Annotated in this window: 50 protein-coding genes, 2 tRNA genes and 3 pseudogenes (2 of these 55 cut by a window edge); 31 read left to right on the top strand and 24 right to left on the bottom strand. The window is 71.3% G+C overall.

Annotated elements, in window-relative coordinates; all coding sequences use genetic code 11:
* Positions 1-667, bottom strand: partial view of a L,D-transpeptidase gene (locus NMK34_RS07275; RefSeq protein ID WP_318332764.1) — the 5' portion only. It extends 608 nt beyond the left edge of the window; 667 of the gene's 1,275 nt are visible here — the first part of the coding sequence; the start codon lies at positions 665-667; its stop codon lies off the left edge, out of view.
* Positions 668-854: 187 nt separating this feature from the next.
* On the opposite strand from NMK34_RS07275, the gene NMK34_RS07280 reads away from it, so the two are divergent.
* The 7 genes from NMK34_RS07280 to NMK34_RS07310 all read left to right on the top strand — a co-directional run bounded on the left by NMK34_RS07280 (position 855) and on the right by NMK34_RS07310 (position 17,376).
* Positions 855-930 (top strand) — tRNA-Lys (locus tag NMK34_RS07280).
* A gap of 200 nt (positions 931-1,130) precedes the next feature.
* Complete coding sequence (locus NMK34_RS07285) at positions 1,131-1,385, top strand: hypothetical protein (RefSeq protein WP_187690133.1); 255 nt, start codon at positions 1,131-1,133, stop codon at positions 1,383-1,385.
* An 86-nt stretch (positions 1,386-1,471) separates the two neighbouring features.
* Complete coding sequence (locus NMK34_RS07290; RefSeq protein ID WP_318332765.1) at positions 1,472-2,023, top strand: kinase; 552 nt, start codon at positions 1,472-1,474, stop codon at positions 2,021-2,023.
* A gap of 820 nt (positions 2,024-2,843) precedes the next feature.
* Entirely contained in the window at positions 2,844-6,041 is a 3,198-nt protein-coding gene (locus NMK34_RS07295; protein ID WP_318332766.1) for a hypothetical protein, read from the top strand.
* Between the two features lie 116 nt (positions 6,042-6,157).
* Positions 6,158-9,616 carry a LamG-like jellyroll fold domain-containing protein gene (locus NMK34_RS07300; protein ID WP_318336287.1) on the top strand — a complete coding sequence of 1,153 codons (3,459 nt, stop codon included), beginning with the start codon at positions 6,158-6,160 and terminating at the stop codon, positions 9,614-9,616.
* 90 nt (positions 9,617-9,706) lie between these two features.
* Positions 9,707-16,477: a polymorphic toxin-type HINT domain-containing protein gene (locus NMK34_RS07305; RefSeq protein WP_318332767.1), complete on the top strand. Its 6,771-nt coding sequence runs from the start codon at positions 9,707-9,709 to the stop codon at positions 16,475-16,477.
* Positions 16,478-16,485: 8 nt separating this feature from the next.
* Positions 16,486-17,376, top strand: coding sequence for a hypothetical protein (locus NMK34_RS07310; RefSeq protein ID WP_318332768.1), 891 nt, complete (start codon positions 16,486-16,488; stop codon positions 17,374-17,376).
* Between the two features lie 166 nt (positions 17,377-17,542).
* Here the strand turns inward: NMK34_RS07310 and NMK34_RS07315 are convergent, their stop codons facing one another.
* The 3 genes from NMK34_RS07315 to NMK34_RS07325 all read right to left on the bottom strand — a co-directional run bounded on the left by NMK34_RS07315 (position 17,543) and on the right by NMK34_RS07325 (position 19,044).
* Positions 17,543-17,746: a hypothetical protein gene (locus NMK34_RS07315; RefSeq protein WP_318332769.1), complete on the bottom strand. Its 204-nt coding sequence runs from the start codon at positions 17,744-17,746 to the stop codon at positions 17,543-17,545.
* A gap of 64 nt (positions 17,747-17,810) precedes the next feature.
* Entirely contained in the window at positions 17,811-18,320 is a 510-nt protein-coding gene (locus tag NMK34_RS07320; RefSeq protein WP_318332770.1) for an SRPBCC family protein, read from the bottom strand.
* The gene (locus NMK34_RS07325; RefSeq protein WP_318332771.1) at positions 18,310-19,044 is read right to left on the bottom strand and encodes a class I SAM-dependent methyltransferase; all 735 of its coding nucleotides are present in this window, start codon (positions 19,042-19,044) and stop codon (positions 18,310-18,312) included. The genes NMK34_RS07320 and NMK34_RS07325 overlap by 11 nt, the downstream gene beginning before the upstream one ends.
* A 77-nt stretch (positions 19,045-19,121) precedes the next feature.
* Between NMK34_RS07325 and NMK34_RS07330 the strand changes: the two genes are divergently transcribed.
* Together NMK34_RS07330 and NMK34_RS07335 are read left to right on the top strand one after the other, a co-directional pair.
* Positions 19,122-22,190, top strand: coding sequence for a VWD domain-containing protein (locus NMK34_RS07330; RefSeq protein WP_318332772.1), 3,069 nt, complete (start codon positions 19,122-19,124; stop codon positions 22,188-22,190).
* A 63-nt stretch (positions 22,191-22,253) separates the two neighbouring features.
* Positions 22,254-22,329: transfer RNA gene (locus tag NMK34_RS07335), tRNA-Lys, on the top strand.
* 201 nt (positions 22,330-22,530) lie between these two features.
* On the opposite strand, the gene NMK34_RS07340 is transcribed toward NMK34_RS07335, so the two are convergent.
* A complete protein-coding gene (locus NMK34_RS07340) occupies positions 22,531-23,415 on the bottom strand; it encodes a hypothetical protein (RefSeq protein WP_318332773.1) in 885 nt (294 codons plus the stop codon).
* A 441-nt stretch (positions 23,416-23,856) separates the two neighbouring features.
* Between NMK34_RS07340 and NMK34_RS07345 the strand changes: the two genes are divergently transcribed.
* Positions 23,857-25,215, top strand: coding sequence for a hypothetical protein (locus NMK34_RS07345; protein ID WP_318336288.1), 1,359 nt, complete (start codon positions 23,857-23,859; stop codon positions 25,213-25,215).
* 7 nt (positions 25,216-25,222) lie between these two features.
* Positions 25,223-26,107 (top strand): phosphotransferase, encoded by an 885-nt coding sequence (locus tag NMK34_RS07350; RefSeq protein WP_318332774.1) that lies wholly within the window; start codon positions 25,223-25,225, stop codon positions 26,105-26,107.
* 173 nt (positions 26,108-26,280) lie between these two features.
* Here NMK34_RS07350 and NMK34_RS07355 read toward each other — a convergent pair whose 3' ends face one another.
* Positions 26,281-27,525 (bottom strand): IS256 family transposase, encoded by a 1,245-nt coding sequence (locus NMK34_RS07355; RefSeq protein WP_318332775.1) that lies wholly within the window; start codon positions 27,523-27,525, stop codon positions 26,281-26,283.
* A 450-nt stretch (positions 27,526-27,975) separates the two neighbouring features.
* Here NMK34_RS07355 and amcA point away from each other — a divergent pair, with 450 nt between their 5' ends.
* The 6 genes and pseudogenes from amcA (at position 27,976) to NMK34_RS07380 (ending at position 29,976) form a co-directional block, all read left to right on the top strand.
* The gene (amcA, locus tag NMK34_RS07360) at positions 27,976-28,140 is read left to right on the top strand and encodes a multiple cyclophane-containing RiPP AmcA (RefSeq protein ID WP_318332776.1); all 165 of its coding nucleotides are present in this window, start codon (positions 27,976-27,978) and stop codon (positions 28,138-28,140) included.
* Positions 28,137-28,484, top strand: coding sequence for a hypothetical protein (locus NMK34_RS07365; protein WP_318332777.1), 348 nt, complete (start codon positions 28,137-28,139; stop codon positions 28,482-28,484). The genes amcA and NMK34_RS07365 overlap by 4 nt, the downstream gene beginning before the upstream one ends.
* Positions 28,481-29,299, top strand: a pseudogene (locus tag NMK34_RS07370) (radical SAM protein); the annotation flags it as partial. The gene NMK34_RS07365 and the pseudogene NMK34_RS07370, both read left to right, overlap by 4 nt.
* Before the next feature lie 95 nt (positions 29,300-29,394).
* A pseudogene (locus NMK34_RS07375) lies at positions 29,395-29,559 on the top strand (kinase); the annotation flags it as partial.
* A gap of 44 nt (positions 29,560-29,603) precedes the next feature.
* A pseudogene (locus tag NMK34_RS30890) lies at positions 29,604-29,735 on the top strand (transcriptional regulator); the annotation flags it as partial.
* Positions 29,736-29,805: 70 nt separating this feature from the next.
* Positions 29,806-29,976, top strand: a complete 171-nt coding sequence (locus NMK34_RS07380; protein ID WP_412098975.1) for a hypothetical protein — start codon at positions 29,806-29,808, stop codon at positions 29,974-29,976.
* Between the two features lie 55 nt (positions 29,977-30,031).
* On the opposite strand, the gene NMK34_RS07385 is transcribed toward NMK34_RS07380, so the two are convergent.
* On the bottom strand, positions 30,032-31,537 hold the full coding sequence (locus NMK34_RS07385) for a sigma-70 family RNA polymerase sigma factor (protein WP_318332778.1): 1,506 nt from the start codon (positions 31,535-31,537) through the stop codon (positions 30,032-30,034).
* 90 nt (positions 31,538-31,627) lie between these two features.
* On the bottom strand, positions 31,628-33,340 hold the full coding sequence (locus NMK34_RS07390) for a Na+/H+ antiporter (RefSeq protein ID WP_318332779.1): 1,713 nt from the start codon (positions 33,338-33,340) through the stop codon (positions 31,628-31,630).
* 64 nt (positions 33,341-33,404) lie between these two features.
* Here NMK34_RS07390 and NMK34_RS07395 point away from each other — a divergent pair, with 64 nt between their 5' ends.
* A complete protein-coding gene (locus NMK34_RS07395; RefSeq protein WP_318332780.1) occupies positions 33,405-34,142 on the top strand; it encodes a Clp protease N-terminal domain-containing protein in 738 nt (245 codons plus the stop codon).
* A 48-nt stretch (positions 34,143-34,190) separates the two neighbouring features.
* On the opposite strand, the gene NMK34_RS07400 is transcribed toward NMK34_RS07395, so the two are convergent.
* Both NMK34_RS07400 and NMK34_RS07405 read right to left on the bottom strand, forming a co-directional pair.
* Positions 34,191-34,709: a hypothetical protein gene (locus NMK34_RS07400; RefSeq protein WP_318332781.1), complete on the bottom strand. Its 519-nt coding sequence runs from the start codon at positions 34,707-34,709 to the stop codon at positions 34,191-34,193.
* A 106-nt stretch (positions 34,710-34,815) separates the two neighbouring features.
* On the bottom strand, positions 34,816-35,001 hold the full coding sequence (locus NMK34_RS07405) for a DNA repair protein (protein WP_135243641.1): 186 nt from the start codon (positions 34,999-35,001) through the stop codon (positions 34,816-34,818).
* A gap of 229 nt (positions 35,002-35,230) precedes the next feature.
* Between NMK34_RS07405 and NMK34_RS07410 the strand changes: the two genes are divergently transcribed.
* Positions 35,231-35,896 carry a GNAT family N-acetyltransferase gene (locus tag NMK34_RS07410; protein WP_318332782.1) on the top strand — a complete coding sequence of 222 codons (666 nt, stop codon included), beginning with the start codon at positions 35,231-35,233 and terminating at the stop codon, positions 35,894-35,896.
* 180 nt (positions 35,897-36,076) lie between these two features.
* Here NMK34_RS07410 and NMK34_RS07415 read toward each other — a convergent pair whose 3' ends face one another.
* From NMK34_RS07415 to NMK34_RS07430, 4 genes are all read right to left on the bottom strand, one after another.
* Complete coding sequence (locus NMK34_RS07415) at positions 36,077-36,781, bottom strand: TetR family transcriptional regulator (protein WP_318332783.1); 705 nt, start codon at positions 36,779-36,781, stop codon at positions 36,077-36,079.
* Entirely contained in the window at positions 36,717-37,202 is a 486-nt protein-coding gene (locus NMK34_RS07420) for a thiol-disulfide oxidoreductase DCC family protein (RefSeq protein WP_318332784.1), read from the bottom strand. The genes NMK34_RS07415 and NMK34_RS07420 overlap by 65 nt, the downstream gene beginning before the upstream one ends.
* The gene (locus NMK34_RS07425; protein WP_318332785.1) at positions 37,199-37,633 is read right to left on the bottom strand and encodes a hypothetical protein; all 435 of its coding nucleotides are present in this window, start codon (positions 37,631-37,633) and stop codon (positions 37,199-37,201) included. Before NMK34_RS07425 ends, NMK34_RS07420 begins: the two co-directional genes overlap by 4 nt.
* A 121-nt stretch (positions 37,634-37,754) precedes the next feature.
* The gene (locus NMK34_RS07430; RefSeq protein ID WP_318332786.1) at positions 37,755-39,209 is read right to left on the bottom strand and encodes a glycoside hydrolase family 3 protein; all 1,455 of its coding nucleotides are present in this window, start codon (positions 39,207-39,209) and stop codon (positions 37,755-37,757) included.
* A 124-nt stretch (positions 39,210-39,333) separates the two neighbouring features.
* On the opposite strand from NMK34_RS07430, the gene NMK34_RS07435 reads away from it, so the two are divergent.
* Positions 39,334-40,539, top strand: coding sequence for an ROK family transcriptional regulator (locus NMK34_RS07435; RefSeq protein ID WP_135243647.1), 1,206 nt, complete (start codon positions 39,334-39,336; stop codon positions 40,537-40,539).
* An 85-nt stretch (positions 40,540-40,624) separates the two neighbouring features.
* Here the strand turns inward: NMK34_RS07435 and NMK34_RS07440 are convergent, their stop codons facing one another.
* Positions 40,625-41,635 (bottom strand): ABC transporter permease subunit, encoded by a 1,011-nt coding sequence (locus tag NMK34_RS07440; protein ID WP_318332787.1) that lies wholly within the window; start codon positions 41,633-41,635, stop codon positions 40,625-40,627.
* Positions 41,632-42,636 carry an ATP-binding cassette domain-containing protein gene (locus tag NMK34_RS07445; protein WP_318332788.1) on the bottom strand — a complete coding sequence of 335 codons (1,005 nt, stop codon included), beginning with the start codon at positions 42,634-42,636 and terminating at the stop codon, positions 41,632-41,634. The genes NMK34_RS07440 and NMK34_RS07445 overlap by 4 nt, the downstream gene beginning before the upstream one ends.
* Before the next feature lie 132 nt (positions 42,637-42,768).
* Between NMK34_RS07445 and NMK34_RS07450 the strand changes: the two genes are divergently transcribed.
* A complete protein-coding gene (locus tag NMK34_RS07450; protein ID WP_412098856.1) occupies positions 42,769-43,608 on the top strand; it encodes an ABC transporter ATP-binding protein in 840 nt (279 codons plus the stop codon).
* Positions 43,609-43,625: 17 nt separating this feature from the next.
* Positions 43,626-44,522: a ribokinase gene (locus tag NMK34_RS07455; RefSeq protein ID WP_318332790.1), complete on the top strand. Its 897-nt coding sequence runs from the start codon at positions 43,626-43,628 to the stop codon at positions 44,520-44,522.
* 45 nt (positions 44,523-44,567) lie between these two features.
* Here NMK34_RS07455 and NMK34_RS07460 read toward each other — a convergent pair whose 3' ends face one another.
* Complete coding sequence (locus NMK34_RS07460; RefSeq protein WP_318332791.1) at positions 44,568-45,332, bottom strand: hypothetical protein; 765 nt, start codon at positions 45,330-45,332, stop codon at positions 44,568-44,570.
* 94 nt (positions 45,333-45,426) lie between these two features.
* Between NMK34_RS07460 and NMK34_RS07465 the strand changes: the two genes are divergently transcribed.
* On the top strand, positions 45,427-46,902 hold the full coding sequence (locus NMK34_RS07465) for an alpha/beta fold hydrolase (protein WP_318332792.1): 1,476 nt from the start codon (positions 45,427-45,429) through the stop codon (positions 46,900-46,902).
* 15 nt (positions 46,903-46,917) lie between these two features.
* Here the strand turns inward: NMK34_RS07465 and NMK34_RS07470 are convergent, their stop codons facing one another.
* Positions 46,918-47,400 carry a DUF6232 family protein gene (locus NMK34_RS07470; RefSeq protein ID WP_318332793.1) on the bottom strand — a complete coding sequence of 161 codons (483 nt, stop codon included), beginning with the start codon at positions 47,398-47,400 and terminating at the stop codon, positions 46,918-46,920.
* A gap of 58 nt (positions 47,401-47,458) precedes the next feature.
* On the opposite strand from NMK34_RS07470, the gene NMK34_RS07475 reads away from it, so the two are divergent.
* On the top strand, positions 47,459-47,890 hold the full coding sequence (locus NMK34_RS07475; RefSeq protein WP_318332794.1) for a nuclear transport factor 2 family protein: 432 nt from the start codon (positions 47,459-47,461) through the stop codon (positions 47,888-47,890).
* On the opposite strand, the gene NMK34_RS07480 is transcribed toward NMK34_RS07475, so the two are convergent.
* Positions 47,836-48,408, bottom strand: a complete 573-nt coding sequence (locus NMK34_RS07480; RefSeq protein ID WP_318332795.1) for a DUF6232 family protein — start codon at positions 48,406-48,408, stop codon at positions 47,836-47,838. The genes NMK34_RS07475 and NMK34_RS07480 overlap by 55 nt on opposite strands.
* A gap of 131 nt (positions 48,409-48,539) precedes the next feature.
* Between NMK34_RS07480 and NMK34_RS07485 the strand changes: the two genes are divergently transcribed.
* Positions 48,540-49,313, top strand: a complete 774-nt coding sequence (locus tag NMK34_RS07485; protein WP_318332796.1) for an enoyl-CoA hydratase/isomerase family protein — start codon at positions 48,540-48,542, stop codon at positions 49,311-49,313.
* Positions 49,314-49,383: 70 nt separating this feature from the next.
* Positions 49,384-51,006, top strand: a complete 1,623-nt coding sequence (locus NMK34_RS07490; protein WP_318332797.1) for an acetolactate synthase — start codon at positions 49,384-49,386, stop codon at positions 51,004-51,006.
* Between the two features lie 55 nt (positions 51,007-51,061).
* Here NMK34_RS07490 and NMK34_RS07495 read toward each other — a convergent pair whose 3' ends face one another.
* Genes NMK34_RS07495 through NMK34_RS07505 form a run of 3 tightly spaced genes read right to left on the bottom strand, consistent with a single transcriptional unit; the run spans position 51,062 to position 52,166 of the window.
* Positions 51,062-51,457, bottom strand: a complete 396-nt coding sequence (locus NMK34_RS07495; protein WP_318332798.1) for a PLD nuclease N-terminal domain-containing protein — start codon at positions 51,455-51,457, stop codon at positions 51,062-51,064.
* Between the two features lie 26 nt (positions 51,458-51,483).
* Positions 51,484-51,783, bottom strand: a complete 300-nt coding sequence (locus NMK34_RS07500) for a DUF202 domain-containing protein (RefSeq protein WP_318332799.1) — start codon at positions 51,781-51,783, stop codon at positions 51,484-51,486.
* Positions 51,780-52,166, bottom strand: coding sequence for a YidH family protein (locus NMK34_RS07505; protein WP_318332800.1), 387 nt, complete (start codon positions 52,164-52,166; stop codon positions 51,780-51,782). The genes NMK34_RS07500 and NMK34_RS07505 overlap by 4 nt, the downstream gene beginning before the upstream one ends.
* A 41-nt stretch (positions 52,167-52,207) precedes the next feature.
* Here NMK34_RS07505 and NMK34_RS07510 point away from each other — a divergent pair, with 41 nt between their 5' ends.
* From NMK34_RS07510 to NMK34_RS07525, 4 genes are all read left to right on the top strand, one after another.
* A complete protein-coding gene (locus NMK34_RS07510) occupies positions 52,208-53,005 on the top strand; it encodes a GNAT family N-acetyltransferase (protein WP_318332801.1) in 798 nt (265 codons plus the stop codon).
* A 2-nt stretch (positions 53,006-53,007) separates the two neighbouring features.
* The gene (locus NMK34_RS07515; protein WP_318332802.1) at positions 53,008-53,412 is read left to right on the top strand and encodes a hypothetical protein; all 405 of its coding nucleotides are present in this window, start codon (positions 53,008-53,010) and stop codon (positions 53,410-53,412) included.
* A gap of 177 nt (positions 53,413-53,589) precedes the next feature.
* On the top strand, positions 53,590-54,369 hold the full coding sequence (locus NMK34_RS07520) for an electron transfer flavoprotein subunit beta/FixA family protein (RefSeq protein ID WP_318332803.1): 780 nt from the start codon (positions 53,590-53,592) through the stop codon (positions 54,367-54,369).
* A 12-nt stretch (positions 54,370-54,381) separates the two neighbouring features.
* On the top strand, positions 54,382-55,341 hold the full coding sequence (locus tag NMK34_RS07525) for an electron transfer flavoprotein subunit alpha/FixB family protein (protein WP_013474293.1): 960 nt from the start codon (positions 54,382-54,384) through the stop codon (positions 55,339-55,341).
* 96 nt (positions 55,342-55,437) lie between these two features.
* Here the strand turns inward: NMK34_RS07525 and NMK34_RS07530 are convergent, their stop codons facing one another.
* A complete protein-coding gene (locus NMK34_RS07530; protein WP_318332804.1) occupies positions 55,438-56,211 on the bottom strand; it encodes an anti-sigma factor in 774 nt (257 codons plus the stop codon).
* Positions 56,165-56,770, bottom strand: coding sequence for an RNA polymerase sigma factor (locus tag NMK34_RS07535; protein WP_013284457.1), 606 nt, complete (start codon positions 56,768-56,770; stop codon positions 56,165-56,167). Before NMK34_RS07535 ends, NMK34_RS07530 begins: the two co-directional genes overlap by 47 nt.
* A 240-nt stretch (positions 56,771-57,010) precedes the next feature.
* On the opposite strand from NMK34_RS07535, the gene NMK34_RS07540 reads away from it, so the two are divergent.
* On the top strand, positions 57,011-57,230 hold the 5' portion of the coding sequence (locus NMK34_RS07540; protein ID WP_013474295.1) for a DUF4397 domain-containing protein. It continues 614 nt past the right edge of the window; 220 of the gene's 834 nt are visible here — the first part of the coding sequence; its start codon is at positions 57,011-57,013; the stop codon falls past the right edge of the window.

Below are 57,230 nucleotides of genomic sequence, written 5' to 3' on the forward strand. Positions count from 1 at the left end.
GGGCCCGGTAGTACGCCTGCGTACCGTTGTCGACCCAGTGCCAGGCGCCGGGCTGCGGCGGGTCGGTCTGCACGAACATCCGCTTCTGCACCGCGGCGCGGTCCTTCTTCGGGATGCCCGGGGAGAACTCGGCGACCACCGGCATTGCCACCCCGTACGTCTTGCCGCTGAACATGTAGAGGCCGGAGCCGATCATCGACTTGGGCTTGGCCATCGTGGTGAACGTGCTGGTGCCCTGGTAGGTCTGGCCGTCCTTGCCGGCGCCGGTGACCGTGGCGGTGTACTTGGTGCCGTATTTCAGCGCTGCCGACGGCACCCAGCTCGAGCCGTCGCGCCGCATCCGCCCGGTGACGTTCGTGCCGTCGGCGGCGGCGAGCACCACCTTCGACACAGTGCCGCCACCGGGGATGCGGGCGCTGATCTCGGTGCTGACCGGCCGGGCGTTCGCGCCGTCGGCGGGGCTCACCGTCAGCGGCGGGGCGGCGGCGTTGTCGCTGGGTGCGACGCTCGGGTCGGGCGCGGCGGACGAGACGCCGCCCACCTGCTGCTGGCCGGGCACGAACTCCGGCTTCTCCCCCTCGTCGCCGCCGCCGCATCCGGTCAGCGCCAGCGACGCCGTCAGGACCAGGACGCCCACCGTCGCCCCGGCCCGCGCGAACCTGCCCATGCCCACCCCTGTCATCGCGTGCCTGGCGGACATCGTGCCGTATCGACGCTCACACACCCGCCCCCGCGCTGGATCGGATGACCGTTTTGACCGCTTTCGCCGGTTAAGCTCGTCCGAAGGGTGGACCCCGGTATCGGATTGGAACCCGCCTCGGCGGGCGTGCTAATCTTCTTCCCGTTGTCAGCGAGCGCCGCTAGCTCAACTGGCAGAGCAGCGGACTCTTAATCCGCGGGTTCGGGGTTCGAGTCCCTGGCGGCGCACCAACGATCAAGGCCTTGACCAGGCGTTCCACGCCGGTCAGGGCCTTTTTCGCGTACGGCGCCCGCTGCGCCCGGGTCGACCGCCGGTCGGTGGAGCGCCACGTGTGTCCGTCGGTGCGGTTTGTGTGGTCGACCTAAGCTGATCATGATCGCGACGGCCACGATGGACGGTCGGGCGACCACGATCAGAACGGGAGAAAGACATGAAAGCCTTCCGACGGCCGCGGATCCGTAGCCTCGTCGCTGCCACCTCGGTCGCGGGCGCGCTGGTGCTCGGCCTTGGTGCGCCCGCGTACGCGGATTACTCGAGCCCGACCTACTCGACGCTGAAGGCCTGCAACGAGGCCCGGCCCAAGTACCAGTCGTCGTGGACGAAGCCGCAGGCGTGCCGTCCCATGTACAACTGGGACGGCACGAAGGTGATCGGCTACGCGTTCCTGGTGAAGACCCAGGGCTAGTGAGGTCGCCCGCCGGGCTGCCGGGAGCGGCACCGGCGGGCGTCCACCCGCCTTCGGCATCGGTCCTCGCGGTCAAGGGAGGGACAGTGCGCGCCGCACCCGCCGGCAGCCCGGACACGATCCTCGTCTGCATCCGGGGCAACTCCGGCTCGGGCAAGAGCAGCATCGCCCGCGAGCTGCGACGCCGGCACGGCCGGGGGTGCGCCCTCGTCGAACAGGACTACCTGCGCCGCATCGTCCTGCGCGAACGGGACAAGCCCGGCGGCGTCGCCCCCGCGTTGATCGAGCAGACCGCCCGGTTCGCCCTCGACCACGGCTACCACGTGATCCTGGAAGGAATCCTCTACACCGGGCGCTACCGCGAGGTGCTGACCTCGCTGCGCGACGGCCACCGGGGGCGGTCGCTGTTCTGCTACCTCGACGTGTCGCTGGCCGAGACGCTGCGCCGGCATCTGACCCGCCCGCAGGCCGGTGACTTCACCGTCGAGCAGATGAGCGGCTGGTACGCCGCGCGCGACTTCCTGGGCTGGCCCGGCGAACTCGTCCTCCCGGAGACCACCGGCCTGGTCGAGGCGGTCGAGGCGATCGCGGCCGTCTCCGGGCTGCCCCAGGACGGGCGCGACGACGACAGACGCTAGCCGGCGTCAAGGTCGCGGTGGATGGCACCCCGGCGACGCTGCCGTCCCTGCCCGCCGACCTGATCGTGCAGACGTCCGACGCCCACGACGAGCTGTCCGTGACCCACGGAGGACTTGAGCGCTGAACCGGCCCGCAGCCCGGATATCAGAAGGTCGACCACACCCTGACGATCGGCGCCGCAGTGCTTTCGGACTGGTAATCGTCGTCGCCTGTCACGTCGCTGGCGTTGCGCATGATGATCACCAACACGTCACTGCGCGGAAGAGGACGATCCCGGCGCCCGAATGCGACGAAAATCGCTCGATGTTCTGACGGTACGAATCTTTTTCCGCGGCCACTGTTCGGCGCTCCGCGCTGGACCGATGACCTGCCCGAGCGGCTGGGGTGACGCCGTCCGCCGTCATGTCGGTGTGTCCATGAGTCTGACTGGTCCGGCACTGCCTCCCGATGGACGAGTGCCGCATCGGCTAATTGTTCGATCAATGACGACTACGCCGTGTCATATTCGAAGATGGCGATGCGTGAAAATAGTTCGCAATGGTGGAGTGGTTCGCGCGAGGTCAGTTGACTGTGGCAACCATCTACTGATCTGCGGCTTTGAAGATCGGTTCGTCCGCCCGACGCTGCCACTCGTGGATGCGGCGGCCGTCGCAAGCTCCACCGTGGAGGGCAAGTCTCGTTACTGAGCGTTGTTACTCGTTGATGGGATGTCCAGTTCGGAGTGATGCGTCCTGACGGAACGTGTCCGACCTTGTGCGCTGAGGCAGGGCACCCTTAGAGTCCCGCTCGCACAACTGGAAAGCACACGGGGGAGGGTTTGTGGCACGTCGAGTGACGGCCACTGTTCGTTCGTGCCTGGCTGCGGGTGTCGCCGTACTGACGGCGGCCGCGTTGGCGGGCGTACCGGGAGAGCCGGCGGAGTATCTCGCCGCTGGCCCGGACGGCGTGACAGGCGGCGTGGAGAGCCGGACCGATGAAGCGGTGTCCCTTCGGGCCGCCCGCGAGTCCGGCAAGCCGGTGCAGGTCAAGAGCCTCACGTCGGAGACGACAGAGGTCTTCGCACTGCCGGACGGTCAGTTCCGGGCCGAGCTGTCGATCGGCGCGAGCCGGATCCGGCGCGGTGACCAGTGGGTTCCGGTCGATCTGACCCTGCGCAAGGGCGCGGACGGGCGGATCGCCGCCGTCGCCCACCCCTTCGATCTCGTCGTCTCCGGCGCGCAACCGAGCGGGACGCCGGAACTGGCCGTCCTCGGCCACGGAGCGGATCGGCTCGCGGTCGGCTGGGCCGGCCGGCTGCCCGAGCCGAAGCTGGACGGCGGACGGGCCACCTATGTCGACACGCTGCCCGGGGTGGACCTGGTCGTCGAGGCGACCCGCGCCGGCATGGAGGCGTTCTTCGTCGTGAAGGACCGCAGCGCCGTGAAGCAGGTCGCCCGGCTCACACTGCCGATCACCGGGCCGAACGCCGCCCGGGCGGTCCGCGACGCCGGCGGCAACACCGCCATCGAGGACGCCACCGGCCGGGTGGTCGCGCACACCCCCGCACTGCGGATGTGGGACGCCCGGGTCGACGCGCTCGGCAATCCCATCGCCGAGACGGCTCTCGCATCCACGATCGCCCCCGCCGCCGGGGCCCGTGGAACCGACGGGCTCGACCTGACGCTGACCCCGGACCTGCGCTGGCTGAACGACTCCAAGCGGGAGTACCCGATCGTCATCGACCCGACGATCAACCCGGTGTACACCACGTTCGACACCTACATCCAGGCCGGCGACACGGTCAACCGGGGCGGCACCGACGACCTCCGGCTCGGCCGGCTCGGTCCGACCGGGCCCGTCACCCGATCCTTGCTGCGCTGGGACACCACGGCCTTCGTCGGTAAGCAGATCACCTCCGCCACCGTCTCGTTCTGGAACTGGTGGTCGCCCCTGTGCGAGGGCCGGTCGTGGGAGCTCTGGACCGTGGGGGCGGTGGCCGACGACATGATCTGGGACACCCAGCCGGCGTGGAACAACCAGGAGGCGACCACCCTCGCCACAGCCGGCTACGACGCCAGCTGCAACGACGCCTGGATCGGGATCAGCGGGACCACGTTCTTCCAGCGCGCGGCGAACGCCGGTGACACCCGCGCCGACATGGGTCTTCGGGCCACCGACGAAACCGACTCGAAGTCCTTCAAGCAGTTCCGCTCCCGCAACGCCGCAGCCAGTACCGAGGTGCCCAAGGCCAGCGTCACCTACAACTCGTGGCCGACCGTGACGGCCCGGTCGACCGTCCCCGCCACCACCTGCGCGACCGGCTCGGGCCGTCCCCTCGTCAACACGCTGACGCCGCAGCTCAAGGCCACCGTCGCCGACGGCGACGGCACCGCGATGACGGTCACCTTCGAGTGGTGGGCGATGAACGCGGAGAAGGCGATCGGTTCCTCGTCGTCCAGCAACGTCGCCTCCGGCGCCACAGTGGCGGCGACCGTTCCCGCCGGCGCCTTCGTCGACGGCGGTATCTACCGCTGGCGGGTGAAGGCCGCCGACGGCGTCTCCGGCAGCGACGTCTGGTCGTCGTTCTGCGAGATGCAGGTGTACACCACGGCCACTCCGGTCACCGGCTGCACCGGCGGAACGGACAGCGACTTCAACGGCGACGGCGTCGCCGACATCGCGATCGCCGACCCGGAGGCCACTGTCAACGGTCAGATCCGGGCCGGCCGGATCAACGTCACGTACGGCGGCAGCACCACCGTGCACACCCTGCACGAGGGCGGCGCGAACATGCCCGGTGCAGCCGAGGCGGGCGACCGCTTCGGCACCTCGATCGCCGCGTACGACGCCAACAACGACGGCTGCACCGACCTGGCGGTCGGCGTGCCGAACCAGGCCGTCAGCAGCCAGGCCCAGGCCGGTGTCGTCTACGTGCTGTTCGGATCACCCGCCGGCCTCGCGCAGGGCCCGCCCGCCGTCTGGTACCACCAGGACAGCGCCAACGTCCCCGACGCGGCCGAGGCGTACGACTGGTTCGGCTTCGCCGTCGCCGGCAGCCGGACGGCCGGCGGTGAGCCTTACCTCGTCATCGGCGCGCCCGGTGAAGGGCTGACCGGCGGCGCGCTGGCGGGCATCGTCCACTACCTCCGGGGCAACGTCAACGTGGCGATGTCCCAGGGCAGCGGCATCCCGGGCGCGGCCGAGATCGACGACCGGACGGGCTATGCGGTGGCCGCCTCCACGTACCACTGGGCGGTCAGTTCCCCGGGCGAGGCGATCGGCACCGAGGCCTTCGCCGGAGCGGTGAACGTCTTCAGCCACACGCTGAGCAACGGGTTGCCGGCCCTTGCCGCCGGCCTGGAGCAGAACGTCGCCAACGTCTCGAACGACGCCGAGGCCAACGACAACTTCGGCAAGTCGATCTCGATCGCTCCGTACCGGCCCGTCGGTGCTCCCGCCGGCCAGGCCGACTCGCTGGTCGTCGTCGGTGTGCCGGGTGAGGACCTGGTGGTCGCGGCCACCAACACCCCGGCACCGGACGCCGGGCTCGTGCATCGGTTCCACGTCACCGCCGCGAACACCTTCACCGAACTGCCCGCGATCACGTACGCCTCGGAGGACGGCGACTACCTCGGCGAGAAGGTCGTGGTGGTGAACACCGCGCCGGGCAGTGAGGGCACCAACGCGACGATGTTCGTCGCAATCGGCGTGCCGGGTGAGGACGCGGGCACGTCGGTGGCCGACTCCGGACGGGTACGCATCTTCCCGGCGCTGGCGAATCCGATCGGCACCCCGACCACGCTGCACCGGGAATCCGGCGGTATGCCGGGGACGGCCGGCGCCCAGGAACTGGTCGGCGCCTCGCTCTCGGCCACCTCGCAGCGGCTCTACGTCGGCACTCCCTACGGCGCCGACGCCGTCTACGGGTTCACCTGGTCCGATCTGAAGGCGGGCAACACGGTCCCGAGCGTCACCTGGCAGCCGGGACAGGGCGGTCTCCCCACCGGGCACAGCGCGTTCGGGGCGGCGATCAGCTGATGAAGACCATCGACATGAGCAGTTATCCAGCGGGGGAGGACCAGAGGGTGGCCCGTCGTACGAGAAAACGGGGCCGGGTGTTCACGCTCGGGCTCACGCTCGGCCTCGCCGGCCTGATGTCCACGGTGGTGTTCGTCCAGCCGCCGGAGCCGGCACCGCGTACCGCCGCGGCCTCGGAGGACCTCGTCCGGGACACCGAGGCCGAGGCGCTGGTGGCAGCCAGGGCGCTCAACCAGCCGGTCGAGGTGCTGGCGCACCGCACGGAGTACCGCGACGTCTTCGCGCAGCCGGATGGCACGCTCATCGCCAACGGCCACACCCAGCCGGTGCGGGTCACACAGGGAGACGCCTGGGTGCCCGCCGACTCCACCCTGGTGGTTCAGCCCGACGGCTCCTACGGCCCGGCCGCCGCGCTGCTCGGCATGCAGCTCTCCCAGGGCGGCACCGCACCGCTGATGGTGGTCACCCGGGACCAGAAGAGCATGACCCTGACCTGGCCGCACGGGCCGCTTCCCGCTCCCGTGGTCGAGGAGAGCAAGGCGACCTACCCGAACGTGTTCCAGGATGTCGACCTGGTCGCGAACGTCACCGTCGAGGGCTTCTCGCACGTACTGGTGGTCAAGACGCCGGAGGCGGCCAATCTGCCGGAACTCCAGAACCTCCGGCTCGGCGTCGCCGCGGTGGGCCTGACCATCGAGGAGACGGCCGAGGGTGGTGTGGTCGCCCTGGACCCGGTCACCGGCAACCCGGTCCTGGAGGCGGACGCGCCGACCATGTGGGACAGCGGAAGCCAGGAGGGGGGCGATGCGGCCGCGGCGCGGTCGCTGGACACCTCGACCGACCCGGGCGCGGCCTCGGCCGAAGGGCCGGGCGACACGTCGGAGGTGGCTCCGGTCGGCCTCGACTACTCGGACAACACCCTCACCCTCACCCCGGACCGGTCCATGCTCACCGATCCGGACGCCTCGTTCCCGCTGTACATCGACCCGGTCTGGCAGAGCAGCACCAACAGCGCCTGGGCGATGGTGGACAGCGGCTACCCCAACGAGGAGTACTGGAAGTTCGACGGCAAGCGGCACGAACGCATCGGCCTCTGCCCCAGTTCCTGCAACAACTCGAAGGTCAAGCGCCTGTTCTACCGGCTCGCCACGCCGTACTCGGGCAAGACGATCCTGGAGGCCACCTTCCGGGTCACCCTGCAGCACGTCTACAACTCGACCGCCCGGGCGGCGGCGCTCTACCTGATGCCGGCCGGGATCACCTCCTCCACCAACTGGAGCAACCAGCCCGGCGGCTCGGGCTGGTCCGGAGCGACGCACCTCGCCACCAGCTCGCCGACCAAGACGCAGGCCACCTGTACCTCCACCAACCAGAACACGGAGTGGAACGCGAAGGCCGCGGTGCAGCAGGCGGTGACCAAGGGCTGGAGCAACGTGACCCTCGGCCTGCGGTCGGTCAGTGAGAGCGACTCGACGCACACCAAGCGGTTCTGCGACAACGGCGTCCTCTCGGTCCGCTACAACCGGGCGCCGGTGATCGCCAACCTCAACGAACTCACCATGTCCCCCGGCGGGCAGTGTGTCTACGGCTCCGGCGCGCCCTACGTGGACGTGCCGCCGCGGCTGAACGCGGTGCTGCGGGACCCGGACCACTCCTCGGCCCACACCGAGCAGATCAAGGCCGAGTTCAAGGTGACCTGGACGCCGGCCGGCGGGACGTTGCAGACGCGCTCGTACACCACTCCGCTGAAGGCCAGCGGATCGGTCTTCTCGTACACGGTCCCGAGTGACATCGCGCAGAACGTCCCCATCTCCTGGGAGGTACGGGCCAGCGACAACACCAGCTGGGGTCCGTGGAGCAGTGAGGGCTCGCGCAACGTCTGTCAGTTCCTCTACGACAAGACCAGCCCCAGCGCGCCCGACGTCGACTCCGCGGTGTACCTGCCGCAGGACGCGGCCGACAACGGGACGGCGAGCGCGTCCAACTGCATCGAGAGCGACGAGTGGCTGGGTTCGATCGGTGTACCCGGCAACTTCGTCTTCGACTCCGCCGCCACGGACGTGGTGGAGTACCGGTACGGCTTCAACACCAACCCGGCACCGGGCGTGAACGTGCTTCGGCCCACTACCGACGGCGGGCCGGTCACCCTGCCGAACTGGTACCCGGACAAGGAGGGCCCGCGGACGATCAACGTGCAGGCCGTCGACCGGGCCGGCCGGTCGAGCAGCATCGCCTCGTGCACGTTCCGGGTGGGCAAGCGACCGCCGACCGCCCAGTGGTCGCTCGGCGAGGTCGCCGGCGAGGACGGCGCCGGCGACGGGCTCGGTGACAACGACGCGACGGCCGGAAGTGGCGTCACGTTCGGGGTCGAGGGTCCGGGTGGGACGTCCGACACGGCCGCCCGCTTCGACGGGACGGCCGACGCCCACCTCACGACCACCAAGCCGGTCCTGACCGACACGTCGGCGAGCTTCGCCGTCACCGGCTGGTTCAAGGTCGACGATGCCGGCCGGCGGCAGGTGGCGGTCAGCCAGGACGGCACCGGTGAGCCCGGGTTCGCGCTGGGCGTCGAGGGCGGATCCTGGTTCTTCCGGATGCCGGTCAACGACGTCAACTCACTGGGCCGCTGGCAGGTCGACGGTGCGGCGGCCACGACGGGTTGGACGTACGTGACGGCCATCTTCGACGGGCCGAAGAAGGAGATGTCGCTCCAGGTCGGGAACAACGCCCCGCGCATCGCCCAGCGCAGGTCGCTGACCAAGGCGCGCGGTCCGCTCCAGATCGGCCGTGTGCTGACCAAGAGCGGTTACGCCGACAACTGGGAAGGGGCGATGGCGGACGTCTCCGTCTTCGACCGGCTGATCATCGCCGACGAGGTCACCGGCCTGCAGAAGACGGCGCCGAGCCGCAAGGCGTACTGGCGGTTGAACGCGGAGACCAGCAAGGTCAGTCCTGAGGAGCGCGGTGGCGCGGGCCTCACTCTGGGCAGCGGTGCGACGGTCTTCAAGCACCCGGTCCTGTCGCTGCTCGGCGGTGGTCACCTCGCGCTGACCGGTAACGCGGACAGCTACGCCAGCACATCGACAAACGCGGACATGGCGGGCAGTTTCTCGATCAGTGCCCGGGTCAAGCTGACCAGCAACTGTGCCGGTACCCCGATGACCGTCTTCTCGCAGAAGGGCACCAACGGCAGTTCGGTCGTCGTGCGCTGCAACAACGCCGGGCAGTGGGAACTGGCGATGGCGAGCACCGACACGGTGGCGCCGGAGTGGACCACGAAAGCCACGGATGAGGCGCCGAAGCTCGTCGGCAAGGGTGACCACCTGACCCTCGTCTACAACGGCTACGCCCGCGAAATGGCCCTGTACGTCAACGGGTTCTTCACCGAGGCGATCCAGCTGGTGTCGCCGTTCGTCGCCACCGGTGGGGTGCAACTGGGCCGCGCCTGGCTCGACGGCGCCTTCAAGGAGCACCTGTCCGGCGCCGTCGACGACGTCCGGGTCTACGACGGCGTCGCCGACAAGGTCCTGATCGAGAAGCTCAACGTCCAGGTCCGCGAACAACTCTCGCTCTGACGTGACAGGCGGTGGGCCCGCCCGCTCCCGGGCGGGCCCACCGGCACGCGAGACCTTTCCCCGTTCTTCTCCCCAACCCCTGGAGGGGTGATGTTCTCCCGACTCCTGGTCCGGTCCGGCGGGTTCGTCCGCCACACCGTACGACCAGTTTCCTGGGCGATGGCCGGTGTCATGGCCGCCGGCTTCATCCAGATCGCGACCCCACCCGCCTCGGCCGAGGCGAAGCCGAACCGTCCGTCGACCTCGGACGCGTCCAAGGTCCTGCCCAAGCGCGACCCGCTGCCGGCCAAGCCGAAGGCGGCCAACCCGGCGGTGGCTGCCGCCTCCACCGCCCCGGCGAAGGTCACCTGGCCCGCCGCCGGCGCCGCGGACATCACCGTGCCGGCGCCCGCGTCTGCCCGGTCCACCGCCGGGAAGGCCCCGGCGGCCAGCGCCAAGATCGGTGGCCTGCCGGTCGCGGTGTCGGCCGCGCCCGCCGCCGCGGCCGCCGCGGCGGACTCGGCCCGTCCGGCCTCCGCTCCCGGCAAGGTACGCATCGAGGTGCTCGACCGGAAGGCCTCGGAGAAGGCCAAGGTCGACGGCCCGATCGTCCGGCTGAAGCGGGCCGACGGTCAGGCCGCTGCCGGGAACGTCCGTCTCGACCTCGGCTACGGCGGGGTCGCCGGTGCGTTCGGTGGCGACTTCGGTGCCCGGCTGCGGCTGGTCCGCCTGCCCGAGTGCGCGCTGAACACGCCGGAGAAGGCCCAGTGTGCCCCGGTTCCGCTGCCGACGACGAACGACAGCGCCGCCGAGACGCTCTCCGCCGAGGCGGCCACCGGGGCGCTCTTCGCCATGACCGCCACCGACTCCTCCTCGCAGGGCGACTACGGCGCGACGAAGCTGTCGCCGTCGTCCAAGTGGTCGGTGGCCCCCTCCACGGGTGGCTTCTCCTGGAGCTACCCGCTGCGGAGCCCGCCGGTGCCGGGTGGTGGCGCGCCGCCGATCGCGCTTGCCTACTCGTCGCAGTCGGTCGACGGCCGGACCGCGACGACAAACAACCAGGGCTCGTGGATCGGTGAGGGGTTCAACTACGAGCCCGGGCACATCGAGCGCCGGTACAAGCCCTGCTCGGACGACGGGCACGACCAGTACGCCGACCAGTGCTGGGCGTACGACAACGCGACCATCCTGCTCAACGGCAAGTCGACGGAACTGGTCAAGACCGGTGACACCTGGCGGTTCGGGACCGACGACGGCTCGAAGGTCGAGCGGCTCACCGGCGCGTTGAACGGTGACAACGACGGCGAGTACTGGCGGGTCACCACCACCGACGGCATGCAGTACCACTTCGGCCTGAACCGGCTTCCGGGCTGGACCTCCGGCAAGGAGGAGACCGGCTCGGCCTGGACCATGCCGATCTACGGCGACGACTCGGGCGAGCCCTGCTACAACGCGACGTTCACGTCGGCGTACTGCGACCAGGCGTGGCGCTGGAGCCTCGACTACGTCAAGGACCGCTACGGCAACGTCACCTCGTACTTCTACGAGAAGGAGATCAACTACTACGCCCGGGGCAAGAAGACCGACGTCAACGGTGTCCCGTACGTCCGGGGCGGCTGGCTCAAGCGGGTCGACTACGGCCAGCGGCACGAGGCCGTCTACACGACCAACGCCCCCGCCCGGGTGCGCTTCGAGACCAAGGAACGGTGCCTGCCGTCCGGGAACGTCGACTGCGACCCGCAGGATCTGAACACCACCACCGCGCCCTACTGGCCGGATGTGCCGTTCGACCGGAACTGCGCCAAGGACACCAAGTGCAAGCTCGACCAGATCACCCCGACGTTCTGGACCCGGGCCCGGCTGACCGGCATCACCACCGAGATCCGCGAGGGCACCGGCTGGACGCCGGTGGACAACTGGAAGCTCGACCACCTGCTCACCGACAACGGTGACGGCTCGCGCACCCTCTGGCTCTACAAGATCACCCACACCGGCCTCTACGGGCCGGGTGCCGACATCGCCATGCCGTCGGTCGAACTGGGCGGCCTGCAGCTGCCCAACCGGATCGACCGCGACGGCGACAACATCGCCCCGCTGGTCCGTTTCCGGCTGGCGACCGTGTGGACCGACGCCGGCGGTCAGATCGACGTCAACTACGCGACCCCGGACTGCACCAAGAGCACGCTGCCCACGCCGGGCAACAGCACCAGGCGCTGCTACCCGGTGAAGTGGAACCCGCTCGGCAGCGGCGACCCGATCACCGACTGGTTCCACAAGTACGTGGTCGAGCAGGTCGTCGAGACCGACCGCACCGGCGGGGCGCCGGACATGGTGACCCGCTACCAGTACCTGGACGGCGCGGCCTGGCGGCACGCCGACCCGGACGGCATCTCCGACCCGAAGGATCTGACCTGGAGCGACTGGCGCGGTTACGGCCGCGTGATCGTCACGGCCGGCGACGGCCAGGTCCAGACGACCAAGACGGAGTACCGCTACCTGCGCGGCATGCACGGCGACAAGGATCCGGACGGCGGCACGCGTACCGTCAGCGTCGCCGACTCGACCGGCGGGAGCCACACCGACCACAACGAGTTCTCCGGCCACCAGTTGGAGAGCATCGTCTACGACGGCGCCGACACGGTCAGCAAGAGCATCGCCGTCCCGTGGCGGCACAACACCGCCACGGAGACCCACAGCTGGGGCAGCAAGAAGGCCTGGTTCATCAACACCACCACCGCCCGGAGCCTGGTCGCCCTGGCCGCCGGCGGGTGGCGGGAGACGAAGCAGACCTCGACCTTCGAGACCAGCTTCGGCCGGGTGACCGAGACCGAGAACGAGGGTGACGTGGCGGTCACCGGCGACGAGGCATGCAGCCGGACCACGTACGCCGACAACGCGGCCGCCCACCTGTACAGCCTGGTGTCGCGGGTCGAGTCGGTGTCGGTGGCGTGCTCGGCCACCCCCGATCGCAGCAAGCAGGTCATCTCCGACACCCGGACGCTCTACGACGGCAAGGCGTTCGGCGTCGCGCCGACGCTGGGCAACCCGACCCGGACCGAGCGGCTGAAGAGCCACAACGGCACGACGGCCACCTACATCCGCGCGTCGGAGGGCACGTTCGACGCGTACGGCCGGCCCTTGACCGCCGTGGACGCGCTGGGCCGGGTCACCAAGACCGTGTACACGGACACCAACGGCCTGACCACCAAGGTCAAGGAGACCAACCCGCTGCAGTTCGTCACCACCACCGACTACGCCCCGGCGTGGGGTGTGCCGGTCGGCCAGGTGGACCAGAACGGCCTCAAGAGCGTCCTGGAGTACGACGCCCTGGGCCGGCTGGCGAAGGTCTGGATGCCGGACCGGACGGGCGCCAGCGGGCTGGAGCCGAGCATCCGCTACAGCTACCTGGTCCGCACCGACAAGCCGGTCGCCATCAAGACCGAGCGGCGGCAGAACGACGGCTCCTACAGCGTCGAGTACAAGCTGCACGACGGTCTGCTGCGGCCCCGCCAGGTGCAGTCGGAGGGTCCGGACGGCACCCGTACGGTCGCTGACACCTTCTACACCGGCACCGGCCAGATGGCGAAGACGTACGCGACGTACACGGTCGCGGGCACGCCCACCGACGTGATCTACCCGGCCGTCAACGGTGACGTCAACGGCCAGACGCTGTACGTCTACGACGGCGCGGACCGGGTCACGGCGGAGATCTTCGCGGTCGCGGGCAACGAGAAGTGGCGCACCACGACCACCTACGGCGGCGACCGGGTTTCGGTCGACCCGCCGGCCGGCGGCACCCCGACGACCTCGATCACGAACGCCCTGGGCAAGACCACCGAACTGCGGCAGTACAAGGGCAGCGGTCCGACGGGCGACTTCGACAAGACCGAGTACACCTACACGCACGCCGGGCAGCTGAAGACGGTCAAGGACCCGGCCGGCAACGTCTGGTCCCACGAGTACGACCAGCTGGGCCGCAAGACGAAGTCGATTGACCCGGACGCCGGCACGTCGACGTCCGGCTACGACGACCTGGACCGGCTCACCAGCACCACGAACGCCCTCAACCAGACGATCAGCACGAAGTACGACGAGATCGGCCGCAAGATCGCCGTCTACAAGGGGGCCGCCGACACCGGGGAGCTGCTGAGCAGCTGGACGTACGACCTGGAGATGCTCGGTGAGCTCTCCTCGACGAGCCGCTGGATCGACGGGCACGAGTACGCCACGTACTTCTCGATCTACGACGAGTTCTACCGGCCGCACGCCACCTACTACTCCGTGCCCGAGCACGCCGGTGCCGAACTGGCCGGCTTCTACACCTTCGGCACGGAGTACAACCGGGACGGCAGCGTCCAGTCGCTGAGCATGTCGGACGGCGGTGGGCTGCCGTTCGAGACGATCGCCTACACCTACGACGATCTTGAGCGCCTGACCGCGGCGACCGGTGACGCCCCTTACCTGACCGACGTCGAGTACGCCGGCACCGGCGAGGTACTGCAGACCGAGGCTCGGGTGGGCACCCGGAAGGTCTGGTCGACATACGAGTACGAGCAGGGCTCCAAGCGGCTCACCCGGCAACGGCTGGACCGCGAGTCGGCCCCGGTCGTGGACATCGACGCCCGCTACACGTACGACCAGTCCGGCAACATCCTGCGGATCGCCAACAACCCGTCCGGCACGCAGGACACGCAGTGCTTCACGTACGACTACCTGCGCCGGATGGAGCGGGCCTGGACGTCGGCGAGCACCGCGACCGACCCGTGCGCCGGTGGGCCCTCGGTCACCGGGGTGGGCGGTGTGGCCCCTTACCACCACGCCTACACCTTCGACGTCACGGGCAACCGCAAGACCGAGGTCCAGTACGGGACCAACGGCGCTCCGCTCATCGAGCGCAGCTACACCTATCCGGCCGCCGGCCAGGCGCAGCCGCACACGCTGAGCCAGATGACGGAGAAGACTCCGCAGGGCGACCGGCTGTACTCGTACGAGTACGACGCGGCCGGCAACACGAAGAAGCGGACGAGGGCCGGCGAGGACCAGACCCTGGTCTGGGACGCCGAGGGCAACCTCGAGTCGGTCACCGAAGCCGGCAAGCAGACCAGCTTCCTCTATGACGTCGACGGCTCCCGGATGCTCCGCAAGGAGCCGGCCTCGACCACGCTCTACCTGCCGGGCATGGAGATCCGGCTGAACCACCAGACCCGGTCCACCGACGCCACCCGGTACTACTCGCTTCCGGGCGGGGCGAGCCTGGTCCGCAAGGTGGACGGCCTCCGGTACGTCGCGAACGACCACCACGGCACCGGCCAGGCAGTCGTGGACCAGAGCGGCGCTGTCACGCATCGGCGGATGACCCCGTACGGCGAGAACCGGGGCGCGTCGCCAGGTCAGTGGCCGACGGAGAAGGGCTTCGTCAACGGGAACATCGATTCCACGACAGGCCTGGTCAACATCGGCGCGCGGGAGTACGACACGATCACCGGCCGGTTCATCTCGGTCGACCCGATCATCGACGTCAACGACCCGCAGCAGATGAACGGGTACGCGTACGCCAACAACAACCCGATTTCGTTCTCCGACCCGGACGGTCTCAAGGCCTGTTCCGACGACGCCTGCGGGCCGGGCGCCGACTACGAGGACATGTACGGCAACTACCACAAGGTCAAGGGCCACAACGACGGTTGCGGTGGTTGTTCGGGCGCGTACGACCCGGACGAGCCCACGATCAACGTCCACAACAACCCGCGGGCATCAGCGGAGGAGCGGGCCGCGGCCGCGCGGGCGGCGGCGGAGAAGGAGAGGCAGCGGCGGATCGCCGCGGCCAAGGCGAAGATGCTCAACGCCGCCAAGGCCCTGGCGAAGATCCTGATGGACGAGTTGGGCATCACCGATGCCCTGGACTGCTTCCTCAAGGGCGACATGGGCGGCTGCCTGGCCACAGCAGTCAACGTCGCGGGTGCGGCGATCGGCGGTGCGCTGGGCAAGCTGGCCGTCAGATACGGCGCTCCATGGAAGTGGAAGAAACTCGCCAACCTGACCAGCCGCGTCAAGGGCCTGCTCGGCGACCTGGTCGGCAGCGCCAAGGCATTCATCAAGTGCAAGAACAGCTTCGTGCCCGGCACGTTGGTGGTGATGGCCGACGGATCGCGCAAGCCGATCGAGGACGTCAAGACCGGCGACATGGTGTTGGTGACCGATCCGGTGACCGGCAAGACGACGATCAAGCCGGTGGTGGCGACCATCATCGGTCAGGGCAGCAAGAACCTGGTCGAAGTCACCATCGATCCCGACGGTGACAGCGGCGACGCCACTGAGCGCGTGGTCGCCACCGACAACCACCCGTTCTGGGTGCCCGGCTTGGACGAGTGGGTCGACGCCGCCGATCTGCGGGCCGGTCAGTGGCTGCGTACCTCGGCCGGCACCCACGTGCAGATCAGCGCGACCCGACAGTGGACGGAACCGGCGCGGGTCTACAACCTCACGGTCGACGACATCCACACGTACTATGTGCTCGCAGGCAACACCTCGGTGTTGGTGCACAATTGCGACTGGACGAGTGACGCCAACTTGTTCGAGCACTTCGACAAGCACGTGATGGGCGTGGATAAGCCTGGCGGCGTCGGTGACATGAGGGAGATCTTGGATAGGAACGATGGCGATGTCGACCTGGCTCTCGATGATTACGCCAGCTGCGCACAACGTTTTCTCTGTGATGCCGCCACCGCTGGCACGCAGCAGCAGCGGCGAGATTCAGATGGCGCGCTCGTGCGGGTGAACACTAAAACGCGGGAACTCGGCGTATTGGGCGACAATGGCATCGTGACCTACTTCAAGGCGGATAATCCAGAAGCCGAATTCCTCAAGGAGCTCAGGAAGTAGGAGGACTGTTGTTCATCGCGCCGGGAAGGCTGCTGGATTGTTGGAGGAGCTTTTCCTCCGAGTTGACAGGGCGAAGAGAGGCTCTGTCGCGTCTGGCGGCGCGCGATTGCATAGAATCTGTTATCCGGCTGCGTCACCCGTCTGTAGATCGATTTGCTGCGGCGGTGTACGTGGTCGATGAGAGGCAGCGCCGTGGGCTCAGGGATGCGTCAACCATCTCTTCCCGATGGTGGTGGTCCGCGGCTCCGCCTCCGCCGGTAGAAGCGCCAGATCTCGGTTCGGCCGCTGCAACCGCGACCGCAGCCGAGATCTGGCGGCAGGCGAGTGCTGCAGGTCTGGCCCCCTTCGACCACTTGACATTCAGTCTGAGCGGCGGGAGGGATGTCCTTGGACGGCTGCGCTTTCAGGTAGTTTCGGCTGAGCAGATGGTCGTCCGGCCGTGGATCGACTTCTTGCTTATTCCCGTCGAGCGGGCGTACTGCCGATTGATCGGCGCAGATCCGCCAGAACTCTTCACTGCCACTGTTAGCGTCGCAGTCGGCCGACTGCGAGACGTCGGCATCCATTTGCCCGGCCATGCGGGGCCTGAAGCTGTTGCTATATCGATCGCACGGCACATCGACTCTTTCGTCGACATTGTCTCCCATGTGACCCCCGATCTACTGATCAACGATCTGTTGCGGCAGCGGCGGTTCAGTGGGGGTAAGCACTTCGAATGGCGGCTTCCCTTGGCCTTGGTGAGCTACGGCAGAGGCCACGAAGCCCTGCAACTGATTGAGAAACTCATGCTGGGCTTCGCCCGCCAACCATATAGTCGGTCGTTCCATGAGCTGCAATGGCTGAGGCGAAGGCTGGCGGATTCGGAATCGACCTTCAACTGCCCTGAGTTGCAGGGTTGATGTCTCGGGCCAAAAGCTATCAATCGCGCATTCCGGGGCACCAGCCGCTCGGGCAACGACAGAGGTGCAGCAGCGCCCGAGGAGCGGAGCGCCGCTCAGGGCGGCCTCACGGTTGATTTCGACGGCGACTCGTCGTACGCAATCTCGTCAACCGGAGTTGAACTCTTCACCAGCTCTCCGGATGACGTTGATGAACCGGCTGGGGGAGTTTCGATAGCGCGAACCGGGCGAGAACGAAGTGCGGAGTTGCGCGCACCGGTTGCTGGCAGATGCTGAGCAGGGTGCAGATGCGGTGCCCACGCCGATCCACCACAGCAATGGACCGATGACCGTCATCAGGGTAAGGAGAGCCACTGACCAGCCCGGCCATCGGCGTAGCGTAGGTCGAGAACCTCTGCCGGTCGTGAACGTATCCGGGGGTCTAGCCACGACGGTCAGCGAGCCGGCCCGTCGCCGGACTCGGCGAGCTGCTTGAGGTTCAGCAACTGCCGGCGGGCCATCACCAGGTCGCCGAGGCAGCCGCCGAGGGCGATCACCGGGTTTGTCCGCATCACCACCTTGAGCAGCAGGCGGGTGGTGTTCCCGGCGTCCGGCACCAGGACGTACGACAGCACCGCGCCCATGATCTCGCCGGTGAGGTGGTGTCCCGGCTCGACCGCGAGGATCCGGCCCCGCCGCCGCCCGCCGGCAGTTGTGAACGCCTCGCCCACCACCGGCTCGGGAAGGTCCACCAACCGTTGCGGTGAACGGCGGCCGAGATTGTCGATCCAGTCGTACGAGTAGGGCGCGAGCCGGATCTGAGCGACCCACCGCCACACGGCGGAAGGTGGCGCGTCCACGCTCACCCCGCGCCACGCCCGCAACGTGGGCGCGGGGACGAGGTCGTCGCACGGGTACCGGCGACGTGTCTCGTCGTCGGAGACGCCCCACCGGTCACCGAGCATCGGCCCGGCCCAGCACCAGCGTGGTCCGCAGGTCGAGCACGACGGTGCCACCGAAGTCGTCCACCAGCCGGTCGAGGGCGGCGATCCGGCGTCGCTGCTGCTCCGGTGTGCGGGACAGGTACGGCCCGAACGTGCGCATCAGCGCCAGGTACCGCTCCTTGTCCAGCGGCAGCTCCCGCCGGAACACCTCGCGGCGTACGTCGGCGAACTGCCCACTGTCGAGGACGTCCCGGTGGAACCAGTCGACGGGCCGCTTCCGGACGGTGGGGTCGACGGATCGCAGCGCGGCCCGGACGGCGGCCTGCTGGGCGGCGTCGGCGTAGTCGTAGCGGTGCCCGAAGACGGCGAGCGTGCCGCCGGGCGCCAGGGCGCGCCGGGCCAGGGCGTTGCGGGTGGCGGCGTCCAGCCAGTGCCAGGCCATCGCGCAGGCCAGCACGTCCACCCCGCCGGCGGGCGGCGACCACCGCTCGAACGTCGTCGCCTCGACGCGCGCTTCCGGGAACCGCTCGGCCAGCCGGGCTGCCATCAGTGCGTCGGGCTCCACGCAGGTCAGTGGCGCGCTGAGGCGGGCCAGCACCTCGGTGCCCTTGCCGGTGCCCGCGCCGACCTCGACCACTGAGGCCGGGGTGCCGCCGTGGTAGGCGACTATCGACTCGGCGAGTTTCGGCGGATATCCCGGCCGGGCGCGCTCGTACAGGTCGGCGACCGTACCGAAGACATTCATCACCAGCAGGATACGGCTCCGACCGGTCCCCGACAGACCGCGCGGAAACCGGCCCACCCGCTTCTACAGTCCGCACCATGAGGTGGACCCTGCGGCTGGCTGCGGCGCTCGGCGTACTCGTGACTGCTCTGGGGACCGGGGCGGCGAGCGGCGCCGCGGCGCCCGCCGACGGCGGCCTCGGCCTGGCCCTGCGGTCTGGCCAGACCGACTACCGGGCCGGGGACCAGGTCCGCCTCGACCTCACCGTCACGAACACCACCGGGTCGGCGTGCGCGCTCGCCACCGGGCCCGTCGGCACGGTGCAGATCACGGGGGTACGCCGGGACGGGCGCGACGTCGAGCCGACGCTGGCCCGCAGCTTCTTCGAGGACGGGATCGGCGCCGCCGCCACCGCCGGGCTCACCACTGTGGAGCCGGGAGCGACCGCCGCCGTGGGATTGACCGGGGTACGGCTGCACGACGGCGACGTCGTGCTCCGCTCGGTGGCCGCCACCCCGGACGGCGGTGGGCTGGACACGCTCTGGCCGGTCGGCGCACCCGGCCGGTACGAGGTGACCGCCGGCTACGTGACGCTGCCGGTCACAGGCGCGACGAACCCGTGCGCGGGCGCGAGCGCGCTGCGGACCGCCACCTTCACCGTGTCCGACGACGGCGGGACCGGCCCGCGCTGGTTCTGGGTGGTGGCCGGGGGAGCACTCGCGCTGCTCGTCGTCGCGCTGGTCGTGCTGCTGCTGGTACGCCGACGACGCCGGCCGGCAGCCGCCGCCGTGGCCCTGGTGCTGCTGGTGGCCGTCGGTGCGTACGTCGGCGGTGGTGCCCGGCCGGCGCGGGCCGACTACGGCGTCGACCCGAACGCCGGTGTGCCGGTCAGCGGCGTCGACTTCCAGGCTGCTGTCGACGGCTGCCTGGCCGGCTTCGCGCTACCCGGCGGCGACCCGTCCGGCCTGCTGCCCCGGCTGCGCGACAAGAAGAGTCCCCGCGTGCGGATCATCCCGACCACTGGTGGCTCCGGCGCGTTCGAGACGCCGGACAGCGCCGACGGCAAGGGCTCCTCGACCGTCACGTGGAACCCGACCTCCACCGACCCGTACGGCGACGGGGTGGCCCGCGACCCCTGCGCCGCGCTCTACCACGAGCTGAACCACGCCGACGACATCTCCCGCAACGCCGTGCCGCAGGGCGAGTGCGGCGGCACCGGCATCCGTACCGCCGAGGTGAAGGCGACGCTCGCGGAGAACCGCTACCGGGCGGCGAAGGGGCTGCCGCCGCGCACCGAGTACGACGGGAAGACGCTGCCGAAGAACCTCGACGAGTGCAAGAAGCCGGCCAAGAAGACACCGCCGCCGAAGGGACCGGTGAAGCTCTGCGAGGACGGAGCCGACTGCGGCGGCAGCAACGGCGACCCGCACCTGGTCACGTTCGACCGGGTCGCCTACGACTTTCAGGCCGTCGGCGAGTTCACGCTGGTCGCGTCCACCGGCGGCGACCCGCTGGAGGTGCAGGTCCGGCAGGCCCCGATGGCCGGCACGCGAACCGCCTCGGTCAACTCGGCTGTCGCGTTCCGGATCGGCGCGCACCGCGTCGCGCTCACCCTCACCGACGGCGGCACCCGGGTGCACGTCGACGGCGCATCACCAGCCGTGCTGCCGGACCGCACCGACCTGGCCGGCGGCGGCACCCTCACCCGCCGTCCGTCGGACACCGGCCCCGCCGACGGGTACGACGTGACGTGGCCGGACGGGTCCGCGGCGGCGGTGGACCAGATCGGCCGGTACGGCTACCGCGTGCTGGTCCGGCTCGCCGAGACCAGGGCCGGAAAGGTACGCGGACTGCTCGGCGACTTCGACGGCGACCCGGCCGACGACATCGCGCCCGCCTCCGGGGCGGCACTGGCCCAGCCGGTGCCGTTCGACAAGCTCTATCCCGCGTACGCGGACAGCTGGCGGATCACCAGGGACCGCTCGCTGCTGCACTACGACGACGGGCAGGACACCGGCACCTTCACCGACCGCGCGTTCCCGGAACGGGAGGTCACCGTCGCCGACCTCGACCCGGCCCGGCGCGCGGCGGCCGAGCAGGTCTGCCGCTGGGCCGGCGTCACCGCGCCCGCCCAGCTCGCGGAATGCGTCTTCGACGTCGCGGTCAGCGGCCGCCCCGAGTTCGCCGTGGCCGGCGCGAGCACGGAACGGGTCGCCCCACCGGCCGCCACCCCGATCACCGCCGTACCCGTCGCCACCGCCACGCTCACCCCCGGCGGCGAGCCGCTGACGTTCGCCGCCCGCGCCGGGGACGCCGTCTTCGTCGACGCCACCGCGCCGGGCATCGGGGACCGCTGCTCGCCGTACGTGCTCACCGAACCGGGCGGACGGGAGATCGCCAGCGGCTGCAACATCAAGGGCAACGGGTACGTCGACCGCGTCGACCTCACCGCCACCGGCACGTACGCGCTGCGGGTCACCGCCGCACCAGGCGACACCGGCCGCGCCGCCGTGCGGGTGTACGCGGCGCGGGACAGCGACGGGACGCTGCAACCGAACGGCCCGGCGGTCACCGCGACAGTCGCGCAACCCGGCGGGCGGGCGCGTTACCGGTTCAGCGGGCGCGCGGGTGAGCGCGTCTACGTGGAGGTGCCCACGAGCAGCCTCACCGACCAGTGCTCCCCGCTGGAACTGCGGGATGCCGAGGGGCGGCTGCTGCGCAGTGGCTGCGTGATCAACGGCGCCGGTGAGATCGACGGCACGCTGCTGCCCGCCGACGGGACGTACACCGTGGTGGTCGACCCGACCGAACGCGGCACCGGCACGACCGCGCTGCGGGTGGTCACCAGCCGGGACCGGGAGGCGACGATCGCACTCGGCGGGCCACCTGTCGTCGCCCCGGTGGACCGGCCCGGCGCGATCAGCGGCTACCGGTTCACTGCCACGGCCGGCACGTCGGTGACGGTGAGCGCTTCCGCCTCGGACCTGCCGGACCAGTGCGGCGTGCTGGCGTTGCGCGCGCCCGACGGCAGCACCGTCGGCAGCGGCTGCGTGATCAACGGGGCCGGTGAACTCGGGCCGACCGTGTTGCCGGCGTCCGGGGCGTACACCCTGGTGGTGGACCCGTCCGGGGCCGCGACCGGGCAGGTCACGCTGGCGGTGCGGTGAGGCCGACCCTGGATTTCGGGGGTGGCCGGCGGTCGTGCTAACGTCTCGTCCCGTTGTCAGCGAGCGCCGCTAGCTCAACTGGCAGAGCAGCGGACTCTTAATCCGCGGGTTCGGGGTTCGAGTCCCTGGCGGCGCACCAACGATCAAGGCCCTGACCAGGCGTGCCACGCCGGTCGGGGCCTTTTTCGCGTACGCCGAGAGTGGGTGGTGGCTCGGTGGGTGCTCGGGAGCCGTTGGACCGGGCCGGTGTTGCCCGGACTGAACGCGGGTCTCGTGTACGTCCGGCGCGCACCGCTGGTTCTTTTCCGGGCTTGATGGGGCCGGGCGTGTCCGGGGCGCGTCAGGCCAGAGCTTCCGGGGCGCGCCGCCGCCACCACGCGCTGAAGAGGGTGACCACGTGCGTCTTGATCTCGTCCGTGATGATCTCGTGCCCGTCGCCCATGAGCGGCCGGACGGCGTGCTTGTAGACCTCTGGGTGGTGTTCGACCGAGGGGCAGGTGAAGATGGCCAGCATCCTCAGGACGCGCAGGGTGTCTGTTCCGAGGAGGGGAAAGTGAGCCTCCAGCAGCCTCGCCAGGGCTGACCACACCTTATCCACGACAAGGCGGATGACGGCGTCGGTCACCAGCCGGGGCAGCCCCGAATCGAACCGCCGCGACAACGCGTCGGTGATGAACTGCTTGGCGGTATCCGTCAGCAGTTCGACGGTCTTGTTGATCTTATTGATCAACTGGATCAGGGCCACCAGCAGGCCGCACCATGTGTGATCGGCCAGGCGCTTCTTGACCTCCCTGGCGTCAGCCTTATTCCGGACGACGCTGTCTATGCCGGCTGAGATCTCGTCCCACGGGTTCTCCATGACATGGTGGGCAAGGGTGTCCATCCGGCCAAGGTCTGATGACATCGATGTCGGCTCAACATCGCGTGGCAGTCGGCCGTTGATTCTGGTTCGGCCGTCGGCGGCCCACAGGTAGTCGGTGATGTCCAGGCGTGCGAGGTCAAAGTAGATTTCCCGGTTGTGGGCGTTGAACTTCTGGCGTCCGGATCGTCTGTCTTCCTCCACCTTCTCCTTGAGTTCACGCCGCCGGTCGTCGCGCTTCTCTGACCGGTCGGCGGCCAGAGATGTCCATCCTTGCCAGCCGTGTTGTGAGCCCCCGCAGCCGGAGCATGTGCAGCCCGGCCTCTGGGCGTTTGCGCAGTTGGCTCTGTGGGTGTTGGTCATCATCCGCAAGTCGCCGCCCGGTCGTTTGCGCTCAATGTGACTAGCCAGTGACTCTATGTCAGGCAACGATGGATGCCAATGGATGTGTGATTGGGTCGGGGCAGCTCGACTCGGGGCCTCCACCTTCTGCGGGCCGTTCTGCCTGGTGGGAGCCTGCAGATTTGCTTCATCTGCTGGGCTGCGACGGATTATTGATAGACGGCTCTTCCCTCATCTGCATCACTCGCTTCCGTCCCAGACCGGCGACCAAGGCTCGGGCTGGACAGGTCATGGCGCTCCGGAGCCTGCGCTGATCCCAGGAGGGGACACGCTGAGGGCTCATCGTGGGTCTTCCGGATGCCACCCCGAGCGTCGACTCTGGTTGGGCTGTCGACTCGACCGTCATTGACTTGATGTGTTGGCGCGGATGCGTTGTGCTGTCAGGTGGTCGTCGTCCGATCGGAGGTGATCGTGGCCGCGCAGGTGGATCCCGAGTGGTGGAGTTCGGGGCTGTGGAACGACCGACCGATCAGCGAGTTTCTTCAGCGGCGCGACATCACTGCGGTCTTCCGCTTCCTTCACGCCCGAGGCGTGTCCTACGGCAGGATCGCCGCTCTCGTAGGCCTCTCGCCTCACCGCGCTACGGAGATCGCCAAAGGCGTCCGGCAGGTCACGGCGTACGAGGTGCTGGAACGGATCGCCGTGGGTCTTCACATTCCGCGTCCGGTCATGGGGCTCGGCCGCGCCGAGGACAGCACTATGCCGCGTGACGTCAGCATCGAGACCGTGGCCGGTGAAGCAGATCGATCGCCTGCCCGTATGGGGAGCAACGAGGCCGGAGGTCTGGTCAGACTCCGTCTGGGACTGGACGAGGCTCTGGCGGCGTCGAGTGTCGCCCCTCGGCAGCTTGAGCTGATCGAGCAAAGCGCTGGCGAGCACCTGCGGGTCTATCCCTCGGCTTCGCCACAGACGATGCTGGCGCTGCTGGCCGCCGACTGCCGAGAGGTGCAGATGCTGTCGCTTCGGCGCCAGCCGGCGGCGGTCCAGGCCCGGCTGTCCGGGGTGGCGGCGCTGCTGGCGACGATGTGCGCTGACGCGTTGATGAGGCTCGGGGATGTCGCCGAGGCTCGACGGTGGTACGGCACAGCGATCCACGCGGCGGACGACAGCGGGGAGGCTCGATTCAGGGTGCTCGTGCGGGCCCAGGCGGCGATGCTGCCGTACTACTTCGGGGATCCCGCCCAGACCGTCGCTCTGGCAGATGCGGCTCTCGCGGTCACTCCGGCCGCATCGTCGTCGGCTGCCCTGGCGGCTGCGGGCCGGGCTCGTGCCCTGGCCAGAATCGGTGCCACCGAGCAGGCGCGATCGGCCGTCGATCAGGCACGCCGGCTGTTCGATCAGGCTGGCGACGAGGACACCGACGTGGCGTTCAGGTTCCCGGCGAAGCGGCTGCTGCTCTACCTCTCCGGCGCGTACACCTGGCTCGGTGACACGGTGGAGGCGTACCGGGTTCAGGACGAGGCATTGCGGCTCTATGGCACGGCTCCGGCCGTACCGATCGACGTGGCGCTCATCGCCCTGGACCGGTCGATGTGTCTCGCGCGGGAACGGCGGGCGACCGAGGCGGCGGTAACCGCGCGGGATGCCGTCGCGGACCTGCCCGAGACGCAGCGGACGGAGATCATCTTGACCAGGGCGACCGACGTGTCCACGGCGATTCCTGGAGAGAGCCAGCGGGGTGAGGTCGCCACCTTGACGGACTACCTACGGGCCTGCCGCGAGCGCGCCCGTAGGCTTGGGACCACAGCCGCACTCGGTCCCTAGGAGCCCCATGTTCGTCGAGGCGCGCACTCGGCCGGTGCTCGCCGAGGTATGTCGGCTCCTCGGCTACCCCGACTCGGACGCGGCTCTGCTGCGGCACCACACCAACGCCGTCTACGCCGTCGGGGACGTCGTCATCAAGATCGCCCCTGGCGACCAGGACCTGAACCGGGTGCGCGCGATGGTGGCCGTGGTCGACTGGCTGGTGGACCGAGAGTTCCCCACGGTCGGCCTTCACCCGGGCCTGTCCCAGCCGTTGGAGGTGGGCGGGCACGCCGTCACTGTCTGGCAGCGTCTGGATCCCGCACACGACCATCCCATCACCGTCTCCGAACTCGGAAGCCTTCTCCGGGATCTGCATTCCCTGCCTGTTCCGCAACTGCCATTGCCCGTGCTGCGGCCGATCCATGGCATCGAGCTATCCGTGACCCGTTCGGAGATCCTGAACGGCAAGGAACAGGATCTGCTGCTAGGCCGGCTCGAGACGCTGGCCGCCGGCTGGGAGGCGATGCGGTTTCCCCGTGGCACGAGCCTGATCCAGTCAGATCCGCAGGTTCGCAACGCGCTCCGGCGTTTCGACGGCACGCCCGTACTCGCCGACTGGGACGGCGCCGCCCTTGGGCCCCGCGAGTGGGACATCGCCACGGTCGCTGTCCACTGCCGCCGGTTCGATCCGCCCGGCTCCGATGCCTTCGCCAACTTCACCGCCGCCTACGGCTGGGATGCCACCTGCTGGCCGGGGTTCGAGGAGCTGTGCCAGCTTCGCGAGCTGCAGATGATCGCTACCAACGCCCGAAAGTCCCGCCCCGGGACCGAGGCCGCCGACGAGGTGCACCACCGGATTGCAGGACTTGTCCACGGCGGGCCGGAACTCCGCCGCTGGCACATCCTCTGAAATGAGTCTCGTAGGGACGGCGTAGTACCGCCTGTCCTCCTCGCATCGGTCGGGGCCGACCACATAGAGGCCCACCGTGGCCCACCACGCTGGGTCTGTCTCGGGCCCGTGCCGCCCGGGTGACGTCCGCGCTGGTGGTGTAAGAGACGGCCATCGCGTGATCCGGTCTGATGTTATGCGGCGATCGGGGCGGGGTCGGTCTGGTCGTTGTCGTGTTGGTCTGGCTGAACGGTGATCAGGCGGGCTTTGGCGAGAAGTTCCAGGCCCATGTAGCGGCGTCCTTCGGTCCACTCGTCGGTCTGCTCGGCCAGGACCGCGCCGACGAGGCGGATGATCGCCGCCCGGTTGGGGAAGATGCCGACGACGTCGGTGCGGCGGCGGATTTCCTTGTTCAGCCGTTCCTGCGGGTTGTTGGACCAGATCTGGCGCCAGATCTCCCGCGGGAAGCCGGTGAAGGCGAGTAGGTCGTCGCGGGCGGCGTCGAGGTGCTCAGCCGCGGCCGGGAACTTCGCCTCAATCGTGGCGACGACCCGCCGGAACTGGGCGTGGACGGCGTCGGCATCAGGCTGGTCGAAAATCGTGCGGACCAGGGTGGCGATCCACGGCTGCGCCGACTTCGGCACCTTCGTCAGCAGGTTGCGCAGGTAGTGGGTGCGGCATCGTTGCCAGGTGGCGCCGGGCAGCGCCGCGCCGATCGCGGCGACGAGGCCGCGGTGAGCGTCGGAGATGACGAGCTGGACCCCGGACAGTCCGCGGGCCGTCAGTGACCGCAGGAACGCCAGCCATCCTGCGCCGTCCTCGTCCGAGGCGACGTCGACGCCGAGGACTTCACGCTGGCCGTCGGCGTTGACCCCGACCGCGACCAGGGCGTGGACGTTGACCGTGCGTCCGTGCTCGCGGACCTTCATCGTCAACGCGTCCATCCACACGAACGTGAAATGCCCAGAGTCGAGGGGCCGGTTGCGGAACGCCTCGACCTGCGCGTCGAGGTGCGCGGCCATCTCCGAGACCTGCGACTTCGACAACTGCCGGATCCCGAGGGTCTCGACCAGCTTCTCCACCCGCCGCGTCGAGACCCCCAACAGATACGAGGTGGCCACGACCGAGACCAGTGCCTGCTCGGCCCGCCGCCGGTGAGTGAGCAGCCAGTCCGGGAAGTAGCTGCCGTGGCGCAGTTTCGGGATCGCCAGGTCGATCGTGCCGGCGCGGGTGTCCCACTCCCGAGGGCGGTAACCGTTGCGGGAGTTGACCCGCTCATCGCTGCGCTGCCCGTAGCCGGCGCCGCAGATCGCGTCGGCCTCGGCGGACATCACCGCCTGCGCGAACGTTTTGATCATCGCCTGCAAGACATCCGGCGACGCGCCCTCGATCTGCTCGCGCAGCAGGTCAACAGGGTTCACACTCTCTGAAGCGGCCATCGCGTCCTCTCTTCCTTCTCTGACTTGGTCGTCTTGAAGGATCGACGCGATGGCCGTCTCTCATCTACGCAACACGCCCATCACGGGCAAGTCGTACACCACTCCCGTGGACGCAACCGCCGCCCGCGATCGTGGACGTCAGGAAAACGTCGGCGGAACGGTCCAGGACGATCCTGATCCCATGGCGCCGGCGGGTCAGCGGCAATGTCACGCCAGGGAGAACCAGATGGACGTGTCGATCGGCGACAGGTCGGAATGCGACCCGACGCACCGGCAAGTGCTCGCGCCGGGCACTCCGTCGACCGTACGGGTGACTCCCCGTTCGCGTACCGCCATGAGGGCTGCGCGGGTGGGTGATCGGCGGTCTGCTCCCAGCCGCCGCGGTGCGGCGGCGGGCTCGCCATTCCCCCGGCGAGCCCGCCGCTCATCGTCCCCGGTGGGGGTGGCGGCATGACGGTGTACGTCTCGCGTAACGCCGTGGCCGGCCGGTCCCGGTACCCCGAGAGCAGGTGGACGGCCTCGCCGGGGCAGGTGTGGCCCGCTGACCCGCCGCTGCTCACCTTTGTATGGCGTCGGCTGTTCGAGCAGCAGGCCCGCGAGGGCGGTCGCCGGTGACCGGCCAGCAGCGCCGTCTCGCGGCGAACCGGCCCACGCCAACCGAGGTGGAGCATCTGCCGATGCGCCCGCTGTGGCTGTGCCGCCGGTGCGGGCAGCCGTGGCCCTGCGGAGCGGCGAAGCTCGCGCTCCTGGCCGAGTATCGAGAAGTGCCGGTGAGCCTGTTCCTCTACCTGGCCGGCTGCCTGCACGACGCGATCGACGACCTGCACCGGCTGAACCCGAGCGTCACGGGCAGCGCCGCCGACATGTTCGACCGGTTCCTCGGCTGGCCCGCCCGCCACACCCATGCCTACTGCGTCAGCACCACCACGGACTTCAGCACCGAGCAGGGCTCCTCGTGAACGGCATCGGCCGCATCAACGCCACCGGCCAGCCGGCGATCGCCGACGGCTTCCACACCCTGGTCGTGCAGCCGACGAGCTTCTGCAACCTCGACTGCACCTACTGCTACCTGCCCGACCGGAGATCCCTACGCCTGATGAGCGGCGCGATCGCGCGGGCCTGTGCCGAGTCGATCGCCCACCAGAACAGCGGTCATCCGGTGAGTGTCGTGTGGCATGGGGGCGAACCCACCGCCACACCCATCGGGCGGTTCCGGGAACTACTTTCCCCGTTCGAGGAGCTGCGGCGCGCGGGGCTGGTGCGTCACGAGATCCAGACGAACGCGACGCTGATCAACCGCCAGTGGTGCAAGCTGTTCACCACCTACGGGTTCGAGGTCGGGGTCAGCATCGACGGACCGCGCGCGTTGAACCGTAACCGCCTCGACCGGGCCGGCAACCCGACGGACGCCCGTACCCTGCGCGGCATGCAGACCCTGGCCGACGCAGGGGTGCCGTACTCGGTGATCTGTGTGGTCACCCCGGAAACCATCGACCACGCGGAAGCCCTCGTCGACTTCTTCACCGGCCTGCCCGGCTGTCAGTCGGTCGGCTTCAACATCGAAGAGCAGGAGGTCGCCGACCGGGCGCCGGTGTCGGAGGATGCCGCGTACCGGTTCTGGCAGCGCCTCATCGCACGTCGCGTCGGCGGCAGCCCGCTGCGGATCCGCGACGTGGACCGCCTGGCCGACTACCTTGCCGCCACCCGCGCTGGTCACGTCGACCACGCGCCGTACGAGCCGATCCCGACCGTCTCCTGGGACGGGCAGGTGGTGCCACGCTCGGCGAGGACCAACTTACCGACCTCACCCAACTGACCATCACCGCCCTCGATCTCACCGTGCGCAACGAGTGAATCCGAGGAGGGATCGTGCTCGTTGAACCCACCGGCAGCCCGGACACGATCCTCGTCTGCATCCGGGGCGACTCCGGCTCGGGCAAGAGCAGCATCGCCCGCGAGCTGCGACGCCGGCACGGCCGGGATTGCGCCCTGGTCGAGCAGGACTACCTACGCCGCATCCTGCTGCGCGAACGCTCACCGCAGGTGCCGAGCCCCACCTCCTCACTCCACCGATCAACGTGCTGCGGCTCAGCCTGCACCCTGACGGCATGGCCCGGCGAATCCTCAACCTGCCTGAGTGGCGCGCCCACCTGCTCCACCGGCTGCGCCAGCAGGCCGTGACAACCAACGACCCGGTCTTGTACGAAACTGCACGAGGAGCTTCGCGGCTATCCCGGCGGCAGCGGCCATGGGGCACCGATCAGCGACGCCGTTTCGCGCGTGGTCATCCCGCTCCGGTACCGCCACAACGACTGGGAGTTGTCCCTGTTCAGCACCACCACCCTCGTCGGCACGCCGCAGGATGTCACAGTCGCCGGGCTGGCCGTCGAGGCCTTCTTCCCTGCCGACCCGGCGACCACCGAAACGCTCTGCGCCCTCGCCAAGGCATGAGCCGGCATGGGCAGTTGACACTTCAACATCACTTCCGCCGAGCCTAGCGACCGCCTCAGTAGTCGATGTTGATGGCGGCGACCTGGCGGCTGCCGTTGAAGACGATCGCCGGGCCGGCGAAGCGGGAACTGGCGTACGTGAGCGCCGTCTTGTGCCCCGGACTGTTGAACCACGCCTCGATCATCTGCTCGGGCGAGGAGTTGCCCGACGACGCGAACAGCACCTCGTGCCCGCAGTGCTGCAGCCCGCTGCCGGCGTTCAGGTTCTGCCGTACGCAGGCCTCCGCGTCGCGATGCTGGGCCGCGCCGAGCTTGACCTCGGTCAGCCCGAGCGCGCGACGCCGTTCGTTGAGCAGCACCAGCAGCCGCCGTTCGGCGGCTGAGACACCCGTCGACGTGCCGGCGGACCGGGACGGCGACGGGGTCGGCTTCGGTGACGGCTTCACCGACCTGGCGGGGCTCGGGCGCGCGGTGGTGGGGGACGGCTTCACCTCGGTCGCCGAGGGCTCCGCCGCGGTCGGGGCGGCGGTCGTGAGCGACGGTGCGGCGGTCGCGGCCGGGGGCTGCGCGGCTGCCGCGCTCGCCGGCTGCCGGCCCGGCTCCTCCGGGTAGTTGGCGAGGACGAGCCCGCCCCCGCCGAGCACGGCGACGGCGGCGACCACGCCGATCAGGGTCTTGGACAGGGAGAGCGTCGACCGCGCCCCGGCGGTCACGACCTGCGCGCCGGGCGGGACGGCGTGCGACGGCGAGGCGACGGTACGCAGGTGGTGCGTGACGTCCGAGGCGAGATCGGCCGGGACCGGGGTGAGTGCCAGGCCGGCCAGCAGCCGCTCGGCGGGGACCAGGTCGTTCGTCGCGTCCGGGCAGTGCGGGCAGTCCCGGACGTGCCGGGCGAACCGCTTGCGCCACACCGGCGCAGGCCGGCGGTCCCAGCCGCCGGCCGTGTCGGCCAGGGCGGCGCAACCGGGCCGGGCGGTGAGGGCCCGTACGACCAGCCGGGCGGTGTCCAGCTGCGCCTTCATCCGGGACACGCGCACTGTCACGTGGTGCGGGGCCAGCTTCAGGGCGTCGATCAGGTCGGCGCGGCTGAGGTGACCGGCCTCGACCAGCCACCACAGGGACAGCAGGTGGCGGTGGTCGTCGTCCAGCCAGCGCGTGGCCAGGACGACCTCCCGGCGCTGGTCGGCGAGGCGGAGCTGGGTCAGGGTCAGATCCTCGAAGTCCGCGCGCGGGTCGATCACGTTGTCGATGTCCTCCGGCGGCGCGGGTGTGGTGTGCCGGCGCTGCGTGTGGGTGCGGATCTCGTTCATGGTGACGGCGACCAGCCACGAGCGGAAAAGCTGCGGCTCGCGTACGCCCGGCAGCCCGCGGACCACGCTCAGCATCGTGTTCTGCACCACGTCGTCGACGTCCGCCGACCGGTTCAGTGCCCGGCCCACGATGTTGTAGACCAGCGGCAGGCAGTGCGAGACCAGCTCGTCCACCGCCGCCCGGTCGCCGCGGCGTGCCGCGTCCACCACCGCCGGCATGCCGGCCCTGCTCGGGTACGCGGGATAGGACACGCTCACCACCTCGCCTTCACGGAACGATCTCGTACACGGTGGAGACTGTCCGGTAGGCGCTCAGGTCACACAAATGTGCTGGGCGACGGGTCAGCCCGGCGCCCGCTTCGGCAGCAACAGTTCCTCGTGGTCGAGTTCGCGTTCCAGCACGCGCAGCTCCTCGTCCGGCAGCCGTCCGGAGTCGCGCCACCGCAGCAACTCCTCGCGCTGCGCTTCGAGGACGGTCCGGCGGACCCGCAGCGCCGTCTCGTACTCCGGTGAGGTGGGCAGCTCCGACGATCCGCTCTGCTCGATCAGGTCGAGCCGACCCCGGTAGCGGGCCAGCCGGGTCTGCAACTGGGCGCGCGTGGTGTCGACGGCCACAGTGCTGTCCGGCTCCTCGGCGGCGACGGTGTCGAGGCGGGCCAGGGCGGCCTCCACCGCTGCGGAGCGGGCCTCGTTGCGTACCCGGGCCTGGTCCTTCTCGTCGGCGCGCAGGCCGAGCATGCGCACGAGCGGCGCGAACGTCAGGCCCTGCCCGACCAGCGTCACCAGGACGACCACGAACGTGCAGAACAGCAGCAGGTCACGATCGGGGAAGGGGTCTCCGCTGTTGGTGGTCAGCGGCAGCGTGAAGATCGCGGCGAGGCTGATCACGCCACGCGTACCGGACCAGCTCAGGGCCACCACTTCGCGGGAGGTCAGCCCGCGGGCGTTGCGGTCGACGCCACCGAGGCGGCGTGCGGCATCAGGGTCGTCGGTGTCGTCCTGTTCGGCGACGCCGCCGAGCCGGGTGTGCAGCGACCGGGGGAGCCACTGGGTCAGGATCAGCCAGGCCGGGCGCAGGAGCAGCACCACGCCGACCGACACGGCGACGGCGATGACGATCGTCGACGTCTCGTACTGGCGCAGACCCCGCACGACGGCGGGGAGCTGCTGGCCGATCAGCAGGAAGACGAAGCCTTCGAGAAGGAAGTCGACGAGCCGCCACACGGCGTTTGTCTGGAGGCGGGCGGCTCCGGAGCCGAACTGCGGCGTCTGGTGGCCGACGATCAGGCCGGCGACCACCACTGCCAGCACGCCGGAGACGTGCAGCGCCTCACCGAGCAGGTACGCCACGAACGGCGTCGCGAGCGAGATCGCGTTGGACAGCAGCGGGTCCGCGGTGAGCGGGCGGACCAGCCGTTTCGCCCGGGCGACGACCACGCCCACAGCGATGCCGCCGGCCGCCGCCAGCACGAACTGCCCGACCGCGGCGGGGAACGAGAAGGTGCCGCCCACGGCGGCGGCCACCGCGACGCTGAGCATGGTCAGCGCGGTGGCGTCGTTCAGCAGCCCTTCGCCCTGGATGATCGTGACCATCTTCGGCGGCAGGTTGACCCGGCGGCCCACGGCCAGGGCGGCGACCGGGTCGGGCGGGGCGATCGCGGCGCCCACAGCGATGCCTGCGGCCAGCGTCGCGCCGGCCACGAACAGGTGGAACCCGACGCCCACGAGCAGTCCGGTGAGGAGCACCAGCACCACGGAGAGGCTGACCACGATCCGCAGGTTGCGGCGGATGTCCAGCAGCGAGGAGTCGAGCGCGGCGCTGTAGAGCAGCGGCGGCAGCACGACCATGAGCACGAGGTCGGGGTCGAGGCCGACGTTGGGGCCGGGGAGCAGCGCGTACGCGATGCCGATGAGCGGCAGCAGCGCGGCCGCCGGCAGGCCGGTCCGGGAGGCCACCCACCGCACGGCGATGACGACCGCGACGGCGGCGAGCACGAACAGCAGTGTCGAATGGGTGCTCACCTCGACCGACAGTACCCGCGTCGAGATCATCATGCGACGCGGACGGCGCCGTCAACCGAGGGTTGACGGTCGAGGATCGTCAACCTATGGTTGACGCATGGAGGAGACCGAACCGCTCAAGATGACCCAGCCGGTACGACTCGACGACCTCATCGACGGCATCAAGAAAGCGCACACCGACGCGCTCGACCAGTTGGCCGACGCGGTCCTCGTCGCCGACCACCTGGGCGACGTGGCCGACCACCTGATCGGGCACTTCGTCGACCAGGCGCGCCGCTCCGGCGCCTCGTGGACGGAGATCGGCCGCAGCATGGGCGTGACCAAGCAGGCCGCCCAGAAGCGTTCCGCCGCCAAGGCGGAGACCGCCGCCGCGCTCGACCCGAACTCCGGGTTCGGCCGGTTCACCCCGCGCGCCCGCAACGTGGTGCTGGCCTCGCAGGAGGAGGCGCGGGCCGCGGGCAACGCCGAGATCACCCCGGGGCACGTCGCGCTCGGGCTGCTCGCCGAGCCGGAAGGGCTGGCCGCCGCGGCGATCACGGCTCGGGGCGTACCCCTGGAGCGGCTGCGGGAGGTCGTCACCGCGACGCTGCCGGCGAAGGCCGACCCGGTCCCGGACCTGATCCCCTACGACGCACGGGCCAAGAAGGTCCTGGAGCTGACCTTCCGGGAGGCGCTGCGGATGGGGCACAACTACATCGGTACGGAGCACATCCTGCTCGCCCTGCTGGAGGAGGAGGGCGACGACGGCGTGCTGCGTGGCCTCGGCCTGGAGAAGTCCGCGCTGGAGTCGGCGTTCGAGGCGGCGCTCGCCGAGATCACCCGGAAAGGGGCCTGACCCCGCGCCGGGCACGCGTCACGGGGGCGCGTGCCCGGCGTCCGGGTGTCAGTCGGCGGTGGGGAAGCCGTACCGGACGGCGTGCTCCGGGTCGGCGGGGTCGACCTGGCGGATGCCGGCGTCGGCCAGGCGCTTGTTCACCTCGTCGAGGTGCTCCCGGACCAGCCGGGCCTCCTCCTCGGTGACCCGGCCGCGGTGCGGGCGCCCGGCGTGCTCGATGGTGCCGTAGTCGATCTTCTCGGTGGCGCGGCGGGCCTTCGGCGGCTTGACCCGCTCGGCGGTCCGCAGCAGTTGTGCCATCGGCACGTCGGTCGCCATCGCGTCGAACTCGCTGGCGGTCAGCACCACCCGGCGCGGCTCACCGTGGCCGTGCCGGTCGTGGATCTCCACCACCGCGACGTCGAGCGCCGCGTCGTCGATGCTCTCCACCTCGACCGCGGTGGCGTCCAGCTGCACGGGGCCGGCGACCAGGTCCGGGTGCTCCAGGACGACGACCTTGACCACCTCGTCGTCGGGGCTGAGCACCTGACCGGTGAAGTCGGAGACGTGGATCGTCTTCTTGCCCATGCGCGGAGCTTCTCCTGTCGTAGGCCGGAAATCGGACCACAAGACGCTACCGCACAGGTGTGCGAAGGCCGGTACGCCGCCCGGCCGGTGTGTCGCCGCCCGCCCCTCAGAGCGGCGTGAGGCCACGCCAGGAGGCGGTGCCTGCCGGTTGCGCGTTCAGTTCGGCCCAGGAGAGTCCCCGGTCGCGGGCCTCGCGGTACGCCGGCTGCGCCGGGAACCGTCCGGCGTCTGCGGCGGCCCGCCAGCCGCGCTCCGGATCCTGCTGGAATCGGTCATTCGGTTCGTGAGGCATGACCACTACCGTCCCAGAGAAACTTGTCCATGTATGAAAATGAATATGACGCAGGGTCGATGCCTTCGGTTCCGTGAAGCGCCGGAGTTCCTGCGGCCGGTGGCGGAGGCGGGAATCGGCGTCCGTCGCTGGCGTGCCGACCCTCTACCCGTCTGCCGCGCGTCTCAACCCCGGCGTGATCGCGGAATTCGGCGGACACGGGCGCGGCGTCCCGGCGTACCATGATCACGTGCTCGACCGGCGGGTCTTCCTTCATCTGGCGACCTGGTTGGGGCAGTGGCCGGCGGGCCCCGGGCTGCACGTGGTCCGGTCCTACCGCCGCGCCCGCCCGGCCTGGGACGGGCGGCTGCGCCCGGCCGTCGCGGTGACAGCGGGCGGCAGCACCGTCCTCTCGGTGGCCGCCGACCGGGTCGAGGCGGTCCGGACGCTGGTACGCGACCGGCCGCTCGGGGAGTGGCTGCCCGACCTGCCGGGCGCGGTCGGCGCGCCCGAGTTCATCGCGCACACCTCGGTCTTCCGGTGGTGCACCGACCCGGCGCCGCTGCCCGAGGTGGGGGAGTGGGTGCCGCCCACGCTGCCCGGGCTGCCACCGTGGCTGCGGCTGTTCGACCGGGAGGTGCTGGTGGTCCGGGGCGCCGACGGCGCGTACCGGGCCGGCGTGGGGATCAAGCGGCACGACGCGTACGGGCACGAGCTGGCGGTGGGCACGGTGCCGGCGGCGCGCGGGCACGGCCTGGCCCGGCGGCTGGTCGCGCAGGCGGCCCGCCGGGTGCTCGACGAGGGGGCGATCCCCACCTACCTGCACGACCCGGGCAATGCGGCGTCCGGCCGGGTGGCCGAGGCGGCCGGGTTCCCGGATCGCGGCCTCACCGCGTTCGGCGTCTTCCCCCGCTGAGGCCTGGATTCCCGGCCTGGCGCGGACCGTGGATCCCGGGCCGGATCCACGGTCCGCTGCTCTCCCCCAGGCCCCGACAGCGGTAACGCTATGTGTTAGTGCCTGTGGTCAACAAGGGGTGTGCCACTGTCCGGTTACGGACTCTCACCTGCGCAATCGCTGGCAGGCGCGGCGGCGAGATCAGTGACGCAGCGTGTGGATAAGGGCGAGCGCCTGACGGGTGACGGGCCGCAGCACGCGCAGCCGGGACAGCCCCACCAGCCGGTCCACGAGCGGCACCACGCCGTCGATGAGCTGCCGGGTCTTGATCTGCCCCGCCGAGCGGTCGTGCACCCAGTAGAGGACCACACCCATGTAGCCGAGCCAGAGCAGCTCGGGCAGTGCCTCGCGCAGTTCGTCGTCGAGCTTGACGGTGGACCCGGTCAGGGCCTCGCGGAACAGCGCGATCGACATGTCCCGGGGTGCCGACGACTCGGCGGAGAACGGGCTCAGCGGCGAGGTCGGCTCGGCCGCCGTCTTGAAGAAGGCGCCGGCGAACGCGTGGTACGGGCTCAGCACGTCGATGCCCGCGTGCAGCACCCCGGCCAGTCGCGGGCCGAAGTCCCGCTCGCGGGCGAGCACCGCGTCGGCCGCCTCCCGGTGCTCGCGCTGGGTGCCCGCGTAGAACTCCTGGACCAGGTGTTCCTTGGAGCCGAAGTAGTAGTAGGCGTTGCCCACCGCCACGCCTGCCTCCTGGGCGACCGCGCGCATGGTGGTGCGGGCGTATCCGCGCTCGCGGAACAGCCGCATCGCGGTGTCCAGGATCAGCTGGCGGGTCTGCTCACCCCGGGCCGTCGACCCGCCCGGGCCACCCGCAGCTGTCGTCGGCGCACTCTGCTCGGTCATCGTCGTCACCGTATCCCGGTTCCCGGATCCGCTCGCGGACCGCGGAGGCCGCCGCCACCACCTTGCGGGCCAGCGGCAGCAGGTGTGGACGGGCCAGTCGCTCGGCCGTACCGCGATGCTCGGCCAGCGCCCAGAGGCAGGCGAACCAGGCGCCGTCGCCGCGGTAGACCGCGCCGGTGTCGGCCACCACAGTCAGGTCGCGCAACGTGGCGTCGTGGTCCAGCCCGGGAAAGCGCCGCCGGGCTTCGGCGGACCCGGCCGGCACGAACTCCAGCGGTACGAGCTGGGCGCGCGAGGCGAGCCAGCGCCGGGCGGCCCGGCACATCGGGCAGTCCGCGTCGAACAGGACGGTGAACCCGCGGATCCCACCGGCCCCGTGCCCGGTGGGATCCTGCGGGTGCCCGCCCGGGGCGGACGTCACCGGGCCGGCGGGTTCGGGCCCGCCGGGACCGGTCCGCCCTGCGGCGGGAGCATGCTGACCGGCGGCAGCGGCGGGTGGGTGGCCTGCTGCCGCAGGCGGCCGCGCCGGTAGCGGCCGAGCGCGAAGACGTTGAAGAAGTGCAGCGCGCCGAGCACCAGCAGGACGAATCCCACCTTCATGGAGAGCTGCTCCAGCGCCTGGCTGGTGTCGCCGACCGGATCGGACTCCTTCATCGCCACCGTGACGTAGCCGAGGTTGAGCAGGTAGAAGCCGACCACCAGCAGGCTGTTGACGGCCTCGGCCAGCCGGCTGTCGGCGAACACGTCCTGCAGGAACACCAGCCCGTTGCGGGACAGTGCCCGTGCCACCCAGACGGTGAGGCCGATGCTCACCGTCAGGTAGGCCAGGTACATCCAGACCTTCACGTCCATCCCCGTAGCCTCTCTTGAACGTGTTCAAATCGCTGACGCCCTGAGCGTACGACAGATTTTGAACGTGTTCAAGACTGCGGCCCGCCGCCCTTCCGGGCAGCGGGCCGCGTGGGGGAGCGGGTCAGGCGGTCAGGCCGAGCGCGTCGGCGGCGGCGCGGCCGTTGGCGTGACTGGCGCCGTGGGTGGCGACGAACGCGCGCGCGCCCGCCGGTCGCCACGCACCGGGCCAGCCCATCTCGACCACAGTCACCTGATGCGTGGCGGCCAGCGCCTCGACCAGCTCGCGCGCGCCGGGCAGCCGGTGCAGGTGCCGCCCGACCAGCACGACCGGCCGGTCCCCGGCGAGCCGCCGCAACTGCTCCGGGTCGGTCTCGCCCGCCACCGCGCGAGCCTGCTCGACCCCGGCGGCCAGGTGCGGGCCGAGCCCCCACGGCACCCGCCCCTCGGCGATGGTGGAGGGGGCGTACACCTGCACCACCAGCGGCGCGGTGTCGCGGACGAGGTCGCCCTCCACGCGTACCGCCCGCAGCGCGGCGGCGTAGCCGAGGCCGTCGGCGGCGGGCGGCGGGACGTCGGCGGGGCCGGTGGCGGCGGCGAGCGCTGCGGTCCGGCCGGCCGCCTCCTCGACCCGCTCGCGCGCCAGCCGGCCGTCGGCCATCGCCGCGACGATCTCCGCAGCGACCGACTCGACCAGCTCGGCGTCCACCCGGGCGCCGATGCAGAGCAGGTCCGCGCCGGCGGCCAGGGCCCGGACCGCGCCCGCGCCGACCCCGCCGGCAGCGAGCACCGCGCCCTTCATCTCCAGCGCGTCGGTGATCACCGCGCCGGTGAAGCCGTACTCGACGCGCAGCAGGTCGTGCAGGACCGCGCGGCTGAACGTGGCCGGGCCGTCGCCGGTCAGCGCCGGCACCCGGATGTGCGCGGTCATCACCGCGCGGACGCCCGCGTCCACCACGGCGGCGAACGGCGGCAGGTCGCGTTCCCGCAGGACGGCCGGCGGCACGTCGACAGTGGGCAGCTCGTGGTGGGAGTCCGCGACTGTGGCGCCGTGGCCGGGGAAGTGCTTGGCGCAGGCGGCCACACCTGTCGACTGGAGACCGGCGACGGCGGCGGCCGAGTGGACGGCCACCCGCTTCGGGTCCGCCCCGAACGAGCGGGTGCCGATCACCGGGTTCTCGTCGGCGGTGTTCACGTCGACGGTGGGGGCGAGGTCGACGGTGATGCCGAGCGCGGCCAGCTCCCCGCCGATCGCCGCGTACACCCGGCGGGTCAGGTCGGGGTCGTCCACCGCGCCGAGCGCGGCGTTCCCGGGGTACGGGCTGCCGGTGGCGTGCGCCAGCCGGGTGACGTCGCCGCCCTCCTCGTCGATCGCGACGATCACGTCGGGGCGGCCGGCGCGCAGCGCCGCCGTGGACGCCGCCACCTGGGCCGGGTCGTGGATGTTGGTGCCGAACAGGGTGTGCCCGGCGAGCCCGTCGGCGAGCAGGTCGACCGCCCAGTCCGGCGGGACCGGTCCCGGGTACGCGGCCAGCAGCGTGCCCAGCGCGAGCCGGCGCAGTCCTGGATCCAGACCCACGAGTATCCCCTTTCCCTGCCGGGTCGTCCGACCTCCGCGGATGGGGGTGGCCGATACGCTAACGGGCGCCCCTCGGCAGGTGTTTTGTGGTTAGAAAACTTTACTGAAAATTGAGGACGACGGCATGAGTGCGACCCGGCTGCCCGGCACCCCCCGACTCCTGCGGGCGCTCAACGATCGTGCGGCGCTGGAGCTGCTGCTCGAACGCGGCCCGCTGACCCGGGCCCGGATCGGTGAGCTGACCGGGCTGTCCAAGGTCACCGCGTCCCAGCTCGTCGAGCGGCTGGAGGAGCGCGGCCTGGTCGCCCGGGTCGGCGAGCAGGCCGGCGGGCGGGGCCCGAACGCCCAGCTCTACGCCGTCCGGCCGAGCAGCGCGTACGTGGTGGGCGTGGAGGTGGGCGCGGAACGGGTGGTCGCCGCGTGCGCCGACATCACCGGCGCGGTGGCCGGCCGGGTCGAGCAGTCCACCAAGGACACCGACGACCCGGTCGGCGTGGTGCACAACGCCGTGGTCCAGGCGGCGGCCAGCGCCGGCGCGGAGCTGTCCGCCGTCCGGCGCGTCGTGCTCGGCACCCCCGGCCTGGTCGATCCGCAGACCGGCGACATCACGTTCGCGTTCAACCTGCCGCGCTGGCACAGTGGCCTGCTCGCCGCGCTGCGCGAGGATCTGGACACCCCTGTCGTGTTCGAGAACGACGTGAACCTCGCCGCGGTGGCCGAGGCGCAGTCCGGCGCGGCCCGTGGTACCGCCGACTTCGTGCTGGTCTGGGTGGACGCGGGCGTCGGCCTGGCCATCATGCTGGGCGGCCGGCTGCACCACGGCAGCAGCGGCGCGGCCGGCGAGATCGGTTACCTGCCGGTGCCCGGCGCGCCCATCCCGCGCGACGTGTCCAAGCGGGCCAAGCCGGCGTTCCAGCAGCTCGTCGGCGCCGACGCGGTACGCGCGGTGGCCGCCGAGCACGGTTTCGCCAGCCCGGAGGCGGCGGAGCAGGGCGTGGCGGCGGCCCGGGCCGCCGAGGTGGTCCGCGCCGCAATCGCCGCCGGCACCGCCGGTGGGCCGATGCTCGACGAGCTGGCCCGGCGGCTGGCGCTCGGTGTGGCGAGCACCTGCGTGGTGCTGGACCCGCCGCTCGTGGTGCTCGCCGGGGCGGTCGGGCAGGCCGGCGGGGCGGCGCTGGCCGAGCGGGTGCAGCACGAGGTCGCCGCGATCACGCTGGTCCGGCCCCGGGTGGTCACCACCGGGCTGACCGAGGAGCCGATCCTGCGCGGCGCGCTGCGGACCGCGCTGGACGCCGTACGCGACGAGGTGTTCGGCTCGACGGTCGGCTGACCGCGTCGTGCACCCTGGCGCCATGTGAAGGAATCCTTCAGTATGGCGCCAGGGTTCGCAAGGAGTTGCCGGGATGCGGCTCCGGTCAGATCAGGTCGCGGCGACGGAACACCGTGAACGCCGCGGCCACCAGGGCGCCGGTGAGCCCGACCAGCACCACCACGCCCGACGTCCAGGTCAGCGTGTACGAGCCGTCGCAGTAGCCGGAGATCCCAGGGCCGCAGGCGTTGTTATCCCAGAGCCGTACCTCACCGGACAGCCAGGCCGCCAGATAGCTGGACAGCATGTACCGATCAGGCCGGCCGACCTCGAGGATCTGGAACACCAGCCGCGCACCCAGCTCCCACACCACCACGTACGCGGCCACCGTGCCGAGCGCCGCCGAGGTGTGCCGGCCCAGCGTGGCCACGGCGAACCCGAGCGCCGCGGCGAGCAGCACCAGCACCAGCCCGCGAACCCAGATCGCACCGAGCGTGGGCCAGAAGTCGCCACCGGTCCGCCCGACCAGGCCGGACGCCTGGCCGATCAACCAGAACGCCCCGAGGTACGCCGCCGACGCCAGCACCGACAGGCCGAGCAGCCCGCCCAGCAGCGTGCCGAGCTTCGCCGCGAGCACAGTGGGCCGCCGGGGCCGCCACAGCAGCAGGTTGACCACCCCGCCCGAGTTCAGGTCGGCCCCGATGTAGGAGGCGCCGACCAGGAACCCGAACAGCGTCAGGAACGCGATCAGGAAGTAGAGCAGCGGCTCGGCCTCCTTGGCGAAGACGAAGACACCGCTGAGGTAGTCGGCAGCGCTCGGCAGATCCTCGAGCTGGGCCGGATCGATCTGGGCGCAGTCGCGCGGCAGGTAGTCGTTCTCGCCCGGCGGGAGCGAGCCCTCCCGGATCCGCAGGCAGCGGTCGTACGTCATCTCCATCTGGCGCACGCTCTCCGCCGCCTGCGCCTGGGCCCGGCTCAGCTCCGCCGGGCTCGGCCGGTGCGAACCGGCGAGCGTGGTCATCACTGTCACCGCGAAGGCGACAGCCAGCAGCACCATCATGAGCTGCACGAAACGCCGGGCGGCCAGTCGCTCCAGCTCGGCACGGACCAGGTTCACGCGTCCACCTCCCGGGTCTCGCGGACGTCGAGGTCGATCACTCCGTCGCTCGGCGGCGCGCCGTCGACCTGCCGCGGCACCGCCACGTGCTCGTGGCCGCCGGTCAGCTCCAGGAAGACGCTCTCCAGGTCCGGCCGCAGCGGGACCAGCTCGCGTACCCACATGCCCTGCTCGCCGAGCGTCCGGCTGATCGTCTCCGGATCCTGCACCCCGGTCACCACGAGGTGGTCCGGCGCGACGGCCACCGACAGGCCGGCCCGGCCCAGCAGCTCCCCGGCCCGCTCCGGGTCGGCCACCCGGACCCGCCACTGGTGCTGGTCGAAGCCGGCCAGCACCTCCTGCACCGGCCCGTACGCGACCCGCTGCCCCCGGCTCACGATCGTCACGTGGTCGCAGATCAACTGGATCTCGGCCAGGATGTGGCTGGACAGCAGCACCGTCACCCCGGCCTCGGCCAGCGACCGGGTCAGGTCGCGCATCTCCCGGATGCCGGCCGGGTCCAGCCCGTTCGCCGGCTCGTCCAGGATCAGCAGCTCCGGGTTCTTCAGCAGGGCCGACGCGACCGCCAGCCGCTGCTTCATGCCCAGCGAGTAACCCTTGACCCGCTCGTGGCCCCGGTCGCGCAGCCCGACCTGCTCCAGCACCTCGTCCACCCGGCTGGTCGGCACACCGCCGGCCAGCGCCAGCAACCGCAGCGTCCGGTGCGCGGTGAAGTTGGCGAAGAACTGCGGGCTCTCCACGATCGCGCCGACCCGGCCGGCCACGTCCGGCAGGTGCTCGGGTGACTCGGCGCCCAGCACGCTCATCCGCCCGGAGTCCGGCCGGACCAGCCCCAGCAGCGCACGCAGCGTGGTGGTCTTCCCGGACCCGTTCGGCCCGAGGAAACCGTGCACCTGGCCCGCCTCGACCAGCATGTCGAAGCCGTCGACGGCGACCCGGCGCCCCTGGCGCAGCGTGTGGAACGTCTTGCGGAGGCCCGCGATCTCGATGACCGCGCTCATCCGCGCGCCTTCCGGCAGCGGTCGGGCATGAGTGTCCTTCCGGAAGTGGTGACCAACGACACGGCGCCCCACCCTATGGCGGCGGCGCCGCCCGTGGGGGGCGCCGGGCCGGGTGCGTGATTGGATGGAGCGGTGACTGGTGACCTGATCCCCGGCGCCCCGGGCGCCCCCGCCCCCTCGACCGTGGACGCGGATCTGGTGGTCAGCCTCGACGGGGTCGTCGTCAAGCGTTCCGGCACCGCGCTGGTGCACGACGTCGACTGGCGGGTCGAGCTGGACGAACGGTGGGTGGTGCTCGGGCCGAACGGCGCGGGCAAGACCACGCTGCTCAACCTGGCCGCCGGCCGGCTGCACCCGACCAGCGGTGTCGCGCACGTGCTCGGCGAGCGCATCGGCCGTACCGACGTCAACGAGCTGCGTACCCGCATCGGTCTGTCCACCGCGACGCTCGCCGAGCGGATCCCCGCCGAGGAGCGGGTCGTCGACGTGGTGGTGACCGCCGCCTGGTCGGTGGTCGGCCGCTGGCGGGAGAGCTACGACCGCACCGACGTGGCGCGCGCCGCCGCGCTGCTGCGCCAGCTCGGCGTCGGCCACCTCACCGACCGCACGTACGGCACGCTGTCCGAGGGTGAGCGCAAGCGCGTGCAGATCGCCCGCGCCCTGATGACCGACCCGGAGCTGCTGCTGCTCGACGAGCCCGCCGCCGGGCTCGACCTGGGCGGGCGCGAGGACCTGGTGGCCCGGCTGGCCGAGCTGGCGTACGACCCGGACGCGCCGGCGATGGTGCTGGTCACCCACCACGTGGAGGAGATCCCGCCGGGCTTCACCCACGCGCTGCTGCTGCGCGAGGGTGCCGTGGTGGCGCAGGGCCTGCTCGCCGACGTGCTCACCGCCGACAACCTGTCGAAGACGTTCGGCCTTCCGCTGGTGGTCACGCGGTCCGGCGACCGCTGGGCCGCCCGCGCCGCCTGAAGCGACGGGACCACACCGTGCCGCAGACCCGGATCGCCGTCGTCGGCAGCGCCAACATGGACCTGGTCGGCATCGGCGCCGCGCTGCCCCGGCCCGGCGAGACGGTGCTGGGCGACGACTTCGTCATGCTGCCCGGCGGCAAGGGCGCCAACCAGGCGGTCGCCGCGGTACGCGCCGGCGCGTCCTGCGTCTTCCTGGGCGCGATCGGCTCGGACTCGTTCGGCGTGACGTTGCGGGCCCGGATGACCGCGGCCGGCGTGGACACCGGCCACCTGCGGGTGGTCTACGGCCCGTCCGGCGTCGCGCTGGTCATGGTCGGCGGCGCGGGGGAGAACGCCATCCTGGTCACCCCCGGCGCGAACGCCGCGTTCACGTCGCTGACCGCGGACGAGCTCTCCGCCGTACGCGATGCGGACGTGCTGGTCGCGCAGCTGGAGGTGCCGGTCGAGACGGTGACCGAGGCGGCGCTGGCGGCCCGGTCGGCGGGCACCCGAGTGGTGCTCAACGCGGCGCCTGCCCGGTCGGTGCCGGCCGAGTTGCTGGCGGCCACCGACCTGCTCGTGGTGAACGAGCCGGAGGCGCAGGCGCTGACCGGCCGCGGCCGGGACGAACCTGCGGCGCTGCTCGACCTGGTGCCCCGGGCGGTGCTCACGCTCGGCGGCGACGGCGCCTGGTACGTCGACCGGGACCGCCCGGCGACGCACGTGCCGGCGGTGCCGGTGGACGTGGTCGACTCGACCGCCGCCGGGGACGCGTTCACCGCCGCGCTCGCGGTGGCCTGGGGCGAGGGGCGGGATCTGGCCGACGCGGTGCGCTGGGCGGCGGCCGCCGGTGCGGCGTGCGTACGCAAGCTCGGCGCCTCGGTGGCGCTGCCCCACCGCGCGGAGATCGACGAGCTGTTCCCCGGCGGTTAAGAAGGGGCCCTTCCTCTACCGGAGGCGTTAAGAAGGTGCCCTTCCTTACACCTCGTCGGTGAGGCGCTCGCCGCGCCGGCGCAGCATGCCGAGCCCGGGGATGCCGGCCACCGCGAGCTTGAGATCGCGTGTGACGTCCAGCAGGTCGTGCAGGTCCGGGCCGACCCGGTCCAGCGTGGCAAGGATCGGCAGCACGTCCGAGGTGAGGTGGTCCTTGAGCTTCGGCAACTCGTCCACGAGCCGGATCGCGGCGGTCACCTCCTCCGGGCTGAGCTGCTCCACGAAACGCGCCGCCATCGGCGCGGCCCGGCGCAGCGTCGCCTCGTACGCGGCCAGCAGCTCGTTTGCGACGCCGGTGGCCTTCTCGGCGGTCACCAGCGTGCCCGCCGCCCGCGCGGTCACCGTCTCCGCCTCGGTCACCACACCGGCCGCGGTCCGGGCCACCCGGTCGGCCTCGCCGACCACCACGGCCGCCGCCTCGGAGACCCGCTGCGCCTCGCCGACCACGACAGTCGCCGCGGCGGCCACCTCGGTCGCCGTGTCGATCGCCGCGGTGGCGGCGGCGCTGATCACCGCCACCTCGCGGACCGCCGTCTCCGCGTCGGCGAGCACCCGGTCGGTGCGGTCGAGCGTGCCCTCGATCCGGTCCACCACCCCGTCGATCCGCCGGACCAGCGCCTCCACCTGGTCGAGGACGGCGAAGGCGCGAGCGGGCACCGAGGCCACCGTGGCGGCCGAGCCGAGCGCCTGGTCCACTGCGGTACGGGTGAGGCCGAGCAGGGCGCCGGGCCGGGGAAGAGGGATCGCCATGACATCCAGTGTGCGGCGTCGTGACCAGTGCCGCCCGGCGGCGGCCGGGCGGCGACTGTCACGCCGGGGCCGTCGGGCGGCGTAGGGTGCCGGCATGCCCACCCCCGACCCGGCGTCGCGGCGACTACTCGCCTGCGGACTGGTCGCGCTGCTCGCCGTCGTCCTGGGCGCCCTGCTCCTGGCCCGCGCCGACGCCGGTCTGACCACCCGGCGGGCGACCGTGGCGGGGGTGCCGCTGACCGAGGTCCGGGCGGACGGTGTGAGCGGCGACCGGCGGCCCGGGGTGGTGATCGCGCACGGCTTCGCCGGGTCGGCCCGGCTGATGCGGCCGCTCGCCGACTCGGTGGCCCGCCGGGGCGGGATCGCGGTGCTGCTCGACTTCGCCGGCCACGGCGCCAGCCACACCCGGCTACCCGGTGCGGGCCGGGGCGAGGAACGCAGCCGGGCGCTGCTGCGGCACGACCTGGACGTCGCGGTCGCCTGGCTGCGTGGGCGTCCCGGCGTCGACCCGGACCGGGTCGTCCTGGTCGGGCACTCGATGGGCGCCGGCGCTGTGACCCGGTACGCGGTCGCGCATCCGGAGATCGACCGGACCGTGGCGATCTCGCTGCCCGACGGCGGTGACGTGCCGGCCGGCTGGCCGGGGAGGCTGACGCTCGTGGTGGGCGGGCTGGAGTTCGCCGGTTTCCGCCAGGCCGTCGACGAGGCGTCACGGGACGCGCCACCGGGCACCCGCACGCGGGTGGTGGCACCGGGCACCGAGCACGTGTCGGTGCTGTTCGCGCCGCGTACGCACGCCGCGGTGCTCGACGCGCTGCCGAACCCTGCCGGCGGGCCGCCGCCGTCCCCGCTGACCCGGCCGGCCGGCGCCGGGCTGCTGCTGGCGGGGCTCGCGCTGGGCTTCGTGCCGCTCGCGGCGTTGCTGCCGCGCCGGGCGCGGGCGGGCACCGGCGGTCCGCGTACCGCCCGGTGGCTCGCCGCGACGGTGCCGGCGGCCGGTGTGGGGGCCGTGCTCGCCGCGCTGCTGCCGACCGCCCTGCTGCCGCTCGCCGTGGGCGGATACGTGGCGGTGTTCCTGCTGCTCACCGGCGTGCTGCTGGCCGCCGCGGCGCGCTTCGCGCAACCCCGCCGGCCACCGGCGACCGGTGGTGGCGTCCGGCCCGCTGCCGTCGCCGTCGTGCTCCTCGGGTACGCGGTGCTCGCCGTCGCGTTGCCGCTTCATCTCGGCCTCACCTCGACCGTGCCGGTCGGGGCCCGGTGGTGGCTGCTGCCGCTGGTGACGTTCTGCTGCCTGGTCTTCCTGCTCGGCGCCGAGCGGCTTGCGGACGGCCACGGCGTCCGGTATGCGGCCACCGGCGGGATCGCCGTGCTGGTGCTCGCCGCCGCCGCGGTGCTCGGCCTGGCGCCCGGGTTCGTGCTGCTGGTGGTGCCGCTGTTCGCGGTGCTGGTGGCCTGGCAGGCGGCCTGGGCCGTGGCGCTGCGCCGCCGGGCCGCGCCGTGGTGGCTGGCGCCGTCGGTAGGGGCGGTGGTGCTCGCCTGGCCGATCGCGACCACGCTGCCGCTGGCCTGACCGGCGCCGGGCGGCTCAGCGGCGGTCGGTCTGCTGTTCCACGGCGCGTTGCACGGCCCGGTAGATCTGCCCGAACCGCAGCGCGTCGGGCGTACGGACCAGCATCGTCTCCCGCCCGTGGTGCTGCACCCACAGCTCGTGCACCCGGTTGCCGCGCTCGTAGGAGCGGTCCAACCAGCCGAGCGGCACCTCCAGGAACGGGGTGAGCGCCAGTCCCACCACCACGAACGCGGCCAGGATGATCAGGGCCAGTCTCCACTCGCCGCGGTCCTGCGCGGACCAGGCCAGCGAGAGCACGCAGACCACAGCGACGAGCGGTGGCAGCGACAGCAGCAGGACCAGCGCCCCGCGGCCCAGCACCCGTCCCCGGACGGCGAGCGTGGTGGTGCCGCGCGCGTGCCAGACGTACGTGACGTCGGCGAGCGCGACCACCTGACCGCCCGCGTGGATCGCCTCGGAGGTGACCTGCACGGCGTCGTCCCGGTAATAGAGGACCATGAATCAGCCTAACCGCGTGTGTCGATGCCGGCGACGCGTGCGCCGGTAGGCTGGCGGCATGACGGACCGGAGCGGGGCCGGAACCGGCGGCGACGAGCAGGCGCGCAACGTCGAGGTGGTCCGGCGTTACCTGCGCACCTTCGTCACCAAGGACCTGGCTGAACTGGCCGAGGTGGTCGACGAGGACGTGGAGATCTACGGCTCCGGCACCGCGGTACGCGGTCGGCGCTATCCCGAGGCCGCTGTCTCCTCGCCCGGCCTGACCGTGATCGACCAGGAGATCCGGGAGATCTTCGCGGCCGGGGACCGGGTGGTGGTGTCGCTGGCGCAGACGTACCGGCGGGACGCGACAGGGGCGACCACGGTGCAGAGCGCCTGCAAGATGTACCGCCTGGCCGGCGGCCGGATCGTCCAGTTCTGGGGCGAGCAGGACACCTACGGCCTGTTGCGCGGGCTGGGCCTGCTGCCGGACGATCCGATCACGTTCTGACCGGGCGTGGCAGCACCGGTCGCGGGACGGCCGGTCGCGGGACGGCCGGGGCGATCCGGCGCGGCCGGCAGGCTCTCCATGGCCCGCTGCACCGCCCGGTAGACCTGCCCGAAGCGCATCGCGTCGCGGGTGTGCAGCAGCCGCACCGGGCGGCCCCGCCATTGCGCCCACATCTCCATCTCCCGGCTGCCCCGGGCGTACGAGCGGTCCAGGTGCTCGAAGAGGAAGTCCGCGAGCGGGCCGACGGCGAGGCCGACCAGCACCGAGACGCCGACGATGGCGACGGTGACCGCCGCCGAGCGCTGGAGCCACACGGCCAGCGCGATGCCCAGCACGGCAGCCACCAGCGGCCCGGCGAGCGCGGCCCCGATCGCGCCGCGTCCGGCGAGCACCCGCCAGGAGCGGTCGCCCCGCCGGTGCCAGACGGTGGTCAGTTCGGCCAGCGGGTAGCTGCGCCCGTCCACCCGTACCGCGGTGGAGGTGACCTGGACGGAACGGTCGTCGTAGTAGGTGATCATGGCCTCACTCCCGGCGGCGGGGCGGCGGCGACTCCGGCGGCGACCTGGGGAGTCGCCGACACCACACTGTCTACCCCAACGAGGCGAGTCGTAAGGTTGGCACGCGACTTCGACGAGGAAGTGAGGGCAGCGTGGGCGAGTTCGTCAGGCTGGAAGTGAAGGACGGCATCGGCACCATCCGGCTGGAGCGGCCGCCGATGAACGCGCTCAACACCCAGGTGCAGGAGGAGTTGCGCGCCGCCGCGTCGGCGGCCACCGCCGACGCCGAGGTCCGCGCCGTGATCGTGTACGGCGGCGAGAAGGTCTTCGCGGCCGGTGCGGACATCAAGGAGATGGCCGACATGTCCTACGTGGACATGGCGGAACGCGCGGCCGACCTGTCCAGCGCGCTCGGTGCGATCGCCCGCATCCCGAAGCCGGTCGTCGCCGCGATCACCGGGTACGCGCTCGGCGGCGGCTGCGAGCTGGCGCTGGCCTGCGACTGGCGGATCGTCGCCGAGGACGCCAAGCTCGGCCAGCCGGAGATCAAGCTGGGCATCATCCCTGGTGCCGGCGGCACCCAGCGGCTGGCCCGCCTGGTCGGCCCGGCCCGCGCCAAGGACCTCATCATGACCGGGAGGATGGTCGACGCCGCCGAGGCGCTGCGGATCGGCCTGGCCGACCGGGTGGTCCCGGCCGCCGAGGTCTACGACGCCGCGGCGGCGTACGTGAAGCCGTTCCTGACCGGGCCGGTGCAGGCGCTGCGCGCGGCGAAGGCGGCTGTCGACGGCGGTCTGGACATGGACCTCACCTCGGGCCTGGCCTGGGAGAGTCAGCTCTTCGCGGCGCTGTTCGCCACCGACGACCGGCGCGAGGGCATGGCCGCGTTCGTGGAGAAGCGCAAGCCGGGCTTCACCGGTCGCTGACGCGAGAGCTGTTCACATCCGCGATACCGGCCAGTAGCGTGACCCCGGTCGGTCGACGAAGGGGAATGGCATGACGGAGCGGATCGAGGGCCACGGGGGCGATCTGGCACTCGCGGCACTACGCGCGCACGGCGTACGGGAGATGTTCACGCTGTCCGGCGGGCACGTCTTCCCGCTCTACGACGCCGCGCACAAGGCGGGTTTCCCCCTCTACGACGTGCGGCACGAGCAGTCCGCGGTGTTCGCCGCCGAGGCGGTCGCCAAGCTTCAGCGCCGCCCCGGCCTGGCCGTGCTCACCGCCGGTCCCGGCGTCACCAACGGGGTCTCCGGCCTGACCAGCGCGTTCTTCAACGCCTCGCCGGTGCTGGTGCTCGGTGGGCGGGCGCCGCAGTTCCGCTGGGGCTCGGGCAGCCTCCAGGAGATGGACCACCTGCCGCTCGTCGCGCCGGTGACCAAGCACGCCGAGACGGTGTTCAGCGCCGACGACATCCCGCGCGCGGTGTCGGCGGCGCTGACCACCGCGCTCACCCCGCACCGCGGCCCGGTGTTCCTGGACTTCCCGCTGGAGGCGGTCTTCTCCGTCGGTGACGCCGACCTGCCGGTGGTCACGCCGCCGGCCCCGATCGAGCCGGACCCGGACGAGGTGGCGAAGGCGGCCCGCCTGATCGCCGGCGCGTCCCGGCCGGTCATCATCGCCGGTTCCGACGTGTACGCGGGCGACGCCGTCGACGCGCTGCGCGCCGCCGCCGAGTCGCTGCGGGTGCCGGTGTTCACGAACGGGATGGGCCGGGGCGCGCTGCCGCCGGAGCACCCGCTCGCCTTCGCCAAGGCCCGCCGGGTCGCGCTCAAGGGCGCCGACGTGGTCGTGGTGATCGGCACCCCGCTGGACTTCCGGCTCTCCTTCGGCGACTTCGGCGACGCCCAGGTGGTGCACGTCGTGGACGCACCGAGCCAGCGGGCCGGGCACGTGCAGCCGGCCGCCGCGCCGGCCGGTGACCTGCGGCTGGTCCTGGGTGCGTTCGCCGACCACACCGGCGACCGGGCCGACCACGCCGACTGGATCGCCGAGTTGCGGACCGCCGAGGACGCGGCGAAGGCCCGCGACGCGGAGGAGATGGCCGCCGAGAGCGACCCGATCCGCCCGGCCCGTATCTACGGTGAGCTGCGCAGGGCGCTCGCGCCTGATGCCATCACCATCGGTGACGGCGGCGACTTCGTGTCGTACGCCGGGCGGTACCTGGAGCCGGCCCAGCCCGGCACCTGGCTCGACCCCGGTCCGTACGGGTGCCTCGGCACCGGCATGGGCTACGCGATGGGCGCCCGGGTCAGCCACCCGGACCGGCAGATCTGCGTGCTGATGGGCGACGGCGCGGCCGGCTTCTCGCTGATGGACGTGGAGTCGCTGGTCCGGCAGAAGCTGCCGGTGGTGATCGTGGTCGGCAACAACGGCATCTGGGGGCTGGAGAAGCACCCGATGCGGGCGATGTACGGCTACGACGTGGCCGCCGACCTGCAGCCCGGCCTGCGCTACGACAAGGTGGTCGAGGCGCTCGGCGGCGCGGGCGAGACGGTGGAGAAGGCCGCCGACCTCGGGCCCGCGCTGGGGCGCGCGTTCGACTCGGGCGTGCCGTACCTGGTGAACGTGCTGACCGACCCCGCCGACGCGTACCCCCGTTCGTCGAACCTGGCCTGACCACGGCGCGTGCGGGCCGTCCGCCGGGTGACCGGCGGGCGGCCCGCGGCGCCTGTCAGACCTCGGGGCGGTCCCTGTCGTCCGGGCGGCGCAGTTCCTCCTCGCGGCGGCGCAGGTCCTCCTCCCAGAGCCGCAGCCGTTCCTGGTCCTCGCGGCGGGACCGCTCGTCGAGCGAGGCGAGGAACTCCGGGTCGTCGTCCGGGGCGAGCGGCCGGCGGGCCGGCGCGGCGGGACGGGCCGTGCCGATGACGCCGGCGGTCCCGGCCGGGCGTTCGCGGCCCACGAGGAACCAGGCGATCGAGCCGACCAGCGGGAAGAAGAGAATGATCAGCACCCAGATCATCCGGGGCAGCGCCTTGACCTTCTCCTCGTCGGCGGAGAGGCAGCTGATCAGCGCGCACACGGCGAGGACGATCTGGACCAGGAAGAGCAGCACGTAGAGGCGGGCCATGTCTCATGATGGCTCACCGCCGCTCGTCAGTGCACCCCGCCGAGCACGTGCGCCACGCCGAGCACCGCCAGTCCGGCCGCGCCGAGCGCGGTCAGCGGCACCGACAAGCCGTCGAACCGGCGCGGTCCGGTGCCGGTGGCCCGGTGCCACGTCACCACCAGCACGGCGAGCCAGACGACCACCGCGAGCCCGGCCGGCGCCGCGTCCGCGGGCCGGCCGCCGAACGCCGGCCGGAGCTGGAGCAGCATCACCGCGGTGAGCGTGAGCAGCGTCCGCCGCCACGCCAGCCGGGTGCGCTCGGGTTGCAGGCCGGGGTCACGGGTCACCGCGCGCCGCCCACCAGCACGGCGGCCACCAGCAGCAGCGCGCCGACCGCGACGACCAGCGCCAGGACGGCCGGGAAGCGGGACGCGGGCAACTCCTCGTTCAGCCGCATGGCGCGTTCGGTGCGCGCCCAGTGGTCGACCGCCCGGATCGAGACGGTGGCGCCGAGCAGCAGCAGCGCGATCGCGAGCGTCTCGCGCAGGTGGGCCAGGCGCAGCGGCGGCAGGAACTGCGCCGCGGCCAGCCCGCCCGCCACCAGTGCGAGACCTGTTCGCAGCCAGGCCAGGAACGTCCGTTCGTTCGCCAGCGAGAAGCGGTAGTCCGGCGGGGTGCCGACCGAACGCAGCTCACGCGGGTCGAACCAGCTCTTGATCGACTCCCACACGCTGCCGATTATCCGCTTTGCCCCGCGCCTAGCCTTGGGGGATGACCGATCTTGACGCGCGCGAGCTGCGTGACGCCTACGACAGCCAGATCCGACCGGAGCTGCCGGACCCGCTGCCGGACGGGGTGACGGTCGAGCGCGACGGCCCGCTGTTCCGCGTGCTCGGGCTCGACCACCGGGGCTTCCTCACCTACCGGACGCTCGACGGCCTGGCCGGCGCCGAGCTGGACGCCCTGATCGCCCGGCAGGTCGAGGTCTTCCGGTCCCGGGGCGAGGCGGTCGAGTGGAAGCTCGCCGGTCACGACGAGCCGGCCGACCTGACCGACCGGCTGCGCGCCGCCGGGTTCGTCCCGGAGGACCAGGAGACAGTCGTGGTCGGCCCGGTCGCGCCGCTCGCCGCCGCCGTCCCGGTGCTCCCCGAGGGGGTACGCCTGCGCGAGGTCACCAGCCGGGCCGACCTGGAGCGGATCGCCGCCATGGAGGAGCAGGTCTGGCGGGAGGACCGCAGCCACCTGGTGTACGGGCTGGCCCGGGAGATCGAGGCGGATCCGCAGTCGATCACGGTGGTGGTGGCCGAGGCGGGGGAGACGGTGGTCAGCGCGGGCTGGATCCGCTACCAGCGTGGCACCGGCTTCGCCAGCCTGTGGGGCGGCTCGACGCTGCCGCAGTGGCGGAAGAAGGGCATCTACCGGGCGCTGGTGGCGTACCGGGCGCGGCTGGCGCAGCAGCGCGGCAAGACGTTGCTGCAGGTGGACTGCTCGCCGGACAGCCGGCCCATCCTGGAGCGGCTCGGGCTCGTTGCGGTCACCACCACCACGCCCTACGTCTACACTCCGTGATCATGGAGCGGTTGACGGCGGACGAGCGGCTCACCCTGAAGACCGGCGCGTTCGGTGCCGTGTTCCTGGTCTCCAACGCCGTACCGGGGGTGCTGGCGATGGTGCGGGAGAGCTTCGCCGCCTCCGGCGCGCTCGGCGACGTGGGCGGCGTGGTCAAGGAGGCGCTGACCACCGGGCCGCTGCCGCAGCTTCCTCGGGACTCGGTCCTGGAGGTCGAGTCGGTGGTGCTGCCCGCGCTGGGCCGGTCGGTGGAGATCCTGCGCGCCAAGTCGCCGGGGGATGTCGAGACGTACCGGTCGGTGGTGCTGGACGCGGCGGATCGGGTGGCGCAGGCGCACCGGGGGATCGAGCCGGCCGAGGCGGCGGCGATCGAGAAGATCCGGCAGGCGCTGACCGAGGCGGCGTGACGGTGGTGAGTTGCGTCACTCCGGGCCGCCGGGGTGGCCATGCTACTTGCGGGTAACATTGCCTCGTGGGGAAGTGCACAGCTGCCCGCGGTTGACCCACGATCGCGTCACGCGGGAGGCTGCGCCCGTGACCGGGCGAGTGATCGCTACACCAAACAGGAGGGTCGTCGAAGCGCGATGAACATCGTCGTACTCGTCAAGCAGGTGCCCGATTCGGGCGCGGACCGCAACCTGCGTTCTGACGACAACACCGTCGACCGCGGTTCGGCGAACAACGTCATCAACGAGATGGACGAGTACGCCATCGAGGAGGCGTTGAAGATCAAGGAGGCGCACGGCGGTGAGGTCACCATCCTGACCATGGGTCCGGACCGGGCGACCGAGTCGATCCGTAAGGCGCTGTCCATGGGCCCGGACAAGGCCGTCCACGTCGTCGACGACGCCCTGCACGGCTCCTGCGCGGTGGCCACCTCGAAGGTGCTCGCCGCCGCCCTCGGTCAGCTGGGCGCCGACCTGGTCATCTGCGGCGCCGAGTCGACCGACGGCCGGGTGCAGGTCATGCCGCACATGATCGCCGAGCGGCTGGGCGTGGCCGCCCTGACCGGCGCGCGCAAGCTCACCGTCGACGGCTCGACGCTGACTGTCGAGCGGCAGACCGAGGAGGGCTACGAGGTGGTCACCGCCTCGACCCCGGCCGTGGTCTCCGTCTGGGACACCATCAACGAGCCGCGCTACCCGTCCTTCAAGGGCATCATGGCGGCCAAGAAGAAGCCGGTGCAGACGCTCTCCCTGGGCGACCTGGGCGTGGCCCCGGCCGAGGTGGGCTTCGACGGCGCCACCAGCGCCGTGGTGGAGCACTCCAAGCGCCCGCCGCGCTCCGGCGGCGAGAAGATCACCGACGAGGGCGACGGCGGCGTGAAGCTGGTCGAGTTCCTCGCCACCGAGAAGTTCGTGTGAGAGGTCGCTGACATGTCTGAGGTTCTCGTCGTCGTCGAAGCCACGAAGGAATTCGGCGTCAAGAAGGTCACCCTGGAGATGCTCACCCTCGCCCGCGAACTGGGCACCCCGAGCGCCGTCGTGCTCGGTGGGGCCGGTGCCGCCGAGGCGTTGAGCGCCAAGCTGGGTGAGTACGGCGCGGAGAAGATCTACGCCGCCGAGGGTGAGGAGATCGACGGCTACCTGGTGGCCCCCAAGGCCACGGTGGTCGCCGAGCTGGTCAAGCGCGTCCAGCCGGCCGCCGTGCTGCTCGCCTCCTCGCAGGAGGGCAAGGAGATCGCCGCCCGCCTGGCGGTCAAGCTGGACAACGGCATCCTGACCGACGTGGTCGGCCTGGCCGCCGACGGCACCGCCACCCAGGTGGCGTTCGCCGGCTCCACCATCGTCAAGTCCAAGGTCACCAAGGGCCTGCCGCTGGTCACCGTCCGGCCGAACTCGCTCAACCCGGCCCCGGCCGCGGCGACCCCGGCGGTCGAGCAGCTCACCGTGTCGGTCACCGACGCGGACAAGCTCGCCAAGGTCGTCGAGCGGGTCGCCGAGCAGAAGGGCTCCCGCCCCGAGCTGACCGAGGCGTCGGTGGTCGTCTCCGGCGGTCGCGGTGTCGGCAACGCCGACAACTTCAAGCTGGTCGAGGAGATGGCCGACCTGCTCGGCGGCGCGGTCGGCGCGTCCCGCGCGGCAGTCGACTCCGGCTACTACCCGCACCAGTTCCAGGTGGGTCAGACCGGCAAGACGGTCTCCCCGCAGCTCTACGTCGCGCTGGGCATCTCCGGTGCGATCCAGCACCGGGCCGGCATGCAGACCTCGAAGACCATCGTCGCGGTGAACAAGGACGCCGAGGCGCCGATCTTCGAGCTGGCCGACTACGGCGTGGTCGGCGACCTGTTCAAGGTCGTCCCGCAGGCCGCCGAGGAGATCCGCAAGCGTAAGTAGCGTCGCGTGAGAGAAGGCCGCCGCCCGGTGCACCGGGCGGCGGCCTTTCTCGTAGGGAGCTGATCGGCGGGCCGGGGAGCTGAGCCGGCCCGCCGATCAGCCCGTCAGGGTGCCCCTCAGCAGGCTGTCGCCGGAGTGGGCGGGCTTGTTGTCGTACTGCTCCGCGCTGACGTCGACCACGGTGTAGGTACGCAGGTCGACGTTCGGGGGGATCGGCAGGAGCGCGTCCCCTGATCCGTTGCTCAGCGTACCCACGGAGAACATATCCATCGTGTTCGGATCGATCAGCCAGACCTCGTAGTACCCCGGAACGGTCGGGAGATTCGCCACGTGCAGATGCAATCGGTGGTCGCCGAGCACCCGGGCGTCGCCGGAGGCGTCCTTCGGCGTCGAACCGAACGCGGCGAGCGGCGCGCTGGCCACCACCGGCGGCTCGGGGTCGGCCGGCTCGCCGCCGCCACCGCCGAGCACCGCGGCCGTACCGGCCACGCCGATCACCGCGGCGGCGGTGGCGGTGACCGCCGTGGTCGCCCACCCCGGCCAGCGCCGGCTCCGCCGCGGACGACGTGCCACGACGGGTACGGCGGCCGGCTCCACCGGGTCGGCCGGGCGCGGCAGGCGCCGATCGGTCAGCGCCGGCAGCTCCTCGGCGGCCCGGATCTCGGCCACGATGCCCTGCCAGATGTGCTCCGGCGGGTCGGGCAGCTCGGCCAGGCCCTGCGTGCCCGCGCCGAGCCCGGCGACGTGCTGGAGCGTCTCCATCTCGCCCCGGCAGTGGTCGCAGGTGTCCAGATGGGTGGCCTCGCCGTCAGCCGCCTCGCTCTCACCGAGCGCCAGAAAGACCAGCCGGTCGTGGTCCAGGTGCTGCACCGTCCACCTCCCATCTGCGTTTCAGGCTCTGCATGCCGCGTCTGATGTGACTCTTGACGGTGCCGAGCGGCACTCCGGTCACCGCCGCGATCTGCTGATGTGTCAGGTCGTCGTAGAACGCCAGCTCCAGCATCCGGCGCTGCTCGTCGGGGAGCCGGGCCAGCTCGTCGGCGACCACCAGCCGGTCGACCACGGTGTCCGGGTCGGGGCCGGTGGAGACCGGCTCCGGCAGTTGCTTCACCGTCTCGACCACCCGGGTCTCCCGCGCCGAGGCCCGGATCCGGTCGACCACCTTGCGCCGCCCGATTCCGAGCAGCCAGCCGACCAGTGAGCCTTTCGCCGGGTCGAACGTCTCCCGGCCGAGCCAGGCGGCGACGAACGTCGCCTGGGTCACGTCCTCGGCGTCACTGCGGTTCACGAGCGTCGTGGTGGCCAGGTGCAGCACCGCCCGCCCGTACCTGTCGTACGCCTCTCGCAGGGCCGCCTCGTCGCCGTCGCGGAACCGGGTGGCGAGGTCGTCCTCGCCCGGCGGTTCGGGGCCCTGCCTGGCCGCCGTCACCGGGCGGCTCGCCTTCCGTGGGGCATGCCCGACTGTAACTCCCACAGTCCTCGCCCCACTCTCCCGGTGTGTCGGTCACGACCCTCGTCACCTCTCCTTCGTCGCCGGAGGGTCCGGCGGATGCGCCCGGAGGCCGGAAAAAGAAATCGGATCCGGGCGCATCCGGGGGCGACGGAGCCGGCGTAACCCGTTCTGCAAGCCAGGCCTGACGAATCAGCATCAACCACCAGGAGGCAGACAATGCAGTACGCGATGTTCCGTCGGGTCGCCGCGGGCGGCGCGGTGGCCGCCCTCACCTTCGCCGGCGTCGGCGCCGCCACCATGAGCCCGGCCTACGCCGCCTCGTCGAAGGTCTCCGTGGTCCACGGCATCCCGGACACCCCGGTCGACGTGTACGTCAACGGCGAGAAGACGCTGAACAACTTCAAGCCCGGCGACGTGGCCGGCCCGCTCACCCTGC

The organism is Micromonospora sp. BRA006-A (assembly GCF_033433935.1).
Lineage (GTDB): Bacteria > Actinomycetota > Actinomycetes > Mycobacteriales > Micromonosporaceae > Micromonospora > Micromonospora aurantiaca.

What these genes read in the sequence shown, in the direction of transcription:
- NMK34_RS07340 (WP_318332773.1), bottom strand. Translation starts at nt 23,415, where the DNA reads ATGATGACCAACACCCACAGAGCCAACTGCGCAAACGCCCAGAGGCCG.
- NMK34_RS07425 (WP_318332785.1), bottom strand. Translation starts at nt 37,633, where the DNA reads ATGGACGTGAAGGTCTGGATGTACCTGGCCTACCTGACGGTGAGCATC.
- NMK34_RS07320 (WP_318332770.1), bottom strand. Translation starts at nt 18,320, where the DNA reads ATGCTCGGTGACCGGTGGGGCGTCTCCGACGACGAGACACGTCGCCGG.
- NMK34_RS07315 (WP_318332769.1), bottom strand. Translation starts at nt 17,746, where the DNA reads ATGGCCGGGCTGGTCAGTGGCTCTCCTTACCCTGATGACGGTCATCGG.
- NMK34_RS07405 (WP_135243641.1), bottom strand. Translation starts at nt 35,001, where the DNA reads ATGCCTCACGAACCGAATGACCGATTCCAGCAGGATCCGGAGCGCGGC.
- NMK34_RS07390 (WP_318332779.1), bottom strand. Translation starts at nt 33,340, where the DNA reads ATGATGATCTCGACGCGGGTACTGTCGGTCGAGGTGAGCACCCATTCG.
- NMK34_RS07525 (WP_013474293.1), top strand. Translation starts at nt 54,382, where the DNA reads ATGTCTGAGGTTCTCGTCGTCGTCGAAGCCACGAAGGAATTCGGCGTC.
- NMK34_RS07510 (WP_318332801.1), top strand. Translation starts at nt 52,208, where the DNA reads ATGACCGATCTTGACGCGCGCGAGCTGCGTGACGCCTACGACAGCCAG.
- NMK34_RS07435 (WP_135243647.1), top strand. Translation starts at nt 39,334, where the DNA reads ATGAGTGCGACCCGGCTGCCCGGCACCCCCCGACTCCTGCGGGCGCTC.
- NMK34_RS07325 (WP_318332771.1), bottom strand. Translation starts at nt 19,044, where the DNA reads ATGAATGTCTTCGGTACGGTCGCCGACCTGTACGAGCGCGCCCGGCCG.
- NMK34_RS07400 (WP_318332781.1), bottom strand. Translation starts at nt 34,709, where the DNA reads ATGGGCAAGAAGACGATCCACGTCTCCGACTTCACCGGTCAGGTGCTC.
- NMK34_RS07515 (WP_318332802.1), top strand. Translation starts at nt 53,008, where the DNA reads ATGGAGCGGTTGACGGCGGACGAGCGGCTCACCCTGAAGACCGGCGCG.
- NMK34_RS07465 (WP_318332792.1), top strand. Translation starts at nt 45,427, where the DNA reads ATGCCCACCCCCGACCCGGCGTCGCGGCGACTACTCGCCTGCGGACTG.
- NMK34_RS07395 (WP_318332780.1), top strand. Translation starts at nt 33,405, where the DNA reads ATGGAGGAGACCGAACCGCTCAAGATGACCCAGCCGGTACGACTCGAC.
- amcA (WP_318332776.1), top strand. Translation starts at nt 27,976, where the DNA reads ATGACGGTGTACGTCTCGCGTAACGCCGTGGCCGGCCGGTCCCGGTAC.
- NMK34_RS07350 (WP_318332774.1), top strand. Translation starts at nt 25,223, where the DNA reads ATGTTCGTCGAGGCGCGCACTCGGCCGGTGCTCGCCGAGGTATGTCGG.
- NMK34_RS07355 (WP_318332775.1), bottom strand. Translation starts at nt 27,525, where the DNA reads ATGGCCGCTTCAGAGAGTGTGAACCCTGTTGACCTGCTGCGCGAGCAG.
- NMK34_RS07470 (WP_318332793.1), bottom strand. Translation starts at nt 47,400, where the DNA reads ATGGTCCTCTATTACCGGGACGACGCCGTGCAGGTCACCTCCGAGGCG.
- NMK34_RS07520 (WP_318332803.1), top strand. Translation starts at nt 53,590, where the DNA reads ATGAACATCGTCGTACTCGTCAAGCAGGTGCCCGATTCGGGCGCGGAC.
- NMK34_RS07300 (WP_318336287.1), top strand. Translation starts at nt 6,158, where the DNA reads ATGTCCACGGTGGTGTTCGTCCAGCCGCCGGAGCCGGCACCGCGTACC.
- NMK34_RS07305 (WP_318332767.1), top strand. Translation starts at nt 9,707, where the DNA reads ATGTTCTCCCGACTCCTGGTCCGGTCCGGCGGGTTCGTCCGCCACACC.
- NMK34_RS07415 (WP_318332783.1), bottom strand. Translation starts at nt 36,781, where the DNA reads ATGACCGAGCAGAGTGCGCCGACGACAGCTGCGGGTGGCCCGGGCGGG.
- NMK34_RS07285 (WP_187690133.1), top strand. Translation starts at nt 1,131, where the DNA reads ATGAAAGCCTTCCGACGGCCGCGGATCCGTAGCCTCGTCGCTGCCACC.
- NMK34_RS07490 (WP_318332797.1), top strand. Translation starts at nt 49,384, where the DNA reads ATGACGGAGCGGATCGAGGGCCACGGGGGCGATCTGGCACTCGCGGCA.
- NMK34_RS07480 (WP_318332795.1), bottom strand. Translation starts at nt 48,408, where the DNA reads ATGATCACCTACTACGACGACCGTTCCGTCCAGGTCACCTCCACCGCG.
- NMK34_RS07445 (WP_318332788.1), bottom strand. Translation starts at nt 42,636, where the DNA reads ATGAGCGCGGTCATCGAGATCGCGGGCCTCCGCAAGACGTTCCACACG.
- NMK34_RS07495 (WP_318332798.1), bottom strand. Translation starts at nt 51,457, where the DNA reads ATGGCCCGCCTCTACGTGCTGCTCTTCCTGGTCCAGATCGTCCTCGCC.
- NMK34_RS07460 (WP_318332791.1), bottom strand. Translation starts at nt 45,332, where the DNA reads ATGGCGATCCCTCTTCCCCGGCCCGGCGCCCTGCTCGGCCTCACCCGT.
- NMK34_RS07330 (WP_318332772.1), top strand. Translation starts at nt 19,122, where the DNA reads ATGAGGTGGACCCTGCGGCTGGCTGCGGCGCTCGGCGTACTCGTGACT.
- NMK34_RS07475 (WP_318332794.1), top strand. Translation starts at nt 47,459, where the DNA reads ATGACGGACCGGAGCGGGGCCGGAACCGGCGGCGACGAGCAGGCGCGC.